This window comes from Pseudomonas sp. B20(2017) (assembly GCF_002113125.1).
Classification (GTDB): Bacteria; Pseudomonadota; Gammaproteobacteria; order Pseudomonadales; family Pseudomonadaceae; genus Aquipseudomonas.
In genome coordinates, this window is the sequence record NZ_NEJP01000007.1 from 56,443 (window position 1) to 113,636 (window position 57,194).

Annotated in this window: 55 protein-coding genes (2 of these 55 only partly in view); 37 read left to right on the forward strand and 18 right to left on the reverse strand. The window is 61.7% G+C overall.

Annotation, left to right across the window (positions count from 1 at the left end; translation table 11 throughout):
• The 3 genes in view from CAF63_RS12205 to CAF63_RS12215 are tightly spaced (at most 12 nt apart) and all read right to left on the reverse strand, a layout consistent with a single transcriptional unit that may run on beyond the window.
• Positions 1–331, reverse strand: the 5' portion of a protein-coding gene (locus CAF63_RS12205) for a DUF4136 domain-containing protein (protein WP_085684916.1). The gene continues 281 nt to the left of window position 1, outside the view; the window shows 331 of its 612 coding nt (coding positions 1–331); it begins with the start codon at positions 329–331; its stop codon lies beyond the left edge, outside the window.
• 12 nt (positions 332–343) lie between these two features.
• Positions 344–1,093 carry a methyltransferase gene (locus tag CAF63_RS12210; protein WP_085684918.1) on the reverse strand — a complete coding sequence of 250 codons (750 nt, stop codon included), beginning with the start codon at positions 1,091–1,093 and terminating at the stop codon, positions 344–346.
• Positions 1,093–1,395, reverse strand: a complete 303-nt coding sequence (locus CAF63_RS12215) for a MazG-like family protein (RefSeq protein WP_085684920.1) — start codon at positions 1,393–1,395, stop codon at positions 1,093–1,095. Before CAF63_RS12215 ends, CAF63_RS12210 begins: the two co-directional genes overlap by 1 nt.
• Positions 1,396–1,540: 145 nt before the next feature.
• Here CAF63_RS12215 and CAF63_RS12220 point away from each other — a divergent pair, with 145 nt between their 5' ends.
• Positions 1,541–1,834 carry a hypothetical protein gene (locus CAF63_RS12220; RefSeq protein ID WP_007951010.1) on the forward strand — a complete coding sequence of 98 codons (294 nt, stop codon included), beginning with the start codon at positions 1,541–1,543 and terminating at the stop codon, positions 1,832–1,834.
• A gap of 37 nt (positions 1,835–1,871) precedes the next feature.
• Positions 1,872–3,221, forward strand: a complete 1,350-nt coding sequence (locus CAF63_RS12225) for an MATE family efflux transporter (RefSeq protein ID WP_085684922.1) — start codon at positions 1,872–1,874, stop codon at positions 3,219–3,221.
• 9 nt (positions 3,222–3,230) lie between these two features.
• Here the strand turns inward: CAF63_RS12225 and CAF63_RS12230 are convergent, their stop codons facing one another.
• The 8 genes from CAF63_RS12230 to CAF63_RS12265 form a co-directional block, all read right to left on the reverse strand.
• The gene (locus CAF63_RS12230) at positions 3,231–4,025 is read right to left on the reverse strand and encodes a DUF4123 domain-containing protein (RefSeq protein WP_085684924.1); all 795 of its coding nucleotides are present in this window, start codon (positions 4,023–4,025) and stop codon (positions 3,231–3,233) included.
• Complete coding sequence (locus tag CAF63_RS12235) at positions 4,022–5,371, reverse strand: type VI secretion system Vgr family protein (RefSeq protein WP_085684926.1); 1,350 nt, start codon at positions 5,369–5,371, stop codon at positions 4,022–4,024. Before CAF63_RS12235 ends, CAF63_RS12230 begins: the two co-directional genes overlap by 4 nt.
• 232 nt (positions 5,372–5,603) lie before the next feature.
• The gene (gene speA / locus CAF63_RS12240; protein WP_085684928.1) at positions 5,604–7,517 is read right to left on the reverse strand and encodes an arginine decarboxylase; all 1,914 of its coding nucleotides are present in this window, start codon (positions 7,515–7,517) and stop codon (positions 5,604–5,606) included.
• Positions 7,518–7,735: 218 nt separating this feature from the next.
• On the reverse strand, positions 7,736–8,107 hold the full coding sequence (locus CAF63_RS12245) for a translation initiation factor Sui1 (protein ID WP_064379228.1): 372 nt from the start codon (positions 8,105–8,107) through the stop codon (positions 7,736–7,738).
• Positions 8,108–8,293: 186 nt separating this feature from the next.
• Positions 8,294–8,851 carry an NUDIX hydrolase gene (locus tag CAF63_RS12250; protein ID WP_085684931.1) on the reverse strand — a complete coding sequence of 186 codons (558 nt, stop codon included), beginning with the start codon at positions 8,849–8,851 and terminating at the stop codon, positions 8,294–8,296.
• Positions 8,852–8,854: 3 nt separating this feature from the next.
• Positions 8,855–9,922, reverse strand: coding sequence for a DUF2333 family protein (locus CAF63_RS12255; protein WP_085684934.1), 1,068 nt, complete (start codon positions 9,920–9,922; stop codon positions 8,855–8,857).
• A 139-nt stretch (positions 9,923–10,061) separates the two neighbouring features.
• A complete protein-coding gene (locus CAF63_RS12260) occupies positions 10,062–10,538 on the reverse strand; it encodes a hypothetical protein (protein WP_085684937.1) in 477 nt (158 codons plus the stop codon).
• Between the two features lie 73 nt (positions 10,539–10,611).
• A complete protein-coding gene (locus CAF63_RS12265; RefSeq protein WP_085684940.1) occupies positions 10,612–11,562 on the reverse strand; it encodes a DUF2515 family protein in 951 nt (316 codons plus the stop codon).
• Positions 11,563–11,886: 324 nt separating this feature from the next.
• On the opposite strand from CAF63_RS12265, the gene gcbA reads away from it, so the two are divergent.
• The 13 genes from gcbA (at position 11,887) to CAF63_RS12330 (ending at position 29,847) form a co-directional block, all read left to right on the forward strand.
• Positions 11,887–13,557 carry a diguanylate cyclase GcbA gene (gene gcbA, locus CAF63_RS12270; RefSeq protein ID WP_085609200.1) on the forward strand — a complete coding sequence of 557 codons (1,671 nt, stop codon included), beginning with the start codon at positions 11,887–11,889 and terminating at the stop codon, positions 13,555–13,557.
• Between the two features lie 953 nt (positions 13,558–14,510).
• Entirely contained in the window at positions 14,511–15,554 is a 1,044-nt protein-coding gene (locus tag CAF63_RS29240) for a methyl-accepting chemotaxis protein (RefSeq protein ID WP_371807403.1), read from the forward strand.
• Between the two features lie 143 nt (positions 15,555–15,697).
• Positions 15,698–17,455 (forward strand): protein-disulfide reductase DsbD, encoded by a 1,758-nt coding sequence (locus CAF63_RS12280; RefSeq protein ID WP_085684946.1) that lies wholly within the window; start codon positions 15,698–15,700, stop codon positions 17,453–17,455.
• A 132-nt stretch (positions 17,456–17,587) separates the two neighbouring features.
• Positions 17,588–18,043, forward strand: coding sequence for a type II 3-dehydroquinate dehydratase (gene aroQ / locus CAF63_RS12285; RefSeq protein WP_007951022.1), 456 nt, complete (start codon positions 17,588–17,590; stop codon positions 18,041–18,043).
• A 24-nt stretch (positions 18,044–18,067) separates the two neighbouring features.
• Positions 18,068–18,532 carry an acetyl-CoA carboxylase biotin carboxyl carrier protein gene (gene accB, locus CAF63_RS12290; RefSeq protein ID WP_024164417.1) on the forward strand — a complete coding sequence of 155 codons (465 nt, stop codon included), beginning with the start codon at positions 18,068–18,070 and terminating at the stop codon, positions 18,530–18,532.
• A gap of 17 nt (positions 18,533–18,549) precedes the next feature.
• Positions 18,550–19,908, forward strand: a complete 1,359-nt coding sequence (gene accC, locus CAF63_RS12295) for an acetyl-CoA carboxylase biotin carboxylase subunit (RefSeq protein WP_085684949.1) — start codon at positions 18,550–18,552, stop codon at positions 19,906–19,908.
• Positions 19,909–20,143: 235 nt separating this feature from the next.
• A complete protein-coding gene (gene prmA / locus CAF63_RS12300; RefSeq protein WP_085684952.1) occupies positions 20,144–21,022 on the forward strand; it encodes a 50S ribosomal protein L11 methyltransferase in 879 nt (292 codons plus the stop codon).
• Positions 21,023–21,052: 30 nt separating this feature from the next.
• Positions 21,053–22,318, forward strand: a complete 1,266-nt coding sequence (locus CAF63_RS12305) for a DUF3426 domain-containing protein (RefSeq protein WP_085684956.1) — start codon at positions 21,053–21,055, stop codon at positions 22,316–22,318.
• A 185-nt stretch (positions 22,319–22,503) separates the two neighbouring features.
• Positions 22,504–23,514, forward strand: a complete 1,011-nt coding sequence (gene dusB, locus CAF63_RS12310; protein ID WP_085684959.1) for a tRNA dihydrouridine synthase DusB — start codon at positions 22,504–22,506, stop codon at positions 23,512–23,514.
• On the forward strand, positions 23,511–23,831 hold the full coding sequence (gene fis, locus CAF63_RS12315) for a DNA-binding transcriptional regulator Fis (protein ID WP_002555375.1): 321 nt from the start codon (positions 23,511–23,513) through the stop codon (positions 23,829–23,831). Before dusB ends, fis begins: the two co-directional genes overlap by 4 nt.
• Before the next feature lie 83 nt (positions 23,832–23,914).
• Positions 23,915–25,522, forward strand: a complete 1,608-nt coding sequence (gene purH / locus CAF63_RS12320; RefSeq protein WP_085684962.1) for a bifunctional phosphoribosylaminoimidazolecarboxamide formyltransferase/IMP cyclohydrolase — start codon at positions 23,915–23,917, stop codon at positions 25,520–25,522.
• Between the two features lie 155 nt (positions 25,523–25,677).
• Positions 25,678–26,970, forward strand: a complete 1,293-nt coding sequence (gene purD, locus CAF63_RS12325; protein WP_085684965.1) for a phosphoribosylamine--glycine ligase — start codon at positions 25,678–25,680, stop codon at positions 26,968–26,970.
• Positions 26,971–27,072: 102 nt separating this feature from the next.
• Complete coding sequence (locus tag CAF63_RS12330) at positions 27,073–29,847, forward strand: hybrid sensor histidine kinase/response regulator (protein ID WP_085684967.1); 2,775 nt, start codon at positions 27,073–27,075, stop codon at positions 29,845–29,847.
• A 73-nt stretch (positions 29,848–29,920) separates the two neighbouring features.
• Here the strand turns inward: CAF63_RS12330 and CAF63_RS12335 are convergent, their stop codons facing one another.
• Positions 29,921–30,634, reverse strand: a complete 714-nt coding sequence (locus CAF63_RS12335) for a hypothetical protein (protein WP_143492450.1) — start codon at positions 30,632–30,634, stop codon at positions 29,921–29,923.
• A gap of 53 nt (positions 30,635–30,687) precedes the next feature.
• Positions 30,688–31,479, reverse strand: a complete 792-nt coding sequence (locus CAF63_RS12340) for a hypothetical protein (protein ID WP_085684973.1) — start codon at positions 31,477–31,479, stop codon at positions 30,688–30,690.
• Positions 31,480–31,723: 244 nt separating this feature from the next.
• On the opposite strand from CAF63_RS12340, the gene CAF63_RS12345 reads away from it, so the two are divergent.
• A complete protein-coding gene (locus tag CAF63_RS12345; protein ID WP_085684976.1) occupies positions 31,724–32,317 on the forward strand; it encodes a MarC family protein in 594 nt (197 codons plus the stop codon).
• 52 nt (positions 32,318–32,369) lie between these two features.
• Here the strand turns inward: CAF63_RS12345 and cobJ are convergent, their stop codons facing one another.
• The 5 genes from cobJ to CAF63_RS12370 form a co-directional block, all read right to left on the reverse strand.
• The gene (cobJ, locus tag CAF63_RS12350; RefSeq protein WP_085684979.1) at positions 32,370–34,073 is read right to left on the reverse strand and encodes a precorrin-3B C(17)-methyltransferase; all 1,704 of its coding nucleotides are present in this window, start codon (positions 34,071–34,073) and stop codon (positions 32,370–32,372) included.
• On the reverse strand, positions 34,073–34,804 hold the full coding sequence (locus tag CAF63_RS12355) for a precorrin-2 C(20)-methyltransferase (RefSeq protein ID WP_085684982.1): 732 nt from the start codon (positions 34,802–34,804) through the stop codon (positions 34,073–34,075). The genes cobJ and CAF63_RS12355 overlap by 1 nt, the downstream gene beginning before the upstream one ends.
• Positions 34,804–35,430, reverse strand: a complete 627-nt coding sequence (locus CAF63_RS12360; protein ID WP_011332253.1) for a precorrin-8X methylmutase — start codon at positions 35,428–35,430, stop codon at positions 34,804–34,806. The genes CAF63_RS12355 and CAF63_RS12360 overlap by 1 nt, the downstream gene beginning before the upstream one ends.
• Positions 35,423–36,736: a precorrin-3B synthase gene (gene cobG / locus CAF63_RS12365; RefSeq protein WP_085684986.1), complete on the reverse strand. Its 1,314-nt coding sequence runs from the start codon at positions 36,734–36,736 to the stop codon at positions 35,423–35,425. Before cobG ends, CAF63_RS12360 begins: the two co-directional genes overlap by 8 nt.
• A 138-nt stretch (positions 36,737–36,874) precedes the next feature.
• Positions 36,875–37,522, reverse strand: coding sequence for a hypothetical protein (locus tag CAF63_RS12370; RefSeq protein WP_256574510.1), 648 nt, complete (start codon positions 37,520–37,522; stop codon positions 36,875–36,877).
• A gap of 226 nt (positions 37,523–37,748) precedes the next feature.
• Between CAF63_RS12370 and cbiE the strand changes: the two genes are divergently transcribed.
• The 21 genes from cbiE to ureC all read left to right on the forward strand — a co-directional run.
• The gene (cbiE, locus tag CAF63_RS12375) at positions 37,749–38,960 is read left to right on the forward strand and encodes a precorrin-6y C5,15-methyltransferase (decarboxylating) subunit CbiE (RefSeq protein WP_085684991.1); all 1,212 of its coding nucleotides are present in this window, start codon (positions 37,749–37,751) and stop codon (positions 38,958–38,960) included.
• Positions 38,953–40,050 (forward strand): cobalt-precorrin-5B (C(1))-methyltransferase, encoded by a 1,098-nt coding sequence (locus CAF63_RS12380; RefSeq protein WP_085684994.1) that lies wholly within the window; start codon positions 38,953–38,955, stop codon positions 40,048–40,050. The genes cbiE and CAF63_RS12380 overlap by 8 nt, the downstream gene beginning before the upstream one ends.
• A complete protein-coding gene (locus CAF63_RS12385; RefSeq protein WP_085684997.1) occupies positions 40,047–40,772 on the forward strand; it encodes a cobalt-precorrin-6A reductase in 726 nt (241 codons plus the stop codon). The genes CAF63_RS12380 and CAF63_RS12385 overlap by 4 nt, the downstream gene beginning before the upstream one ends.
• 56 nt (positions 40,773–40,828) lie before the next feature.
• Complete coding sequence (locus tag CAF63_RS12390; RefSeq protein WP_085648101.1) at positions 40,829–41,164, forward strand: type II toxin-antitoxin system RelE/ParE family toxin; 336 nt, start codon at positions 40,829–40,831, stop codon at positions 41,162–41,164.
• Positions 41,165–41,168: 4 nt separating this feature from the next.
• Positions 41,169–41,492, forward strand: coding sequence for a DNA-binding protein (locus CAF63_RS12395; protein WP_007951041.1), 324 nt, complete (start codon positions 41,169–41,171; stop codon positions 41,490–41,492).
• Positions 41,493–41,604: 112 nt separating this feature from the next.
• The gene (locus CAF63_RS12400; protein ID WP_039772017.1) at positions 41,605–42,006 is read left to right on the forward strand and encodes a DUF2946 domain-containing protein; all 402 of its coding nucleotides are present in this window, start codon (positions 41,605–41,607) and stop codon (positions 42,004–42,006) included.
• 48 nt (positions 42,007–42,054) lie between these two features.
• Positions 42,055–42,534 carry a copper chaperone PCu(A)C gene (locus tag CAF63_RS12405; RefSeq protein WP_085685001.1) on the forward strand — a complete coding sequence of 160 codons (480 nt, stop codon included), beginning with the start codon at positions 42,055–42,057 and terminating at the stop codon, positions 42,532–42,534.
• A gap of 21 nt (positions 42,535–42,555) precedes the next feature.
• Positions 42,556–43,002, forward strand: coding sequence for a DUF2946 domain-containing protein (locus CAF63_RS12410; RefSeq protein WP_085685004.1), 447 nt, complete (start codon positions 42,556–42,558; stop codon positions 43,000–43,002).
• An 84-nt stretch (positions 43,003–43,086) separates the two neighbouring features.
• Entirely contained in the window at positions 43,087–45,207 is a 2,121-nt protein-coding gene (locus tag CAF63_RS12415; RefSeq protein ID WP_085685007.1) for a TonB-dependent copper receptor, read from the forward strand.
• 147 nt (positions 45,208–45,354) lie between these two features.
• Positions 45,355–46,734 carry a PepSY domain-containing protein gene (locus CAF63_RS12420; RefSeq protein ID WP_085685010.1) on the forward strand — a complete coding sequence of 460 codons (1,380 nt, stop codon included), beginning with the start codon at positions 45,355–45,357 and terminating at the stop codon, positions 46,732–46,734.
• A gap of 300 nt (positions 46,735–47,034) precedes the next feature.
• A complete protein-coding gene (gene urtA / locus CAF63_RS12425; protein WP_085685013.1) occupies positions 47,035–48,300 on the forward strand; it encodes an urea ABC transporter substrate-binding protein in 1,266 nt (421 codons plus the stop codon).
• Positions 48,301–48,442: 142 nt separating this feature from the next.
• Complete coding sequence (urtB, locus tag CAF63_RS12430; protein ID WP_085685017.1) at positions 48,443–49,945, forward strand: urea ABC transporter permease subunit UrtB; 1,503 nt, start codon at positions 48,443–48,445, stop codon at positions 49,943–49,945.
• Positions 49,945–51,024, forward strand: a complete 1,080-nt coding sequence (urtC, locus tag CAF63_RS12435; RefSeq protein ID WP_085685019.1) for an urea ABC transporter permease subunit UrtC — start codon at positions 49,945–49,947, stop codon at positions 51,022–51,024. Before urtB ends, urtC begins: the two co-directional genes overlap by 1 nt.
• Entirely contained in the window at positions 51,021–51,890 is an 870-nt protein-coding gene (urtD, locus tag CAF63_RS12440; RefSeq protein WP_085685022.1) for an urea ABC transporter ATP-binding protein UrtD, read from the forward strand. The genes urtC and urtD overlap by 4 nt, the downstream gene beginning before the upstream one ends.
• A 135-nt stretch (positions 51,891–52,025) precedes the next feature.
• On the forward strand, positions 52,026–52,724 hold the full coding sequence (urtE, locus tag CAF63_RS12445; RefSeq protein WP_085685026.1) for an urea ABC transporter ATP-binding subunit UrtE: 699 nt from the start codon (positions 52,026–52,028) through the stop codon (positions 52,722–52,724).
• A 43-nt stretch (positions 52,725–52,767) separates the two neighbouring features.
• Positions 52,768–53,607, forward strand: coding sequence for an urease accessory protein UreD (locus tag CAF63_RS12450; RefSeq protein ID WP_085685029.1), 840 nt, complete (start codon positions 52,768–52,770; stop codon positions 53,605–53,607).
• 156 nt (positions 53,608–53,763) lie between these two features.
• Positions 53,764–54,066: an urease subunit gamma gene (gene ureA / locus CAF63_RS12455; protein WP_039766748.1), complete on the forward strand. Its 303-nt coding sequence runs from the start codon at positions 53,764–53,766 to the stop codon at positions 54,064–54,066.
• Positions 54,067–54,075: 9 nt separating this feature from the next.
• Complete coding sequence (locus tag CAF63_RS12460) at positions 54,076–54,609, forward strand: GNAT family N-acetyltransferase (RefSeq protein WP_085685032.1); 534 nt, start codon at positions 54,076–54,078, stop codon at positions 54,607–54,609.
• A gap of 5 nt (positions 54,610–54,614) precedes the next feature.
• The gene (locus CAF63_RS12465; RefSeq protein ID WP_085685035.1) at positions 54,615–55,148 is read left to right on the forward strand and encodes a GNAT family N-acetyltransferase; all 534 of its coding nucleotides are present in this window, start codon (positions 54,615–54,617) and stop codon (positions 55,146–55,148) included.
• The gene (locus CAF63_RS12470; RefSeq protein ID WP_085685038.1) at positions 55,148–55,453 is read left to right on the forward strand and encodes an urease subunit beta; all 306 of its coding nucleotides are present in this window, start codon (positions 55,148–55,150) and stop codon (positions 55,451–55,453) included. The genes CAF63_RS12465 and CAF63_RS12470 overlap by 1 nt, the downstream gene beginning before the upstream one ends.
• Before the next feature lie 142 nt (positions 55,454–55,595).
• On the forward strand, positions 55,596–57,194 hold the 5' portion of the coding sequence (gene ureC / locus CAF63_RS12475; RefSeq protein WP_085685440.1) for an urease subunit alpha. Its footprint extends 102 nt past the window's final position; only the first 1,599 of its 1,701 coding nucleotides appear in the window; it begins with the start codon at positions 55,596–55,598; the stop codon falls past the right edge of the window.

The following is a 57,194-nucleotide window of genomic DNA, read 5'->3' on the forward strand; positions in this document are numbered from 1 at the left end:
CCAGACTCAGGTTGGCGCTGACCAGCAGGTCGGCCGGGCGATTGTCATGCAGCGGGCGCAGACCGCGCTGGTCCAGCGCACTGCTCACGGCTTCGGCCACTTGCGCCGAGTCCGCCCATGCCGTGCCCGGCGGCAACTGACCGTTGAGCCACGCCCAACTGCGATAGCGCCCGTAATCCCGTGGCGGCGCGGGATAAGCGCTGCGGTCGAAGGTGGTTGCCGCTTGCGGTGGCGCCGGCGGCAAGGGCCTCGACTGCGCCACGTAAGGGTTGCTGCCCTGGCAGGCGGCCAACCCCAGACAGATCAGCAGTAACCCTGAATGACCTTTCATTTCTCGCTCCGATCAGATCGGCCGGCAGATCCAGTGCAAATAGCGCCCAAGCCCGGCGAAGCTTGGGTGACGACGGTGGGCGAGTTCCATCTCGAGCAAATCAATCAATTCGGCGCGGGCCTGGAATTCCACCGGCATGTAATCGTGGAAAACTCGCACCCCGCTCTGGGTTTCGACCTGCCACAAACCAGCGAGTTGCGTTGCCAGTTCCCGTGGATCGAGCGGCTGTTGCGGGGTCAGGCTCTGTTTTTCACCGGCCATGTCGTTCTTGCGCATTTTCTTGAAATGGCCTTTGAGCAGGTTCCGGTAAATCAGTGCATCGCGGTTGTAGAACGCCAGCGACAACCAGCCGCCGGGTCTGGTCAACTGATGCAGCACCGGCAGGATCGCATGAGGTTCGGCCAGCCATTCCAGCACCGCATGGCACAGCACCAGATCGTAGGGTTCGGTGAGCTGGCCGAGCAGTTCCTGCCAGGGGGCCTGAATGAAGGTCGCGGTTTGCCCGGCGTCGGCAAAGCGCTGGCGTGCGCCTTCCAGCATCGGCTCGGCCGGCTCGGTGAACGTCACCTGGTGCCCGCGCTCGGCCAGCCACAGCGACATGTGGCCCAGGCCGCCACCGATGTCCAGCACCCGCAACGGACGATCCGGCAAGGCTTCGGCGAGGTCGGCCTGCAGTACCGCCAGGCGGATCGCGCCTTTGGCACCGCCGTAGATTTTTTCGGCGAAACGGGTCGCCAACTGATCGAAATGACGGTCGCTCATCAGCTGAACCGCCGTTCGCTGTCGGCGAGTTTGCTGCGCACCACTTCATTCATGTCCAGCCCCAGTTCGCTGCACAGCAGCAACAGATACAGAACGATGTCGCCGACTTCCTGCCCGGCGTGGGCGAGTTTGTCCGCCGGCAGTTCGCGGGACTGATCTTTGGTCAGCCACTGGAAGATTTCCACCAGTTCGGACATTTCCACGCTGGCGGCCATGGCCAGGTTTTTCGGGCTGTGAAATTGCCGCCAGTCATTGCGGTCGCGAATGGCGTGCAGGCGTTCGGTCAGTTCAACAAGGTTCATCGGGCTCTCCTGAAGGCGTATAGCTTCGTGGGGATGCAGATTGAAGGCAAGGGGCAGTCGCCCGGATCCAAACCCTCTATGCTTGCAGGGAACTCGACCGCACCCGCTGCGGCCCAAGGCTCAGCTCTTTCATCAGGAAACAGACATGCAGGTAGAAAGCTTTTTCGAATGGCTGGGCCAGGCGCTCGGCTCGATCATCCGCTTCATCGTCGATGGCCTCAGCGGCCTGTTCAATCTGCTGGGCAACGCTGGTGGCAACTTTGTCGACGGTCTGTCGAAGGCGCTGGGCATGGACACGTCGATCATCAGCATCATCGCGCTGATCGTTGGCCTGATGCTGTTGTGGTCGGCGATCCGCGCGTTCATGAATGCTTCGATCATTGCCGGGATCATCTGGTTGCTGCTGGGATTGTGGCTGCTGAGCTGGATCATTCACTGACACCTCCCGCTACAATGCCGCTCCCCAAGGAGCCCGCATGTCCAACCTGATCGCCGACTGGCGCGACCGCCCGACCCATCGCCGGGTCTGGGCCCTCGCCGCCCCCATGATCCTTTCCAATATTTCCGTACCGCTGGTGGCGCTGGTCGACAGCACCGTCATCGGTCACCTGCCCCACGCCCATCAGTTGGGCGCGGTAGCGGTGGGCGCCAGTTTGTATACCTTTCTGGCCTGGGCCATGGGTTTTCTGCGCATGGGCACCACCGGCTTCGCTGCGCAGGCGGCCGGTCGCAGCGACGGTGCGGCCTTGCGGCAGATTCTGCTTCAGGGCCTGCTGCTGGCGATGGGGCTGGCGCTGCTGCTCGGAACCCTGGGTGTACCGCTGAGCGGGGTTGCGCTGCACTTCATGCAACCGTCGGCAGAACTGGATCAACTGACCCGCGACTTTTTCCACATCCGACTGTTCGGGCTGCCGGCGGCGCTGGCCAGTTATGCCTTGGTCGGCTGGTTCCTCGGCACCCAGAACGCCCGGGCGCCGCTGGCCATTCTGCTGAGTACCAACCTGATCAACATCGTGCTCAACCTGTGGTTCGTGATCGGTCTGGACTGGGGCGTGGTCGGTTCGGCCCGTGCCTCGGTGATCGCCGAATGGAGCGGCGCCCTGCTCGGCCTGTGGATGACTCGCAAGGCATTGCGCGCCTATCCCGGTCACATCGCCTGGGCCGCCCTGAAACTCTGGCAGAGCTGGCGTCCGCTGCTGGCGGTCAACCGTGACATTTTCATTCGCAGCCTGGCCCTGCAATCGGTGTTTTTCCTGATCACCGTGCAGGGCGCGCGACTCGGCGATGCCACGGTCGCGGCCAACGCGTTGCTGCTCAACGGCCTGCTGCTGACTGCCCACGCGCTGGACGGTCTGGCCCACGCCGTCGAAGCCCTGTGCGGCCACGCCATCGGCGCCCGTGATCGTCTGGCCTTGCGCCGCTCGCTGGTGGTTGCCGGCGGCTGGTCGTTGCTGGCGAGCCTGGGTTTTGCGGCACTGTTTCTGTTGGCCGGCCACTTGTTCATCGAAATGCAGACCGACATCCAGAGTGTGCGCGAGACCGCGTTCATCTACCTGCCCTACCTGGCCGTTCTGCCATTGATCGCGGTCTGGAGCTACTTGCTCGACGGCCTGTTCATCGGTGCCACCCGCGCCCGGGAAATGCGCAACGGCATGCTGGCGACCGTAATCCTGCTGCTGCCGGTCGCCTGGGCGCTGCAAGGTCTGGGCAATCACGGCCTGTGGATTTCTTTCCTGCTGTTCATGGTGCTGCGCAGCCTGACGCTCGGGGGACTGGCGTGGTGGTTGCGGCGCACCGATGGCTGGTTCAACGGTGCTGCTCACTGAAGCGGCGCTTCACGACGGGTCGTTCAACCAACGCCGACGCAACAGTTCGAGCCGCTCCCGCGGGGTCAAACCTTTTGGCAGCGGCATCAGTTCGGCACGCGGATGCTGCAAACGCAGCCACAACCAGTCGTCCAGCAGCACCTGCTCGCTGAAGCCCAGTGCCAGGCCTTGCTCCTGAAAGGCTGACATCACCCGATAGTCGTTCCCCGTCGCCTGACTCCAGCGCCAGACATGCTGATCCAGCAGGCAACGGTGCAAGCGTTCACGCTGCTGGCGGGTCAGGCTTTGCTCGATCCGCAGCGGCTCCACGGCCAGCCCCGGATTGCGCAGTTGCTGCCAGCCCTGACTGCCGCCGGCCAGATCGGCCCAGATCCCGCCGAACCAGCGCAGCCACCCGATCGGCCCGAGCCAGCAGCTCAATTGCCGGGCATCACAGGCATCGAAAAAGTAGCTGGCGGTCTGGCGATTGTAGAAATTGAGCAGCGCCCGGTGATTCAGGCCGATGGACACGGTCAGCATCCGCTGCAAGTGTTCGCGCAGTGACTGCGCCGAGACCTCGCTGCCCAGCAGCAGCCCTTGCCAGGTCATGGGATCGGTGTGGCAGAGTGCTGACAGCGCCGGGCTGTCACGCAAGTCGATCAGCCACGGGCCTTGTTCACTGACCGGTTGAAACTCCGTACCGTCAAACAGCTTCAGGCAGTGCACACCGGCGAACCCCTGGCGTAAAGTCTTCACTGCCTGCGGCGCCTGTGCGATGTCCAGCAACAACCACTGAGCGCGCTGTCCGGGGGCTGCGACGCTCATCTTTCGTCGCTCGTTTCAAGCCCGGCGACCAATCGACAGCTGCACAGTGACGCCGCGCAATGGCGATAACTGCCGCCTCCCGGTATCAGGCACAACAACAGCAACGGCTCGGCCGATTTCAACCATTGAGGCAGGCCCGCGCTCGCCAGACGCTCGGGCAGTGGTAACGGTGCGTCTTCCTCGATGGCTTCGGTGACTGTCGGAGCCAGCAAGACGCCGCTGATGACGGGCTGCTCAGGGTCACCTTCCAGAAAACTCACCACCACCTCTACCCCGTCCTTCAATGATGCCATCGGCGTATCGGCCAACGTCGGAGCCAGCGGCAGCCAGCAGTGGCTGGGGCGGGCCCCTTCGCCCTGATAAAGCCAGTCGAACTGAACGGCCACTGGCCGCACGGCATCCGGTTGCGCCTCCTCGACCGACACCACCCACGCACGTTGCGGACTGCACATGCGCGCACCTCGGTATTCAAGGGAAGATCGGGGCAGCGGCAACTGGTCAGCGGCAAAAAACCGGTTGCTGTAGGGCGGCTCGGACGACTGATCGGCCCGATGCTCGATTCGGCTCACCAGCCAGCGCGGATTGGCGTCTGCCAGGCGCTGGCCGGAAATCGTCAACCAATGACCACTGCGCAGGGTCGACGAATCGCAATCCCCCTGCGCCGTACGTGTCCGCCGCGAGCCTTCTGCGTGCAGGCGCGCGTGCTCGCCCAATTGCCAACGGCTCACTGTCGGCGACGGCTCCCCTTCCTCGCACTCGAATCGCAGGTTCCCGGCGAGGGGCAGCCGCGCCGGATCATCCCCGAATACCAGGCAATGCCCACGACTCCCATGTTCGAAGTGGTAGTGAATGCGTGCCTGCCCACACAGCCTCTGCACAAGTTGCAGATCCGACTCGCCGTACTGGGTACAAAAGGTCCGGGGCGAATACACGCCTCGCAGGTCGAATCGGCGCCAGTTGCCACTGATGCCGTGTTCCCGGAGCACTTGATCAAGAATCTGCGGCACCGAGCGGTCGCTAAAGATTCGCTGGCTATAGCGCAGACCCAGGCAGCTCAACCGAGGCCCCAGCCGCGCCCTGCACAACCGGGCGCCCTGCCCCTGTTCATGCTGGACAAGGCTGTGCAATTGCCCGTGTACTCCATTGCCCGAAGGCCCGAAACACAGGCGCGCGGAACGATACATCAGGCCGGCAAGGTCCAGATGAGGGTCATCGAGCAGCAAGTCGATCTCGAACGCAAAAGGCTCGCTGATGGCTTCGCAACCTTTGAATGCCAGGACTTCAAGCGAGACGGACAGGCCCGCTACATCGAGACGAAACGACGGCTCGTCGACTGGATCGAACATGGGGAGATTCTCTACAGGGGGGCGGGCGGGGATTCTCGCCGAGAGCCATGGCCGAGTAGAGGGCCGAAGTACAAATTCGGAAATGACCTACGCGAAAAGCAGACGACATCACTTTGCTCACCTGGACGTAAGCCGTTTCGCGAAGAAAAAAAGAAGCGTCTCACCCGGTCATCTGAAACGTCCGCGTTGGGCGGAACAATTTCAGACAACCAGATGAAAGCGGAACCTGGTCTCAGGAAGACAGGTAGGAGGAGCGGGTCAGGCCCAGGCGCAATGCATCGAGGAACTGAGTGCGCTCGGTCGCGCTGATGCGGGCACTGGCGCACTTGTCGCGGTAGTGAGTCATCAACTCTTCCGGCGACAAGTGCACGTAGCGCAGCATGTCTTCGATGGTGTCATGGGTTTCAATACCGGCGTGGTACACGCTGCCGTCGGCGTTCTGGTAGATGTTCACCGAGTCGGTGTCACCGAACAGGTTGTGCATGTCGCCGAGGATTTCCTGATAGGCGCCGACCAGGAACACGCCCAGCAGGTAGTCTTCCCCTTCGTTCAGCGCGTGCACCGGCAGGCTGGTCTCGATACTCTGCTCGTCGACGTACTGGTTGATCTTGCCGTCGGAGTCGCAGGTCAGGTCTTGCAGAACGGCACGACGCAGCGGCTCTTCGTCGAGACGGTGCAGCGGGATGATCGGCAGGACCTGATCGATCGCCCAGGTGTCCGGCAGGCTCTGGAATACCGAGAAGTTGCAGATGTACTTGTCGGCCAGCTTGTCGTTGAGTTCGTCCAGCACCTGGCGGTGCGAACGCTGACGCGCCTTCAGCGAGTTGTGCAGACGACGGCATACGGCGAAGTAGCACTGCTCGGCCAGGGCTTTCTCGGCAAGGGTCAGCTTGCCGTCGGCATACTGGGCGGCCACGTCGCTCATGTAGTGAGTGGCGCGCCAGTAGGTTTCGGTGACCATTTCGATGTCGGTCGGGCCGAGCAGGTCAACCAGCCACTGCACGGTTTCCGGCAGCGCTTCCTTGTTCTCGATCTGCGGCACGTCGTCGTTGTGTTTCTCGACGTCGGTCACCTGCACCACCAGCATCGCGTGGTGCGCGGTCAGCGAACGGCCGCTTTCGGAGAAGATGTGCGGATGCGGCAGGCTCTGCGCATCGCAGAATTCCTTGAGCATGCCGACCACGACACCGGCGTAGTCATCCATGTCGTAGTTGATCGAGCTGGCGTTGCGCGAGTGGGTGCCGTCGTAGTCGACACCCAGGCCGCCGCCGACATCGATGTGATCAACCGGCAGACCCAGATTGCGCAGCTCGCCGTAGTAACGGATCGCTTCCTTGAAGCCGTGCTGGTAGTCAGCCAGGTTGGCAATCTGCGAACCCATGTGGAAGTGCAGCAGACGAATGCCCTGATCCAGCCCGGCCGCGCGGAAGCGCTCGACCACCGACAGCAGTTGCGCCGCCGACAGACCGAACTTGGATTTCTCGCCACCGGTGTCCGCCCACTTCGACGATGCCAGCGACGACAGACGCACGCGCAGGCCGACCTGTGGCTTGACCTTGAGCGAGGCGGCTTCTTCAATCACCAGACCGACTTCGGATTCTTTCTCGATCACGATGAACACGTTGTGGCCGAGCTTCTGGCCCATCAGCGCCAGACGGATGAACTCGCGGTCCTTGTAACCGTTGCAGACGATGGTGCCGCCCTTCGGCGCCAGTGCCAGCACCGCCAGCAGCTCAGGCTTGGAGCCGGCTTCCAGACCGATGGAAACGTTCTGGGTGGCGATGATGTTCTCGATCACCGCTTCCTGCTGGTTGACCTTGATCGGGTACAGCGCGGTGTATTTGCTCTGGTATTCCAGACGCTCGATGTTCGCATCGAACGCACCGGTCAGCTGACGGACGCGGTCTTGCAGAATGTCGGGAAAACGCACCAGCAGCGGCAGGGACAAGCCACTTTTGCGCAACTGGTCGACTTGTTCGAACAGATCGATAGGCGAGCTGCTCGGGCCGTTCGGACGAACTTCGACGCGACCGGCGTCATTGATCGCGAAATACCCGGCCCCCCAATGGCGAATCCCGTAAACACTGCGGCTGTCCGCAACTGTCCATTGGCTGCCATCGTCTTTGCGTGTGCGTCGTACGGACATCGAAGTCCCCTATAAAGAAGTCATAGTGCGTCGCCTGATCTCAGGCCGGCGCAGTCTAAAGAATGAAAATGACGGTTCGTCAGCGGGGCGGTAGACCGCGCTGACAGCGTTGAGTTTAGAAACCGTTCATGAACAGGCTCTGTGAAAACCATGGAAACGACGTCAGACCCAGGGACTCTGGAGCTGAATCAAGCCGCCGGTGGGTTTCACAGAGGCTGCTAGCCGCCGGACTTCTTCGCCTTGAACCCGTGCTTGACCAACTCGGCCAGAAGCAGCTCGACATGGTCGCCCTGAATCTCGATGACCCCGTCTTTCAGCGCGCCACCGGTGCCGCAACGTTTCTTCAACGTTGTCGCCAGCTCCTTGAGCGCGTCTTCGGCCAGGGGCACGCCGGTGATGGTGGTCACCGTCTTGCCGCCACGGCCCTTGCTCTCGCGGCGAACGCGGGCAATGCCGTCGCCGGCCGGGATCACGGTTTGCTTGCAGATACAGGCGTCCACCGGCTTGCTGCATTCCGGGCAATGACGACCTGCGTCGGTGGAAAATACCAGGCCGCCCAGGGCGGCGAAGGATGCGGCTTTTTTGGCCACCGGCAATCCTCTCGGGAGGACAAAGACTGATCGCAGCCTTGGGCAAGGCTATCGACCGCGAAGCCCCACTCAGGCAGGGGCAGCGCTACTGTGCCGATTGATCCTGTAAGCAGGCCGGCACAGCTTGAAAAGGTCGCGCAGTGTAACGGCAAAAACGCCGATTGCTAAGTGCCAATCGGCGCCAATTTATGTGTTCTTTGCGACGTCGCTTTGCTGAGCCCTCAGATAGCGCTTCAGCGCCGCCAGAGAGTCCGGGCAATAAGGCTTTTGCCTGATTTCCTCCATGACCTGAGCGACCGGAATGAAGCGCGCTTCGAGCACTTCTTCAGGCTGCAGGATCAGCGGCCCGTCCCACACCGCCGAAAACGCCGAACACCACAGTCGATTGCCGGTGTCTTCGAAGTAGAAATGGTCGTGGGCCGTCAGCTCGACACCGCTCACTCCCAACTCTTCTTCCAGCTCACGGGCCGCCGACTCGGCGTAGGTCTCGTTCGCCTGCACCATGCCGCCCGCCGCCACGTCCCAGTAACCGGGATAAATGGCTTTGCTCAACGTACGCCGATGCACGCAGAGTTCACCGGCCGAGTTGAACAGCATGATGTAGGTGCCACGGCCGATCAGCCCGCGCTCGCGCAGGTCGGAGCGCACCAGGGCGCCGAGCAGGTTGTCCTGCTCGTCGACCCAGGCGATCTGTTCGGCATCGGAGGCGGCGCGATGGGCCGCCTCTTTGGCGCTCTCGTCCATGACTCAGCCCTGATTGAGCAGTTGACGCAAATCGATCACGGCGGCGTTGGCCCGGGAAATATAGTTGGCCATGACCAGCGAGTGGTTGGCCAGCACACCGAAGCCGCTGCCATTGAGGATCATCGGGCTCCAGACCGGCTCCTGAGACGCCTCCAGCTCACGAATGATCTGACGCACGCTGACGGTTGCGTTCTTCTTCGCCAGCACATCGGCGAAATCGACCTCGATGGCGCGCAGCAGGTGCGACAGGGCCCAGGCCTGGCCGCGGGCTTCATAGAACACGTTGTCGATCTGCATCCACGGGGTTTCCACCACTTCCTCATCGACCTGCGGCACTTCACCCACCGCCGGCACTTCGGTTTTCAGCGCGGTGTTGAGCTTGACCCGGCCAACGCTGGCCGAAAGACGTTGCGACAGCGAACCGAGACGGGTCCCCACATCGCCCAGCCAGTTGTTCAGATTGTCGGCGCGGGCATAGAACAGTGCGTTCTTCTGAGTCGGGTCGGACAGACGCGCCTGATAACGGCTCAGGGAATTGATGCCTTCCTGATATTCCGACTCGCTGGACGGCAGGATCCAGCTCTTGTTGTCGAAGTTGAAGCGCGGCTCGGCCTTGGCCAGGTCGGCGTCTTCAGCCGATTGCGACTGCGAACGGGCGAAGTCCTTGCGCAGGGCACGGGTCAGATCGCGCACTTGCACCAGCACGCCGTATTCCCAGCTCGGCATGTTGTCCATCCACAGGCCCGGCGGGAAACGGTCGTTGGAAATGTAGCCACCCGGTTTGTCCAGCAAGGTGCCGGCAACGGTTTTCAGGGTTTCGACGGTGGTGTAGCCGACCACCATCTGCTTGCCTTCTTTCTCGGCGGCAACCTGAGCGTTCTGCGCCACGGGAAACAAGGCGGGCTCCTGGCTCCAGTACCAGCCCAGGCCGATGGTCACCAACAGGTAAATGGCGACCAGCGTGGCCAGCGCGCGACTGAACAACAGCCCGCCAACATAACTGCGCGCTGCCGACTTCGGCTCGGCGGCACGTTCAGGCGCGCTGCCCGCGCGGTTCTTCCAGTCCAGCATGGCGATATCCTTTCAAAACTTGGGTTCAACGGTTCGACCACAACCATACAACAACGTGCCTCGACCCGGCACCCGCGATTGCGGACCCGGAGAAAAACAACCGGACGTCGCCAGTGAACCAAAGGATAGACGCCCTCCTTCAGACGTTGAAAATTCTCATGGAAATCTGCCGGACGTCATCCGCCAGGAACAGATGGGCGATACCCCCGGCATCGGTCCGGCGCTGGATGGGAACGCCATCGACCGTTGCAATGTAGGCCTGCTGTGGCAATGGCTCGCCGGTCATGCTGTCGACCAGACGATAGATTCGGGGCGTTCGGGTTGGCTGGGCGGGTGGATTGTTCATCAGATCCAGTACCGCCTGATCAAAGGCCGGCCGGAAGGTGGGCCACTCACCGTAATCGGCCTCGGGCCTGAGCAGCAGCCATTCGCCACGCTCGATCTGTTCCAGTACCTCGCTGTCCAGATTGATCATCAGGCCTGCCCTTAATTGATCAATACCTTCGAGAAGCTTGCGCTCCAGCAGCACTTTACAAACCTGTTCCAGTGCCTGATCCACCGGGTAGACATGCGGGCGCTCGCTCTCGGTCAGGTGCGAATGATGAACCAGCCTCATCGCTGCCCCTCGCGCTGCCACTCAACGGAGCCCATCATGCAAGCGATTTCGTGCCGCCAGTAACACAAGCGCATCAAGCGCCCTCCATGGCGATCTCACGGATGGATTGCGCCACTGCGTCCCTGTTGCTGTCGTTGAGCATCTGGTCAAAGCGAGCTGCAGCCCGAAGGACAAACTCCATCCGCTGATCGATATCGGACAAGTCCGCCAGCGGGTTGCTGCCAAAATCGGTGAGGGTCAACTCGATGGCCTGGGTCACACCCGAAGGAAAACCGGTCACGCAGGAAAAATGGTTGCTGCGCAACAACATCACCAACTGGCGGTTTTCGTAGATGCTCGGCTGAAGGATGTTTCGCTGCTCGTGCCATGCCAGATGCTCCACACTTGCGACAGTGTTCCCTGCTTCTATCGCCTCGAAGGCTTTGAGAACCTGGTCAAAAGCCTTCCCAAACGGGAGCGTTTTCTGTCCTGCGGGCCAAAGCACAGGAAACTTTATATTCCCATAAATGCCTTCCCGGGCACCCAGGCACTTCTTCAACTCCTCCAACCCACGCACCGCGTAAAACTGATGCAGCGGATAGACATCGAGAAACAGTGTGGTGTTGCCCATCGCCATCATGTCGTACACGTGCCGGCACTGTTGCTGCGCCTCATGCTCCTGGCGGATCTGCTCGACACTGCCCGCGGCATGCAGCAATCCACTGCCCACCTGCCTGGACACGAACGCCGCGAGCCCTGCCCACTGGAATCGCGAGTCATGCATCCACAGCCGCGCATAGGCGGCGTTGATCGCCCGATTGCGTTGCACGGGATCTGAAATCAACACGCCATCAGGGGCGACGATTTTCTCGGCTTCGCGTTGATAGGCGCGCCAAACGCACTGGCAAGTCAACACAGGCACCTCTGTCACCCGCATCCGTTCGCCGTACAGCATATCTTCTTTACATTCACAGTCGGCAACGGGCGTGGTGGGGTGATTCAGGCGCAGAGCATCAGTGGGGTGTTCGTTGAAACACTGGGTCATGTCCGGGCAGATTTCTCGTAGGGGTTTCCCTGACCCTACCAGTTCAAACCCTCTCGAAACCGGCGTGGGGAAAAATCAGAAAGTCCTGACAGACGAAGCCCGCTCACCCCATGGAAGCTTCCTCATAACCCATGGGAAACGTCCTGAAGCGCCCAGTTCACGGGCATTTGATTGACATACAAGTCCAACGCGAAACCAGCTGGTCACAAACTGAATGGTGACGCACCGCAGATTATTGACGTACGACACTCATGTAAGGGAAAAGAGGTGCTAGCATAGAGCCACCAGTCGATCTCAGCATGCAGCCTAACTAGTAGTCAGGATATGACCGAGCCAGAAGATCCCAGCCGTGAGCGCCTCAAGCACCATTTTGCCCAGCGGGTAATTCATCAGGCACGTCAGATTCTTGAGATATGGCAGCGCCTGCAACGCAGTGAGTGGTCCACAGCTGATCTCGCCGAACTGAGCGAAGCCAATCTGCGCCTGCTACGTTTTGCCGAGCGTTTCGAACAGCCCGAACACACGCAGCTGGCCCGCCACATCAGCCAGTCGCTGGAAGCGGTGGACGCCAATCGCGGACGCCTGAGCAGCGGCCTGATCACCGATCTCAACCGTTTGATGCAGCGCTTGTCGCGCACCGGCCTGCGCCATGGCGATCAGCTCGATCAAACTTTCCTGCCGCCCCTGCGTAAACCGATCTACGTGATGCTGCAGGATCACGACCGCGCCGAGCGGCTGGCCAAGCAGCTGGAGTTTTTCGGTCTGAGCGCCCAGGCGCTGGACAGCGTGTCGGCGTTTCGCTCCTCGATGGTCGAGCGCCTACCGGCCGCGATCGTCATGGACGTGGATTTCAGCGGCGCCGGCGTCGGCCTGAAACTCGCCGCCGAAGCCCAGCAAGGCCTGGAAGAACCGCTGCCGCTGCTGTTCTTCAGCCTGCACGAAACCGACACCCCGACCCGCCTCGCGGCGGTGCGCGCCGGTGGCCAGGAATTCCTCACCGGCACCCTCGAAGCCTCGAGCCTGCTGGAAAAAATCGAAGTCCTGACCTGCGTCGCTCAGTACGAACCCTATAAAGTGCTGATCATCGACGACTCCCGCGCCCAGGCCCTGCACACCGAACGCCTGCTCAACAGCGCCGGGATCGTCACCCGCACCCTGATCGAACCGATTCAAGCGATGGCCGAGCTGGCGGACTTCCAGCCAGACCTGATCATCCTCGACATGTACATGCCGGCCTGCACCGGCACCGAGTTGGCCAAGGTCATCCGCCACAACGATCGTTACGTCAGCGTGCCGATCATTTACCTGTCGGCCGAAGACGATCTGGACAAACAGCTCGACGCCATGAGCGAGGGCGGCGACGACTTCCTGACCAAGCCGATCAAGCCGCGCCACCTGATTACAACGGTGCGCAACCGCGCCGCCCGTGCGCGTAACCTGAAAGCACGGATGGTCCGCGACAGCCTCACCGGCCTGTACAACCACACGCACATTCTGCAATTGCTCGAAGACTGCTCGTTCCGCGCCCGCCGCGAGAACAAGCCGTTGAGCTTTGCCATGCTCGACATCGACCACTTCAAGCGGGTCAACGACAGCCACGGCCATCCCATGGGCGACCGGGTGATCAAGAGCCTGGCGCTGTTCCTCAAGCAGCGTCTGCGCAAGACCGACTTCATCGGCCGTTACGGCGGCGAGGAATTCGCCATCGTCATGCCCGACACCGATATAGAAGCGGCGCACAAAGTGCTCGACGAAATCCGCCAGCGCTTTGCCGAGATTCACTATCCGGCCCAGCCGCAGGATCTGTGGTGCACCTTCAGCGCCGGCGTGGTGGAGATGCACGACGACTCCGACAGCCTGATGATGGCCAGCCAGGCCGACGAGGCGCTGTACCGTGCCAAGGGCGAAGGACGCAATCGGGTGCAGACCGCGCGCGACTCAAAGCAAAGTGCCACTTTTTCATCGGATTCGACTCAATCGGTCATAACCCTGTAATAGAACCGCAATAAATTCAGGCGCTTACCGTTCTGCCGTTGGTAGCCGTCATGCGCCTGAAGTTGCTCACCAATCTTAATACTCTGTTGCTGGTCGCCGTCTGCGTGGCCCTCGGCGCCACGCTGTGGTGGTCGCAAAAAGCCCTGGAACGCCCGTATCTGTTGATGGAGCGTTATCTGGGACTGTCGCAGCAATTTCAGAATGACGTGGCACGCAACGTCGAGGATTACCTCGCCAGCGGCGACGCCCTGCGTCTGAGCAGCGCCAGTCAGGCCATCGATCAGTTGCAGAAAGAACTCGGCGAGCTGCCGCCGGCGCTGGCCGACACCTTGCGCCCGAGCCTCACCGGCCTCGACGAATTCAGCAAGACCGACTTGCTGGCCGCCGGCAAACTGGCCGGCGATCCACAGGCGCTGCTGCTGCAGGCCGAGCGCGAATTGAGCGCCAGCCTCGATCAACTCAGCACCTACGCCGGCGGCGATGCGACTTACCTGACACCCCTGCTGGTCGCCTCTCAACATCTGGGCAAACTGTCGCTGGCCCGGGACAAACTGGTCAGCAGCGGGCGCAGTGAACTGGCCGCCGATGTCGAGCGCGAAGTCAGCAACATCCGCGCCCAGGCCCAGACAATCGACGCCCTGCCCTTGCTCGGCGTGGTCGCCCGCAGTGAATCCGGCAGCGACGACTTCGCCGCGCTGATGGGCATCGAAAGCACGGAAAAAGCCGCTGCCGAAGACGCCGGCGTCGGCCTCAAACGCGAGCTCAACAGTTTGCTCGGCCGTTACCCGGCGGAGCTGGCGCGCACCCGCGAGCAGATCCAGAAACGCACCGACCTGAGCACCGCGACCCACCAGAAAATTGCCGCCGTGCAGCAAGCCATCGCCGGTCTCGAACCGGTGGTGCGCGCCCAGCACGGGCAGATCCAGGGCGAAGTAAGGCTGATGCAAGGCGTGATGATCGGCCTGATTCTGCTGATCGCGCTGCTGATCGACACCCTGCAACGACGCCTCGCCCGCACCCTGACCAACCTCGCGCCGGCGCTGTCGACCTGGGCCGAAGGCGACTTCAGCCGCGACATTCATCTGGGAAAAACCAACCGCGAACTGCACGACATCGAAGCCTCGCTCAATCGCCTGCGCGCCTATCTGGTGGATCTGGTCGGGACCATTCGCGGCAATGCCGAGCAAGTGGCCGGCAGCAGCCGCACCCTCGCCGAACTGAGCAATGACTTGCACAGCGGCGCCGAACATCAGGCCGGCGATACCGCGCTGATCCGTGATTCCCTCGGCGAACTGGAAGCGACCATCCAGCAAGTGGCCGGCGATGCGCGCCAGGCCGCCGACGCCAGTCGCCATGCCGGACTGGCCGTCGAACACGGGCAACAGGTGATCGGCCAGAGTCTCACCGGCCTGCACGCGCTGGTTGGCGAAGTGCAGGGCAATGCGCAAATGATCGAACACCTGGCCGAAGAGTCGGCAACCATCGGCGGCGTGCTGACGGTGATCCGCTCGATTGCCGACCAGACCAACCTGCTGGCGCTCAACGCGGCGATCGAAGCCGCCCGCGCCGGAGAAATGGGTCGCGGATTCGCCGTGGTGGCCGAGGAAGTGCGCTCGCTGGCGCAACGCACCGCCGGCGCCACGGCAGAAATCCAGACCCTGATCGCCGGCCTGCAAACCGCCGCAAGGCAATCGGTCGAGGGCATGCGCGCGCAGGTCGAACACGCCGAGGCCACGGCCAATCAGGCGCAATCGGCGGACGGGGCACTGGACAAGATTGTCGGCGCGATCCAGACCATCTCCGACACCGCCGTCCGCATCGCCGACATCACCGCGCAACAGAGCGGTGCCGTCAGCGAGATCCGCGATCACAGCGAACGGATTCATCAGTTGGGCGGTGACAATCTGCTGCGCATCGGCCAGGGCCGCGAGCAAGGCGAGAACCTGCTGTTGCTGGGCGGTCAGCTGCACACCGCCGTGCAAGCCTTTCGCGTCTGACAGATGGCTATCGCGAGCAGGCTCGCTCCCACATTGAATGCATACCCACCTGCTCGCGATGGGGCCAGACGAGTCAAAGCAAGAACCTGCCAATCGGCACTCCGTCCGCTATCATTCCCGCATCTTTGATTCGCGAGATTGTCATGCGCCGTCTGCTCTGCCTGCTGTTTTTCGTCTTCGCCCTGCCGGCCGGCGCCGCCGGTCTGTTCGACAGCAAACCCAGCGCCACGCTGGGCTCGGTCAACAACAGCGCCGATTTCCTGCCGGTGCGCGAAGCCTTTCAACTGAGCCTGGTCGAGAGCACGCCGCAATCGGTCAAACTGCGCTTCGTCGCCACCGAAGGCTATTACCTCTACCGCCATCGCTTCCAGTTTCGTGCCGAGCCTGCCGAGGTGAAACTTGGCGCCGCACAGCTACCCCAAGGCGAACAGAAGCACGACGAGTACTTCGGCGACGTCGAGGTCTACCACGGCATTCTCGACGTGGAACTGCCGCGTAATGATTCCCGGGCGTTCACGCTGGCCGTCACCTATCAGGGCTGTGCCGACAAGGGTTTGTGCTACCCACCGGAAACCGAACGCCTGAGCATCGAGGGCAACGCAGCGGCAAATGACGCGTCCGCTCCGGTGACGGGTTGGGACTGGCGTGATCTGGCGCTGTTCTTCCTGGCGGGCCTGGGCCTGACCTTCACGCCGTGTGTATTGCCGATGCTGCCGATTCTGTCCGGCGTGGTGTTGCGCGGGCAGGTCGGCGGTTTGCGCGGCTTTAACCTTTCCCTGGCTTATGTGCTGCCGATGGCCGCGTGCTTCGCGCTGCTCGGCGCATTGATGGGGCTGTTCGGTGCGCAACTGAATCTGCAGGCACGACTGCAATCGGCGTGGGTACTGGTGCCGTTCGCGATGTTCTTTGCGGTGTTCGCGCTGGCGATGTTCGGCGTGTTCGAGCTGAAACTGCCGCACTTCATCAGCAGCCGCCTCGACCGGATCGCCGGGCGCACCGAAGGTGGCTCGCTGTGGGGCGCGGCGGTATTGGGTGTGGTGTCGAGTCTGCTGGTATCGCCGTGTGTTTCCGCACCGCTGGCCGGCGCGCTGCTTTATATAAGCGCCAGCGGTGATGCGCTGGGCGGCGGCCTGAAGCTGTTCATGCTCGGGCTGGGCATGGGCGCGCCGCTATTGCTGGTGGCCACCGGCGGCGCAGCGTGGCTGCCGAAAAGCGGGCCGTGGATGATGTACGTGAAGAACGGCATCGGCGTGTTGCTGCTCGGGCTGGCGATCGGTTTGCTCAGCCGGGTGTTGCCGGGACAGATCACTTTGCTGCTGATCGGCTTGCTGGCCGGTGGCGTCGGCCTGTTCCTCGGCGCGCTGGAATTCGTCTACAAGCCGCCGCGCAAACGCCTCGGCCAACTGCTCGGCATGTTTCTGCTGTTTTATGCGCTGGCCTGCTGGTACGGCGCGTTCAGCGGGCAGACCGACCCGCTGAATCCAATAGCCCCGGCACGCCTTGCCGACAGCGGCTCGACCGCGCAAAACAGCGGTTCGTGGCAGACCGTCAGCACCCCGGCAGAACTGGATCGGGTGCTGCTCGAAGCGAAAACCGCCGGCACCCCGCTGCTGCTCGACTGGTACGCCGACTGGTGCATCAGCTGCAAAGTCATCGAACACGAAGTCCTCAATGACGCCACGGTCGTGGATCGGCTCAAGGGTTATCGACTGATCCGCTTCGATATCACCGCGAGCAATGCCGAACAGCGCACCCTGCTCGACCGCTACAGTCTGTTTGGACCACCGGCGCTGATGTTCTTCGGCAAGGACGGGGTGGAACGTCGCGATGTGCGGGTGATCGGCGAGATCAACGCCAGCGACTTCGCCGAACGTGTCGCCAAAGCGAATGACCGGATTTAATCAGTCAGTCACATATTTTGCGCAAACATCGGACATCGTGCTGGCTATTGCAGAGAACTGGACAGTCACAAAGTCTTTGCGGCATAGTCGCCGGGTTCTGACGAAGGCTCACTCATAACAAGGAACACGCAGATGGCAACGCTACTGGTGCTGCACGGCCCCAACCTGAACCTGCTCGGCACCCGGGAACCCGGGACCTACGGGTCGACCACCCTGGCGCAGATCAATCAGGATCTGGAACGCCGCGCCCGTGAAGCCGGCCATCATCTGCTGTATCTGCAAAGCAACGCCGAGTACGAATTGATCGACCGCATCCACGCCGCACGTGGCGAGGGCGTGGACTTCATTCTGATCAACCCGGCGGCATTTACACACACAAGTGTCGCATTACGTGACGCGCTGCTGGGAGTGAGCATCCCATTCATCGAAGTGCATTTGTCCAACGTGCACAAACGCGAACCTTTCCGCCATCACTCCTACTTCTCCGACGTAGCGGTAGGAGTGATCTGCGGCCTTGGCGCCAGCGGTTACCGACTGGCCCTGGAGGCTGCACTAGAGCAGCTTGAACAACAAGCTATACGCCCCTGACCGACCCTTGGGAGTTGATGATTCATGGATATCCGTAAAGTTAAGAAACTGATCGAATTGCTGGAAGAGTCCGGCATCGACGAGCTCGAGATCAAGGAAGGCGAAGAGTCCGTACGCATCAGCCGTCACAGCAAGACCCCGGCGCAGCAGTACTACGCACCGGCTCCGATGCAGGCTCCGGCCGCTGCACCTGCCGCCGCTGCCGCTCCGGTTGCTGCAGCAGCTCCTGCTGCCGCTGCTGCTCCAGCGCTGAACGGCACCGTTGCCCGTTCGCCGATGGTCGGCACCTTCTATCGCAAATCCTCGCCAACCTCGCCAGCCTTCGTTGAAGTCGGCCAGACCGTGAAGAAAGGCGACACCCTGTGCATCGTCGAAGCCATGAAGATGATGAACCACATCGAAGCTGAAACCAGCGGTGTGATCGAGTCCATCCTCGTCGAAGACGGCCAGCCGGTTGAGTACGACCAACCGCTGTTCACCATCGTTTGAACTGCGGAGAGCCTTTGATGACTGCGAAGTTGGAAAAAGTTCTGATCGCTAACCGCGGTGAGATCGCCCTGCGGATTCTGCGTGCCTGCAAAGAGATGGGCATCAAGACCGTCGCCGTTTACTCCAAGGCCGATAAAGAGCTGATGCACCTGGGTCTGGCAGACGAATCCGTCTGCATCGGCCCGGCTTCTGCCGCTCAGTCCTACCTGCACATCCCGGCCATCATCGCTGCCGCCGAAGTGACTGGCGCTACCGCCATTCACCCAGGCTACGGTTTCCTCGCGGAAAACGCTGATTTCGCCGAGCAGGTCGAAAACTCCGGCTTCGCTTTCATCGGCCCGAAAGCCGAGACCATTCGCCTGATGGGCGACAAGGTATCGGCCAAGCACGCGATGATCGAAGCGGGCGTGCCAACCGTTCCTGGTTCCGACGGCCCGCTGCCGGAAGACGAGGAAACGGCACTGCGCATCGGTCGTGAAGTCGGCTATCCGGTGATCATCAAGGCCGCTGGCGGCGGTGGTGGTCGCGGCATGCGCGTGGTGCACAAGGAAGAAGACCTGATCGCCTCGGCGAAACTGACCCGCTCCGAAGCTGGCGCGGCGTTCGGCAACCCGATGGTCTATCTGGAAAAATTCCTGACCAACCCGCGTCACGTCGAAGTGCAGGTTCTGTCCGACGGCCAGGGCAACGCCATCCATCTGGGCGACCGCGATTGCTCGCTGCAACGCCGTCACCAGAAAGTTCTCGAAGAAGCGCCGGCACCGGGCATCGACGAGAAGGCTCGCCAGGAAGTCTTCGCTCGCTGCGTTCAGGCGTGCATCGATATCGGCTACCGTGGCGCAGGCACTTTCGAGTTCCTGTACGAGAACGGTCGCTTCTACTTCATCGAGATGAACACTCGTGTTCAGGTAGAGCACCCGGTTTCGGAAATGGTCACCGGCGTCGACATCGTCAAGGAGATGCTGAGCATCGCCGCTGGCAACAAGCTGTCGATTCGTCAGGAAGACGTGGTCATCCGTGGTCACGCGCTGGAATGCCGGATCAACGCCGAAGACCCTCGCACCTTCATGCCGAGCCCGGGTACGGTCAAGCATTTCCACGCTCCAGGCGGCAACGGCGTTCGCGTCGATTCGCACCTGTACAGCGGTTATGCCGTTCCGCCGAACTACGACTCGCTGATCGGCAAGCTGATCACTTACGGCGCGACCCGCGACGAAGCCATGGCCCGCATGCGCAATGCCCTGGACGAAATCGTGGTCGACGGGATCAAGACCAACATCCCGCTGCACCGTGATCTGACCCGCGACGAAGGCTTCTGCAAAGGGGGTGTGAACATTCATTACCTCGAGCACAAGCTGGCTGGCGAGAAGCACTAAGCTTCAGCCCGCACCAGACAAAGCCGCCTTCGGGCGGCTTTGTTGTTTCTGGAGATTGCAAAAAACCTGTGGGAACGGGCTTGCTCGCGAAGGCGGCGCATCAGTCAGCATCAAAGTGACTGGCAATCTGCTTTCGCGAGCAAGCTCGCTCCCACAAAAGCTTTGAGCTCGCGTAAACTTGCGCGCTTCTCGCAGGCCGCTAGGCTGCAATCAATCTTTTTCACAGGTGCCCGCCATGCCTTGGCTGCAAGTAAGACTCGCCATCAGCCCGGAACAAGCCGAAACCTACGAAGACGCTTTCCTTGAAGTGGGCGCCGTTTCGGTGACCTTCATGGACGCCGAAGATCAGCCGATCTTCGAACCGGAACTCAATACCACCCCGCTGTGGGCACACACCCACCTGCTGGCCCTGTTCGAGGGCGGCACCGAAGCCGCCCCGGTACTGGCCCATCTGGAACTGCTGACCGGCAGCCCGCTGCCCGAGCACCACAGCGAAGTGATCGAAGACCAGGACTGGGAACGCAGCTGGATGGATGGTTTCCAGCCGATGCGTTTCGGCCAGCGCCTGTGGATCGTGCCGAGCTGGCACGCCGCACCGGAGCCGGACGCGGTCAACCTGTTGCTGGACCCGGGCCTGGCATTCGGCACCGGCACTCACCCTACCACCGCCCTGTGCCTGGAATGGCTGGACGGCCAGGACCTGAAAGACTGCAACGTGCTGGACTTCGGCTGCGGCTCGGGGATTCTGGCGATTGCCGCCCTGCTGCTCGGCGCGAAAGAAGCCGTGGGCACCGACATCGACGTGCAGGCACTCGAGGCCTCCCGCGACAACGCCGGGCGCAACAACATCGCTGACGAATTGTTCCCGCTGTACCTGCCGGAAGACCTGCCGCAGGTCAAAGCCGACGTGCTGGTGGCCAACATTCTGGCCGGCCCGCTGGTTTCCCTGGCCCCGCAACTGTCCGGCCTGGTCAAGTCCGGCGGGCGTCTGGCACTGTCCGGGATCCTCGCCGAACAAGGTGAGGAAGTCGCTGCCGCCTACGCGCAGGACTTCGATCTTGACCCGATCGCCAATCGTGATGGCTGGGTGCGCATCACCGGCCGTCGGCGCTAGAATGACCGCCTGCTCAATCCGGATCGCCGCATGACCGACAGCTTCGTCACCCAGTGCCCGCATTGCCAAACCAGTTTCCGCGTCAGCCACGCTCAATTGAGCGTGGCCCGCGGGGTGGTTCGTTGCGGCTCCTGCCTGCAAGTGTTCAATGCCGCCAGGCAATTGCTGGAGCAACACGCAGGCAAGGAAGCGGTCACGCCGGTGGCACCGTTAACCAGCGAGCCGCCGGTCAGCGAGCCGACACCTGCCGAACCACCGGCCATCGTCGAAACGACCCAACCGCGCGCCATCAGCCAGAAGCAATGGAGCGCCGCCGAGCTGGATCTGGACAGTCTGGATCTGGACGAAGAACTGGCTCGCCTCGAGCAACGGGAAATCCAGCCGACCACCGAGTTCGGCCGCCCACGCGAAGACGCCCTGAGCGCTCGCCGCGACAGCCACGAACCGGAAGACACGACGTGGCCGGACAGCCTGTTCAGCGAACCGGCGGATGAGCGTGCACCGGAAGTCGAAGAGGAACCCGACGCCGTCGAGCCCGAGCCGGTCCGACCGGAACGCACCGAACCCTCGCTGTCGCTGGAGCCGGTGGATCTCGATGACGAACCACCTATCCCGCAACTGCGCCTGCACGATCCAATCGACCCGAATGCCCGCCGCGAACGCCTGTCGGCCAGCGATGACGTCGACGACGAACTGCCACTGATCGAACCTGCACGCAAAAAGCGTGAACGCGTCGAATCCAGCGTTCGCGCCGAAGCCTTGCAGGACCTGACCGACGACCCGCTGCAACTGGACTGGCAGAAACGCCGCTCGCCATGGGGCCGTCGCCTGCTCTGGCTGTTGCTGATCGCGCTGGCCGCCGCCGGCCTGGGCGGACAATACATCGCCTATCACTTCGATGAACTGGCTCGCCAGGATCAATACCGGCCGTGGTTCCAGCAACTGTGCCCGCAAGTCGGCTGCACAGTGCCGTCCAAGGTCGATATCGCCAAGATCAAGAGCAGCAACCTGGTGGTGCGCAGCCACCCGGAATTCAGCGGAGCGCTGGTAGTGGACGCGATCATCTATAACCGCGCGCCGTTCTCGCAGCCGTTTCCGCTGCTGGAGCTGCGCTTCGCCGACCTCAACGGTCACCTGATCGCCAGTCGTCGCTTCAAACCCGGCGAATACCTCAACGGCGACCTCGAAGGCATGGCGGAAATGCCGCCGCAGACGCCGATTCACATCGCCCTGGACATTCTCGATCCAGGCCCGAAAGCCGTGAACTACAGCCTGAGTTTTCACTCGCCCGAGTGAAACGCTTCACCGCTCCCGGATTGACGGCAGTTTTCTGACTGCACAGCACACGACCAAACCGGCGGTAATAACAGAATAACTGTTCAGATTTTGTTCAATTCAGCCTTTATCCAGTCATCGAGAGCGGGTATCATGCCAACCCTTTTTCGAACTCTCATGATCCGGCCCCACTTCAGGGAAGTCCTATGTCGGCGGTACGCATCGGCCCATATACATTGCAGAACGGCTTGATCCTCGCCCCGATGGCGGGCGTCACCGACCAGCCCTTTCGTCAGCTGTGCAAGCGTTTGGGCGCAGGGCTTGTAGTCTCGGAAATGGTCACCAGTGACATGAGCCTGTGGAACACCCGCAAGTCGCGCATGCGCATGATCCACGAGGGCGATCCCGAGCCACGCTCGGTGCAGATCGCCGGTGGCGACGCGCAGATGCTGGCGGATGCGGCCCGGGCTAACGTCGAGCTGGGCGCACAGATTATTGATATCAACATGGGTTGCCCGGCGAAGAAGGTCTGCAACAAGGCCGCCGGCTCCGCGTTGTTGAAGGATGAGGCACTGGTTACCGAGATCCTGCACGCCGTCGTGGCGGCAGTTGATGTGCCGGTGACCCTGAAGATCCGCACCGGATGGGATCGCGACAACAAGAACGGCCTGACCGTGGCGAAGATCGCCGAGCAGGCCGGGATCACGGCGCTGGCGGTGCATGGCCGTACCCGCGCCGACCTGTACACCGGCGAAGCCGAGTACGACACCATTGCCGCGATCAAGCAGGCGGTGTCGATTCCGGTCTTTGCCAACGGCGACATCGTATCGCCGGAAAAGGCCCGCTACGTGCTCGACGCGACCGGTGCCGACGGCCTGTTGATCGGCCGGGCTGCCCAGGGGCGGCCATGGATTTTTCGAGAGATCGAACACTTCCTGCGTACCGGCGAAAAACTGCCGGCGCCGGAGCTGATCGAGGTGGAACGCATTCTGCTTGAGCATCTGGCCGCCCTTCACGCCTTCTATGGGGACGTGATGGGTGTGCGAATTGCCCGCAAGCATGTGGGCTGGTATCTCGCAACCTTGCCGGGCGCCAGGGAATTTCGCGCCCACTTCAATCGTTTGGATGGTACGGAAACACAATGCGCCAACGTTCGGGAGTTCTTCGCCGAACGTTACAAGAGCCTGACAGGGGACGAAAAAGGGGTGGCCGCATGACGATGATGACCGAGACTTTAGTGAGTGGAACAACACCCGTGAGCGACAACGTGAATTTGAAACAGCACCTCAATACCCCGAGCGAAGAAGGCCAGACCCTTCGCGGGAGTGTCGAGAAGGCGCTGCACAATTATTTCGCCCACCTTGAGGGCGCGTCCGTCACGGACGTGTACAACCTGGTGCTCTCCGAAGTCGAGGCTCCCCTGCTCGAAAGCGTGATGAACTACGTCAAGGGCAACCAGACCAAGGCCAGCGAGCTGCTCGGACTGAACCGCGGCACGCTGCGCAAGAAACTCAAGCAGTACGATCTGCTGTAAGCATTCAATCAAACCAGAAAGGCGCCCGCGTAAAAAACGGTCGCCTTTTTTGCTGACTTCCCTTGCTTTTGATGGAAATTGAGATGACCGACCAGACTACCCGCCTGCCGATCCGCCGCGCCTTGATCAGCGTTTCCGACAAGACCGGGATCCTCGAATTCGCCAAAGAGCTCGAAGCTCTGGGCGTCGAGATCCTCTCCACCGGCGGGACGTTCAAGCTGCTGCGCGACAACGGTGTTGCCGCAGTGGAAGTCGCGGATTACACCGGTTTCGCAGAAATGATGGACGGTCGGGTGAAAACCCTGCACCCGAAAATCCACGGCGGGATCCTCGGTCGTCGCGGTATCGACGACGCCATCATGAACGAGCACGGCATCAAGCCGATCGATCTGGTGGCCGTCAACCTGTACCCGTTCGAAGCCACCATCAGCAAGCCAGGCTGCGACCTGCCGACCGCCATCGAGAACATCGACATCGGCGGTCCGACCATGGTCCGTTCGGCGGCGAAAAACCACAAAGACGTGGCCATCGTGGTGAATGCCAGCGATTACGCCAACGTCCTGGAAAACCTCAAGGCCGGCGGCCTGACCTACGCTCAGCGTTTCGACCTGATGCTCAAGGCGTTCGAACACACCGCCGCCTACGACGGCATGATCGCCAACTACATGGGCACTGTGAACCAGGCCGCTGACACCCTCAGCACTGAAGGTCGCAGCGAATTCCCGCGCACCTTCAACAGCCAGTTCATCAAGGCCCAGGAAATGCGCTACGGCGAAAACCCGCACCAGAGCGCGGCGTTCTACGTTGAGGCCAAGCCTGCCGAAGTCGGCATCGCCACCGCCACCCAATTGCAAGGCAAGGAACTGTCGTACAACAACGTGGCCGACACCGACGCCGCGCTGGAATGCGTGAAGAGTTTCGTCAAACCGGCCTGCGTGATCGTCAAGCACGCCAACCCGTGCGGCGTGGCCGTAAGCCCGGACGCCGAAGGCGGTATCCGTCAGGCCTACGAACTGGCCTACGCCACTGACACCGAATCGGCATTCGGCGGCATCATCGCCTTCAACCGTGAACTGGATGCCGAGACCGCCAAGGCGATCGTCGAGCGTCAGTTCGTTGAAGTGATCATCGCGCCAAGCGTCAGCGAAGAAGCCCGTGCCATCGTTGCTGCCAAGGCCAATGTGCGCCTGCTGGCCTGCGGCGAATGGTCGGCGGATCGAGTTCCGGCCTGGGACTACAAGCGCGTCAACGGCGGCCTGCTGGTACAGAGCCGCGACATCGGCATGATCGGCGCCGACGACCTGAAAGTGGTGACCAAGCGCGCCCCGACCGAACAGGAAGTCCACGACCTGATCTTCGCCTGGAAAGTGGCCAAGTTCGTCAAATCCAACGCCATCGTCTACGCCAAGAACCGTCAGACCATCGGTGTCGGCGCCGGTCAGATGAGCCGCGTGAACTCGGCGCGTATCGCCGCGATCAAGGCTGAGCACGCCGGTCTGCAAGTGGCCGGCTCGGTGATGGCGTCGGACGCGTTCTTCCCGTTCCGCGACGGTCTGGACAATGCGGCCAAGGTCGGTATCACTGCGGTGATCCAGCCAGGTGGCTCGATGCGTGATGCCGAGGTGATTGCTGCTGCTGATGAAGCCGGCATCGCGATGGTATTCACCGGCATGCGCCACTTCCGTCACTAAGTACACGATCCACTGTGGGAGCGAGCTTGCTCGCGAAGACGGCGGCACATTCAATTCAGATGTGACTGAAAATCCGCTTTCGCGAGCAAGCTCGCTCCCACAGAAAAGCGCCCCAGCGGCGCTCAACAGAATTAGCGTCATCCGAGGTTTTTGAAATGAATGTTTTGATCATTGGCAGCGGTGGCCGCGAACACGCCCTGGCCTGGAAAGTGGCTCAGGATCCGCGTGTGCAGAAAGTTTTCGTCGCACCGGGCAACGCCGGCACTGCGATTGAAGCCAAGTGCGAAAACGTCGCCATCGACGTGCTGGCCCTTGAGCAACTCGCCGACTTCGCCGAGAAAAACGTTTCCCTGACCATCGTCGGTCCGGAAGTACCATTGGTGGCCGGCGTCGTCGACCTGTTCCGCTCTCGTGGCCTGGACTGCTTCGGTCCGACCGCCGGTGCCGCGCAGCTGGAAGGCTCCAAAGCCTTTACCAAGGACTTCCTCGCGCGCCACAAAATCCCGACCGCCGACTACCAGAACTTCACCGAGATCGAGCCGGCGCTGGCTTATCTGCGTGAAAAAGGCGCACCGATCGTGATCAAGGCCGACGGCCTGGCCGCCGGTAAAGGCGTGATCGTTGCCATGACCCTGGCCGAAGCCGAAGACGCCGTGCGCGACATGCTCGCTGGCAATTCCTTTGGCGACGCCGGTTCGCGCGTTGTCATCGAAGAATTCCTCGACGGCGAAGAAGCCAGCTTCATCGTCATGGTCGACGGCAAGAACGTCCTGCCGATGGCCACCAGCCAGGACCACAAACGCGTCGGCGACGGCGACAGCGGCCCGAACACCGGCGGCATGGGTGCTTACTCCCCGGCTCCGGTTGTCACCGCCGACGTGCACCAGCGCGTGATGGACCAGGTGATCTGGCCGACCGTGCGCGGCATGGCCGACGAAGGCAACGTCTACACCGGTTTCCTGTACGCCGGTCTGATGATCGACAAGGCCGGCAATCCGAAGGTCATCGAGTTCAACTGCCGTTTCGGCGACCCGGAAACCCAACCGGTGATGCTGCGTCTGCAATCGAGCCTGGTGCTGCTGGTCGAAGCCGCACTGGCTCAGGCGCTGGACAAGGTTGAAGCGCAGTGGGATCCACGTCCGAGCGTCGGCATCGTGCTGGCCGCCGGCGGCTACCCGGGCGACTACGCCAAGGGCGCGCCGATCAACGGTCTGGATGCAGCCGCCACACTGGAAGGCAAGGTCTTCCACGCCGGGACTGCGCTCAAGGACGGCAACGTCGTGACGGCCGGTGGTCGGGTGCTTTGCGCCACCGCCATGGGCGCCAGCGTCGGCGCCGCCCAGGAGCAGGCCTACAAACTGGCCAAGGCCATCGATTGGGAAGGCTGCTTCTACCGCACCGACATCGGCTACCGCGCCATTGCCCGTGAACGCGGTGAGTCTCAGTAATAAGCTACGCTGTGTTTCCGGCAGGGGCTTATGGCCCTTGCCGGACTGTTCCGACGCTGCGCATCGTTATATTCTGGCATCAACCTACGAAGGGATTTCGCCGTGCGCTGGCTCAGGATTGCCATAGGCTTTACCGTCACGCTGTTGACCTTGCTCTGCATGCTCCCGGCCCAGGCCGCGCAAGGCAGTGGCTGGTCGGTATTGCTTGACGATCAGGGCAACCTCCAACTGAGCGACATCCGCTCCGCCCGCTACACCAATCAATTCAGCCCTATCGAGCTTGACCGCCTCACCGCGGCCGAACCCGATGGCGCCTTGTGGCTGCGCTTCAGGCTGGCGCCCGGCAAGCACGAACAAGTGCTGCGGATCTTCGCCCCAGACCTGTCGCACCTCAATCTGTATGTCCTAGACGGCGATCGCCTGATCGAACAGCGCGACACCGGCACCACCCAGCCCCAGGTGGAACGACCGCTGCCCAGCAGCGACTTCATGCTGCCGTTGCCGCAGAGCGACAAGCCCCTCGACGTTTACCTGCGACTGGTCTCCGATCACCAGTTGCGCCCTTACATCACCTTGCAATCGGCGGTGATGGGGGCGGCCAATCAAAACCAGACGCTGATTTACGGCCTGCTGTTCGGCTGTCTGGCGATGCTGATCCTGCACAACCTGATCCGCTACGCCTACACCCGCTCGCGCAGCAGCCTGTGGCTGGCAGTATGCGAAGGCCTGCTGAGCCTGAGTCTTTTGCTTTTGCTCAACCTCGCCGGCCCCTGGCTGCCGAACTGGCACGCGATCCAGACGCCCGGCGCCTACTTGGCCCTGCTGCTGACCGCCCCGGCGGGCCTGATGTTCGCCTACCGCTTCTTCGCCCCGCTCGGCTCGCATCCACTGAACAAGCTGTTGATCGGCGACATTCTGTTCATCGTGATCTGCAGCCTGCTGCTGTTGTTCGTCAACACCCTGCCGCTGAACATCATCACCTACGCGCTGGTCGCCCTCGCCGGTCTGAGCATGCTTCTGGTCGGCTTCTATCACTGGCAGAAAGGCTACCGTCCTGCCCGGCTGTTCGTTGCCGCCATGGTGGTATTCAACATCGGCACGCTGATCATCCTTCCGGCCTTGCTCGGGCTGACGCTGGTGCCGCCGCAGGGCTTGATCATGGTGTTGATGGGATTCATCTGCATCAGCGGCCTGTTGATGAGCATTGCCCTGGGTGAGCGCCAGCGCAGCATCACTGAGAGCAGTTTCAATATCAGCCGCGACCTTGCTGCAAGCAACGCCGAGATCAACGCCAAGGCAGAATTCCTGGCCAAGATCAGCCACGAGATCCGCACGCCGATGAACGGTGTGCTGGGGATGACCGAGTTACTGCTGGGCACCCCACTGTCGGTCAAGCAGCGCGATTACGTGCAAACCATCCATAGCGCCGGCAACGAACTGCTGACCCTGATAAATGAGATCCTCGACATCTCCCGGCTCGAGTCCGGGCAGATCGAACTGGACGACGTGCAGTTTGACCTCAACGCGCTGATCGACGATTGCCTGAGCATCTACCGCGCCAAGGCCGAGCAACAGAACGTCGAACTCATCAGTTTCATCCAGCCGCAAGTGCCACGGGTCATCAGCGGCGATCCGACACGTCTGCGCCAGACACTGCTGAGCCTGCTGGAAAACGCCCTGAAGAAAACCGAAGAAGGCGAAGTGCTGGTGGTGGTCGCCCTCGACGAGCGCAGCGCCGGCCCGCGCCTGCGCATTGCCGTGCAGGACAGCGGCCAGCCGATGGATCAGGAAGAGCGCGACGCGCTGATGCATGCCGAATTGCACAGCAAGCACTTCCTGTCGGCCAATCGCCTGGGCGGCAACCTCGGGCTGGTGATCGCCCGGCAACTGATCCGTTTGATGCAGGGCGAGTTCGGCATCAAGAGCGGCGCCAGCCAGGGCAGCACATTGTGGCTGACCCTGCCGCTGGATCCTGATCGCCTGGAGCATCCGACCTCGGACCTCGACAGCCCGCTGCAAGGCGCACGCGTGCTGGTGGTCGACGACAACGACACCTGCCGCAAGGTGCTGGTGCAGCAATGCAGCGCCTGGGGCCTGAACGTCAGCGCCGTGCCGTCGGGCAAGGAAGCGCTGGCCCTGCTGCGCACCAAGGCGCACCTGCGTGACTATTTCGACGTGGTCCTGCTGGACCAGAACATGCCCGGCATGACCGGCATGCAACTGGCGGCCAAGATCAAGGAAGACCCGAGCCTGAACCACGACATCCTGCTGATCATGCTAACCGGCATCAGCAATGCGCCGAGCAAGATCATCGCGCGCAACTCGGGGATCAAGCGCATCCTGGCCAAACCGGTGGCCGGCTACACCCTCAAGACCACGCTCGCCGACGAGCTCAATCAGCGCAACCGTGGCCAGGTGGTGTTCCAGCCGCAGGTCGCGAGCCCCGCCGCGCCGGTCAAGGTGCCAAGTGATTTCCGCATTCTGGTGGCCGAAGACAACACGATTTCCACCAAGGTGATCCGGGGCATGCTCGGCAAACTCAACCTGCAGCCGGACACCGCCAGCAACGGTGAAGAAGCCTTGCAGGCGATGAAAGCCCAGCGCTACGACCTGGTGTTGATGGACTGTGAAATGCCGATCCTCGATGGCTTCTCCGCCACCCAGCAACTACGGGCCTGGGAAGTCGGCAATCAGCGCATCCGCACGCCGATCGTGGCGCTGACCGCGCACATCCTCGCCGAACACAAGGAACGCGCGCGTCAGGCCGGGATGGACGGGCACATGGCCAAACCAGTGGAACTGTCGCAACTGCGTGAGTTGATCGAGCACTGGGTAGCCCAGCGTGATCAGCAAAACCGTATAGCTTCGACGTCTTGAGCAGAGGCGCGACTAAATTCGCGGTAAACCTCTGCTCAAGATGAGCCAGGTAACCTGACTGCCGAATGTGGCGTTAACCCAAGGCTGCCGTTGAAGCAGGATCAATTTCCGTATCCAGTTGCACGACGTTGCCGTTGACCTTATCCCTGACTTTCGCAGCAATTGCATCTCGCACTGGCTGGTAGAGCGTTTCTGACAGCCTCGCCTGTGCAGTACGGATGCAAACAGGCCCCTGGACTTCTTCGGTCTGAAAACGCGCCCATGGCGTGAAGCCGGTTTCCTGGCTAGTTTTGAACTCGAGATAGACACTGTCGAAAGTCGTTGGAGTGGGCGCCACAATTACCAGCATGTGTACATCTTTGAGTAACCGAGGTGTCGGGGGGTGTTCAGTTTCCGAGGGTTCTTCCATGTATTTGTGCATGACAGCCATGGCCGGCTCGGTGTTCGTGACACCTGCTGCGTGCGCCAATGCCTCAGCGAACATTTGCCCCTTTTCCAACATCGCAACGGCTTCCAGACTTGCAAGCCATTGAAGTGGTGTTTGGGTGATGCCGGCATTCACCTGCACGTCTCGACGCGTCCGCGAACTCCTGAGCCAAAAGTCGTCCAGAACATTGACATATGCGTCATACCAGTCCTGCCCAGGGTTTTTCTCGACTTTTTTGCTCGCCACCAGTTGCGCAAGCAATATCGAAGATACCAAATCGTCATAGGCCTGCACTTTGTGCTGTCTTGAGACAACCAATAGAGCCGAACCCACTGCCAATAAAAAAAAGTTATCCTTCACAGCCATCTCCATTATAAAAAGAGGGGCACTATCCAGTGCCCCTCCTGAATCAATCAGATTTCATATTCATCGATTTTTTCAACAGCGTTAACACCGAGCCTGATTTTGATTCTTTCACGTGTAGCGTCTGCGACCACCGTATTTTTGGCAAACACTGTTTCGCCGCGATACAAGTTCACATTACGAATATCAACATCGACAAACAGAACCTTGGTCGAAGTATTCTTGCGCTTGAAGCGCACCGCCCCCACCGCCATGATCGCTTCACCGGCAACTTCAGTGCATGCAGCGGCCGCCATGCCGCCAACACCGTTGTCCAGCAGATTTCGCTCATAGAGTGTCAATGCTGTATCACGCTTCTGAAGCGCCGCAACCGCATCGCCTGCGACCTTGAGCATCAATGCACTGGAAGATCCCGGCAATGCAATGCCGGCGATAACCGAGCCGAGAATTTCCAGCACCAGCTTGTCCATACGGACAGTGTTACCTCCGATGTGCAAGTCGTTGTAGTACTTGGAAACAGGTGTCCAGCCGGAGTCGGTCATCACCTGACGAAACAGTTGGTACCACTCCTTCCCCTGGTCTTCTTCGGGAAACTTTTTGTTAGCCACTAACGTCGCGAAGAGAAAGGCGTTTTGTGCATCCGACTTGTTATCGCCAGTGAGTTCACCGGTAAATGCCAGAACCCCCTCACCTACGATCGCCGCCTTGGACGGTTCTTCGACGGCCATTCCAGACACAGCGAAACTGCGAGATCGAATGTAACTCACATCATCCAGTTCATACTCATTGATATTTTCAACACAGGTAGCAATGTACCTATCAACAATAACTTGGCTATTCATTATAATAAATCCATAACTTGATTAATAACAAACCCCTCATGAGCTTGCAAAACAACAATAACCAAGCCAACAAATAACTACAAACAAGAACATGTAACACGATATCAAACCAACAACAAACCCCCGTCGCCCAACCGCACTCTTTCAATAAGATACTTCAACCAAAACATTTTTCAGACGCTGTGCACAGAGAGATCTTCAACTGATAGACTCAGACGCGACTCTCCTTTAGCGGGATTTAAAGATGCTCCACGTGTTGTTCAGTGTTTACCTAAAGATGCTGGTGCTCTACAGCCCGTTCTTCGTATTGTCCTGCTTCATCAGCCTGACCCGAGGTTATTCGCGCAAGGAACAACGGCGCCTGGCCTGGAAAGTGGCGATCGCCACCCTGATATCGAGCGTATTGCTGTATCTGTTCGGGCGGGTGATTTTCGATGTGTTCGGTATTACGGTGGATGCCTTCCGCATCGGTGCCGGCAGCGTACTGTTTATTTCGGCGCTGGGCATGGCGCAGGGCAAGTCGGCCGTGCAGACCGATAATGTGCAGCAGGACGTGACGATTGTCCCGCTGACCATTCCACTCACCGTCGGCCCCGGCACCATCGGTGCGCTGCTGGTGATGGGCGTCAGTCAACCGCACTGGGATGACAAGCTGATCGCGATCATGAGTATCGCTCTTGCCAGTTTCACGGTAGGCGTGGTGCTTTACCTGTCGAACCGCATCGAACGAATTCTGGGCGATCAGGGGTTGCAGATTGTCAGCCGACTCATGGGATTGTTTGTCTGTGCACTGGCTGCGCAGATCATCTTTACCGGGGTGAAGGGTTATCTTGGCTGACTCGCCCCCCATGAAATGAAAAAGCGGCTCCGAAGAGCCGCTTTTTTATGGCTCAGGTATTGGGTTTCTCGCCATACCAGCGTGGTGTGTACACCCAGTCACCACCGGTCGCCCGCGGAAAAGAGCAGGTTGTGGAGGATCCCACCAGCACCATGGTGCGCATGTCCACTTGTTCCGGCGTCAATGCGCCGAGTGTCGTCACCCGCAGCGTCTGCCCGGGGCGACCGATATCTCGGCCCAGCACCACCGGGGTTTGCGGCGCACGGTGCTGCGCGACGATTTCCAGCGCTCGCCCCAGTTGCCACGGACGGGCGCGGGAGATCGGGTTGTAGAACGCCAGAGCCAGATCCGCCTCGGCGGCCAGATCCAGACGCTTTTCGATGATCGACCACGGCTTGAGGTTGTCCGACAGCGACATCACGCAGAAGTCATGGCCCAGCGGCGCACCGGCCTGAGCGGCGGTGGCCAGCGACGCGGAAACCCCCGGCAGGATTTCCAGATCGACGCTGTGCCACGCCGGATCCGTCGACTCGTGCAACGCTTCGAGCACTGCGGCCGCCATGGCGAACACGCCCGGATCGCCGGACGAAACCACGATCACCGAACGGCCCTGAGCAGCGAGCCTGAAGGCGTGACGGGCACGCTGCATTTCTTCGCGGTTGTCGGTGCAATGCTGCACCTGATCGTCGCGGAACGGACCGGCCATGCGCACGTAGGTTTCGTAACCCAGCACATCGGTGGCGCGTGCCAGTTCGGCTTTCACCGCCGGCACCATCAACTCGGCCGCACCAGGGCCGAGGCCGATGACGGCCAGGCGACCACGCGGGCGACCGATCTGCGAAACATCCAGCGGCTGTTCGGCCACGGCGATGGCAATGTCGCGGGATGTTGTGATGATCCGGGCATTAGGGACTGCATCGCGGGCCAGTTCACCGATGTCACTCGCCGGCGCGACAAAGCGCAACGGCACCGCCAGTTCAAGCGCGGCGTCACGCAATGCCGGGCTGGCCATCTGAACATCAGCCGCCACCAGGCAGGCCAGCGATTGAATCGCCACACCGGCCTGCTGCAACGCATCGCGAATGGTGCCGGGAAGGTCAGTCACTTCTGAACCGACCGCCACCGCCACACTGCGTGGATAAATCAGCAACTCACTGGCGCTTGCCGCGCGGGCATCGCTGCCCACATGAATCGAGCGCTGCGCCTTTGGATCTTCCGGCAATTGCGCTTGCTCAAGCCACGGCGCAGCGCCGTCGATGCGCACGCTGTGGCCCGCGAGCAGATCGGAGACAAAGCGCTTGCCCTGCTCCAGATCGCCGAGGGCATAACCGCCGGGCGGGTTGAGCAGGCAAGTGCCGAAACGCAACTCGCCGCTGGTGGTGATCGCCGCTGCGACTTCAAGCGCAGACGCGATCTCGCGGGCCATGACATTCACCCCGCCGAGGCCACCGAGCAGCGGCACTACGGCACTGCCGTCTTCAGCCACGGCGAGCACCGGTGGCTCGACGCCCTTCTCCAGCAACAGCGGCGCCAGGGTACGAATGACAATGCCGGCTGCGCACAGGGCAATGATCGACGTGTCCTGCTGATACAGATCGCGCAGGGTCGCGCCGAAGTCGCTGTAAGTCAGGTCGGCGCCTTCGACGCGCCCTTTCAGTCCGTGAATCTGTGCAGCCGGATAGACCTGCTGCAGGCGACGGGCCGTGGCCAGCGCGCCCTGGCCGAGAATGACGATGGCCGGTGTGGAATGGGTCATCAGCCTTGCCACCGTTCGCCGGGAACAATGATCAGCGAGAAGTACGGCGACGACATCGGCTCGACCTCATCCAGCGGCACGATCTTCTGGTTGGCCATGGTCGCGCGCTCGACGTACAGCGCACGCTCGGCCAGGCCCAACTCGCCCAACACCTCACGCACTTTTGGAAAGTTGCGCCCCAGTTTCATGATCACCGCCGCGTCGGCGTCGGCCAGGCGACGCTTGAGCTCGTCATGAGGCAGCACGCCGGACAGCACCGACAGACTCTGATTGCGATACACCAGCGGCGCGCCCAGTACCGAAGCACCACCGAGCATCGAGCAGACGCCCGGCACCACTTCGGCTTCGTAGCGGCTCGCGAGGCGATCATGCAGGTACATGTAGGAGCCGTAGAAGAACGGGTCACCTTCGCAGATCACCGCCACGTCGCGACCGGCGTCCAGATGCACGGCCACTTCCTCGGCAGCGTCATCGTAGAAATCGCTGATCACCTGTTCGTAGGACAGCGGCGCCGGCAGCACTTCGGTGGTCACCGGGTACACCAGCGGCAGCAGGTTCTGCGCGTCCTGCAGGTGCGCTTCGATGATGCCGAACGCGTTGCCTTTCTTGCCCTTGGCCACGAAATACGCCACCACCGGTGATTCGCGCAGCAGGCGCAGGGCCTTGACGGTAATCAGTTCCGGATCACCGGGGCCGACGCCCAGGCCAATCAATCGTCCTTTAGCCTGCATTATTCGATCTCCGTGGCGAGGGCATTGACCGCAGCGGCGGCCATGGCGCTGCCGCCGAGTCGGCCCTGCATGATCACGAACGGCACGCCACGGCTGTTGGCGGCGAGCTCGGCCTTGGATTCGGCGGCGCCGACGAAGCCCACCGGGAAGCCGAGGATCAGCGCCGGTTTCGGGGCGCCGGCATCGAGCATTTCCAGCAGATAGAACAGCGCGGTCGGCGCGTTGCCGATCACCACCACACTGCCTTCCAGATGCGGACGCCACAGTTCCAGCGCCGCTGCCGAGCGAGTGTTGCCCAGCTCGCGCGCCAGCTCCGGCACGCTGTCGTCGCGCAGGGTGCAGATCACTTGGTTGTTGGCCGGCAGGCGCGCACGGGTCACGCCCTCGGAAACCATCCGCGCATCGCACAGGATCGGCGCACCGGCAGCCAGCGCATCGCGCCCGGCCTTGCCCGCGCCTTCGGAGAATTGCAGCCCGTCGATGGCCTCGACCATGCCGCAGGCGTGGATCACCCGCACGGCGAGTTTTTCCAGGTCGGCCGGGATGCGAGCCAGGTTGGCCTCGCTGCGAATGATCGCGAAGGAGTTGCGATAGATCTCCTGACCGTCGCGGATGTAATCAAGCATCAAGGGGGCTCCGTGAGCGGGCGGCGAGCAAAGTCGCGGCCGCTTCGATAGTAAGGTTGTGAGCGTGCAGCGCGCCGAAACCCGGCAGCGCTGCATCGCGAAAATAGAGATCGTAGTGACCGGGGCCGACCGCCAGCAGAGTCACCGCAGCCCGATGCGCGGCGGCGCAGGAACGCGGGCAGCCGGACAGGTGCACATCCATGGCGTGTGGCAACAGCGCAGCCAGCAGGCGGGCATCGTGTTTGGTGTCGGCCAGGCCTTTGCCGCAACCGTTGGCGCCGGTGCAGGCGATCAGGTGTGACAACGGATCTTCGGTCTGGGTCAGCAGGTTCAGCCTGCCCAGAGCATCGATCAATCGAACCGCATCCGCTTCCCGAACATTGGGCAGCAACAGGCTCTGCCAAGGGGTGAATCGCAGGCTGCCGTCGCCAAAGGTTCTGGCCAGTTGCGCAGCGCCACGCAGCATGTCGGGATCAAGACGACCGAGCGCTGGTGCGACACCGACATAGACCAGACCTGCCGTTTGCTGAGGGTGGATGTTGATGTGCAAACCCTCGGACCCGGCTTCGCGCTGCCAATCGGTGGCAATCTGGAGATTGATCCGCTGAGCGAGTTTTTCCAGGAACACCGGCACCGGACATTCATCCAGCAGATGACGCATTCGCGTCTGCTCCGGCCGGGCCAGATCGAGGAACAACTCCAGCACCGCCACTACCAGCGCATGTCCGTCCGCAAGCGCCACGGCAGCCAGCGGTCGGTCCGTCGGGCAACCCGCCAGGCCGAATGCCAACAGCGTATCGCCACGCTCTTCGAATGCCGACAACCACAGGTCATGGGGATGTTCGAGCATCGCCAGCGCTTCACCGCCATCCAGTTGCACGGCGAACTTGGCGCTCAGCCCATGGAAACGCGGATGACTTTGCAGGGTTTCGAGGATCTGACTGGCCAATGGACGGGTATCGAAACGCATCTGCCGATCGATACCGGCAGCCGGGCTGAGCATCAGGTTGCGCACATCATCGCCGGCAGTGGTGCGCGGCCCCAGACCGGCGGCCAGCAGGCTTTCAATCAGCGCTGCGGAATGCTCACCGATTCCACGAATCTGCAGATTGGCGCGGTTAGTCGCCTCAATCACGCCCCCGGCATATCGATCGGCCGCATCGGCCACCGCGTCAGCCTGATCAGCGGTAATCGTCCCGCCATCAAGCTTGATCCGACAGATCCCGCCATCCAGTGCCTGGACAATACGCAACAACCCCGGACAAGCCGAGGGGCGCAAGACGGATGAATTCGGCTGTTCGTTCAAGGTGTGACCGGTTGGCTGGACGTACGGGGCGGGCGAAAGGTCGCCATTATGCCTGCTTTGCCCGACATCATGAAAAGCCTCCCGGTCGGAATCAGCAATTGGATTACTGAAGTTCGGGCCGCAGCGGGCCGGAACCGTTCAGATCAGATATTGCTCGATTTTTGTGGATTGCTTTCTGAGTGCGGCTTCGACACTGGGCCGGCGCGCTTCAATGACTCGCGGGCTGATGACGACTCGTCGCGCCCGGATGTCCAGCTGGGTCATGGATTGTGAAATGTTCCAGAACAGATACTGAGAATTAAGGCTCGACTTGATGAATCGGACATGGGTAATGACCATTTCCATTTCGCCGTCAGCGTTGTAGCTGACGGGCACTATTTTGAGATCGAAGACCTTGTCACTGACACCTTTGATTTTTTGCAACAGGTCGACTTGTTTTTCCAGACTGGCGAGCCCGGCTTCGACACCTGCAACTTGCTCAGCGGGGAGAATACCGTTTGCCAGGTTCGACCAAGCCTGTTGAACACTTCCCGAAAAGTTCGGCTTGACGTATTCAAAACCAGGCTGATCACGATTCCAGCCGTGTGACCACAAAACATCGGCGTAATAGTCAATCCAGCGCCCCGGCCTGGTTTCGCTGTTATAAATCTTGTCTGCCTGCTCCAGCGCCAACAGGTTACAACTCAATGCAAATTGGTAGTCCTCGGCACCCAGCCCTTCTATTCCCGTCAGCAGAATATTACCGAACAGTGTGGCCTGATATTTTGAATCTGTTAATACTTTCATACCTTCCATTCCCTTATGCGCAATTCGCGCTTACTCCATCGATTGATTTAGCAATACAACAAGTTACAACCACACTAACAAAACTTCTTTTTAAAAAAACACCGATTCAACAACATTAAATTTCAAAATTCCGAAAGAGGCTTGCGACAATCGAACCGCGTCAGCTTATTGAAGCCGCGCTATCATGCCGTCCGTGTAGAGCGTGAACATTCGGATAAGGAACGGCATGACACCCTGGCTGACAGTTGTAGGTATCGGTGAAGACGGCTTCAAGGGTCTGGGCAAGAATGCCCGGCGCGCCCTGATGGACGCCTCGCGGATTGTCGGCGGCCAACGCCAGCTGGATCTGTTGCCAGTGTGCATCCGTGGCGAGCGCCAGTTGTGGCCGAGCCCGTTTTCGCTGGCTCCGGTTCTCGAGCGTCGCGGCGAAGCCGTGTGCGTGCTGGCCAGCGGTGATCCGATGTTTTTCGGCGTCGGTGCGAGTCTGGCGCGGCAAGTGCCGGGGGCCGAGATGCTGGTGCTACCGGCGCCATCCTCGTGCTCGCTGGCAGCGGCCCGACTGGGCTGGCCGTTGCAAGACGTCAGCGTGCTTTCGCTGGTAGCCCGCCCGCTTGCGACCCTCAATAGTCAGTTGTCCAGCGGCGTGCGCCTGTTGCTGCTGAGCAATGACGGACAAAGTCCGGCGGCTGTTGCAGCATTGCTGCGTGAGCGCGGATTCGGCGCCAGTCGCCTGAGCGTCCTGGAACATCTGAGCGGCAGCGCCGAGCGCCGGATCGACGGCACCGCCAACGACTGGAACGATCCGCTCATTGCCGACCTCAACGTGATCGCCATCGAGTGCCTCGCCGATCCGCAGACACCGCGCCTGTCGCGCCTCGCCGGCTTGCCGGATTCGGCCTTCCAGCATGACGGCCAACTGACCAAACGCGACGTGCGCGCGATCACCCTCGCCCGCCTCGCCCCGACACCGGGCGAATTGCTGTGGGATGTCGGCGCGGGCAGCGGTTCGATCGGCATCGAGTGGATGCGCGCTCACCCGAGTTGCCGCGCGCTCGCCATCGAAGCCGACGATGGTCGCCAGCAACTGATCGAACTCAACCGCGATACCTTGGGCGTTCCCGGCCTGCAATTGATTCGCGGCAGCGCCCCGCAGGCGCTAGCCGGACTGGAGCGCCCGGACGCGATTTTCATCGGCGGCGGCGTGACCCGCGAAGGCGTGCTCGACACCTGCTGGGAACAACTCAAACCCGGTGGGCGACTGGTCGCCAACGCCGTGACCCTGCAAAGCGAAATGACCTTGATGAGCTGGCGTGAACGCCACGGCGGCGAGCTGACTCGCATCCACATCGCTCAAGCCCAGCCGCTCGGCGAGTTCGATACCTGGCGCCAGGCCCTGCCGATCACCCTGCTCGATCTGGTCAAACCCCTCGATGCGTGACGAAACCGCCGAACAACCCGCCCCCCTGCGCAGCGGCCTGACTACCGGCAGCTGCGCCACGGCCACCAGCCTCGCGGCTGCCCGCCTGCTGCTCGGCGGAGCGGTAGCGGACGTCGTGCAGATCGTACTGCCCAAGGGCAAGCAGGTGCAGATGCGCCTGGAGTTCTGTCGGCTGACCGAGAACGGTGCCGAAGCCGGGACGATCAAAGATGCGGGCGATGATCCGGACGTGACTCACGGCGCCCTGCTCTACTCCCGCGTGCAACTGATCGACGAGCCGGGCATCCGCTTCATCGCCGGCAAAGGCGTCGGCACCGTCACCCGCCCGGGGCTGGTGCTGGGCGTCGGCGAACCCGCGATCAACCCGGTGCCACGCAAGATGATCAGCGATCACCTGACCCTGCTCGCCGAGGAAACCGGCTATCGCGGCGGCTTCGAGGTGACGGTCAATGTCGAGGGCGGCGAGGCCCTGGCGCTGAAAACCATGAACCCGCGTCTGGGCATTCTCGGCGGCCTGTCGATCCTCGGCACCAGCGGCATCGTCCGGCCGTTTTCCTGCGCGGCGTACATCGCCTCGATCCATCAAGGCATCGACGTGGCGAAAACCAACGGCTACCTGCACATCGCCGCCTGCACCGGCAACGCCAGCGAAGACACCATGCGCCGGGTCTACAACCTGCCGGAAATTGCCCTGATCGAAATGGGCGACTTCGTCGGCGCCGTGCTCAAGCACCTGCGCAAAGTACCGGTGGATAAACTCAGCCTGTGCGGCGGCTTCGGCAAGATCAGCAAATTGGCGGCCGGGCACATGGATCTGCACTCGCGCCATTCGAGCATCGACCTGCCGCAACTGGCCGAATGGGCGGCGGCGATTGGTGCTGACGATGCGTTGCAGCTAGCCATTCGCGGGGCGAACACCAGTCAGCAGGCGTTGGCGATGGCCAGTGCGGCGGGTGTTGCGCTGGGCGATGAGGTCTGCCGCCATGCTCTGGAATTTGCCCGCAGCGTGGTGCCGGCGCAGGTGCAGGTCGAGGTGTTTGCGATTGATCGTCAGGGCGGCATCGTCGGCCATGCGGGGGCTTTTGTATGAAACGGATTCTGTTGCTGGGCGGCGTGACTGAAGCGTTGGCCATCGCGCGCACCTTGGGGCCGGAACACATTTACAGCCTGGCCGGGGTGGGCCGGGTGCCGACCGATCTGACGTGTCAGGTGCGCGTCGGCGGCTACGGCGGAGCGGAAGGTCTGGCGCAGTTCATTCGCGACGAAGGCATCACGCTTTTGCTCGACGCCACCCATCCGTACGCCGCGCAAATCGGCCACAACGCCGCCACCGCTGCGCAACTCACCGGCATCCCCTGCTGGGCCCTGCGTCGCCCGGCGTGGCAACCGCAACCGGGCGATGACTGGCGCGAAGTCGCCGACTGGGCCGAACTGATCACGGCCCTCAAACCCTTCCGCCGCCCACTGTTCACCCTTGGCCGCGAACCGCTGCAACACCTCGACGAAATCCCCGCGCATCAGTTCTGGACCCTGCGCGCCCTCGACGTCTACCCCGGCAACGAACGCTGCGAAGTCATCGGCGCCCGGGGACCGTTTCTGCTGGAGGATGAACGGGCGCTGTTCGAACGCCGGCAGATCGACGTGCTGATCAGCAAGAACAGCGGCAGCACCGCGACTGAGCCGAAACTGGACGTGGCGCGGGAGCTTGGGGTGCCGGTGATGGTGTTGAAGCGACCGGTGTTGGCGGGGGTTGATCGGGAGTTTTGGACGCTTCAAGAAACACTTGTTGAATTGGAGACAATCAATTCCTGAGGCAAGATCCACGGCTTGCATGATAAGTAACCTATTTGTTACCTTCAGGGCCGACTGTGATCACACTCGAAGAATATCTACAAGAAAACGATTCAAGCCCGTTTGGCCGTTGGATCTCCACTTTGAGCGTGCCGGCAGCAGCGAGGGTTTCGAAAGCCTTGGCACGGTTGGAAGCGGGCAACACCTCCAACATCAAATGGTTCGATGGTCTCGGCGAATACAAAATAAACTGGGGTCCTGGCTATAGAATTTATCTGATACAAGAGGGAAAACGACTGATCATCTTGTTCGGTGGAGGAGATAAATCCACACAGAGACAGGACATCAAACAGGTGAAAGCACTGATAGCCGAATTTCGAATTCGAAAAAAAGCTGAACAGAACCAGAGGTAATTTGATGGCGCTCACTCGAAGCTACAAAATTTCAATTTCAGAGCGTGCACAACGTGATCCCGAATTTGCCCAGGCATTACTGGACGAAGCCGCAACGCTTTTTCTGAATGGCGAGCCAGAAGTTGCCAGGATAATTTTGCGCGACCTCGTCAATGCAACTGTCGGATTCGAAGAGCTTGCAAGGGAAACTGAAAAGCCCAGCAAAAGCCTGCATCGAATGTTGTCCGCCAAAGGCAACCCGAGCATGGACAATCTGGCGAAAATTTTTTCGGTAATCCGAGCTACGCTGGGAGTAGACATGGAGGTTCACGCGGTACCAGTGAACTGAGCGATTGGTTGATGAGATCGCTGCGACACCAAACCGCACGGCGCTTTTTTACTTATCGGCCCTGATCAGGCTAAATAGCCGCGCCTGATCGCCCACCCTACGGATCTGTCCCATGAACCGACACCGGCTCGCATTTGCCTGGATCGCCTGCTTTGCAGTGCTGTTCAACATGCTCGCCATGCCGTTGACGGGAGCGATGGCGCAGGCGGCGCAGACGCCGGCCGAGCAGTTGCTGTGGAGCAGTTTCTGCACCGGCAGCGGGACGAAGATGGTGGCGATCGACATCGGCAGCCTCGATCAGAAAGCGCCGCAGAGCGGTGACAATCATTCGACCATGCAGCATTGCTGGTGCTGCTCCGGATCGGCGCCGGTGGTGGCGTTGCCGGGGCATTCGCCGCAGCTGTATTTCGCCCAATACGAAAGCAATCGCAGCGTGGCGCCCGCCTTGCTGCAAACCCCGACACCGCGCCAGCAATGGCCGAGCCTCAATCCCCGCGCGTCCCCTCTGGTTTGATTTGTTCCCGCATTTGACCTGCGTTTCAAATCGTTCTGGAGAACTGCCATGTTGAACAAATTCATCGTCATCGCTGCGCTGTTGCTGCCGGCGTGCTTCGCCCATGCCCACGAATACAAGGCCGGCGAGCTGGAAATTGCCCACCCGTGGTCGCAGGAACTGCCGCCGAACGCGCCGACCGTTGCCGCGTATTTCATCATTCACAACGCCGGCAAGACGGCTGACCGCCTGCTCAGCGTCGACTCGCCGATAGCCCCGACGGCCGAACTGCACGAGCACGTGATGCAGGGCGACCTGATGAAGATGCAACAGGTGCCGAACGTGACCATCCCGGCCGGCGGAAACGTGACCTTCGCGCCGATGGCCTATCACGTGATGCTGATGAATCCGACCGACCGCAGCCTGCTGACCGACGGCAAGCGCTTCCCGCTGACGATGCACTTCGAAAAGGCCGGTGACGTGACCGTCGAAGTCGCCGTGCAGAAGAAGCCGCCGGAAGCCACGCAAGCCCACGCGCACGCCCAGTAACCGTTCCGGCAGACTCCGCCCATGCGCCCCCTGAGCGCCAGGCCCTCCCTGCAACGCCGTCAGACTGAACACCTGACCTGCGGCAGCTGGATCGCCCTGTTCGCCATGTTGATGATCTTCATCGGCCCGCTGATTTCCCAGTCGATGCCGATGGATCAGCACGCCTCGACCTCCATGCCGATGAGCATGGACATGTCGATGGACATGGCGGGCATGGATCATTCCGCGCATGAAACAAACCCCTCGGCCGAACACTGCCCACCGCAATCCTCGCACCACGTGCTGTGGGAAAAATGCGGCTATTGCAGCCTGCTGTTCAATTGCCCGGCGCTGACCGGCGGCGGCAGCTTCGCCACTTTCAGCATTCCGCTCGTCAACACTTTCCCCCCACCCTCCCCGCGTCTGGGCCATGCCCGGCAGACCTTCTTCCCCGGCGCCCGCAGCCGCGCCCCGCCCGTCGCAGCGTAAACCCCCACCTCTGATTGCACACGGTTGAGAAGACAGCTTCAGGCTGCCGGCCGTGTCGTTTACGACTGTTTGATGGAAATTGTCATGTCCAGGTTTTCTGCTGTCCCACGCCCGGTTTCTGCCCCGGCGTCCTTTGCCCTGAACGAATCGCGCGTTCGTTTCAGGCACGCGACCGCCGTCCTTTGCGGCGTCCTGCTGTCCCCGCTGGTCCACGCCGACGAACATGCCGGCCACGCTGACGAACTGAGCCCGACGGTGATCACTGCCATCGCCCCGAGCTCGCCGCTGACCATCGTCACCAACCCGAAAGACCCGCGCCAACCGGTGCCGGCCAGCGACGGCGGCGACTACCTGAAGACCATTCCCGGCTTCGCCCTGGTGCGCAATGGCGGCACCAACGGTGATCCGGTGCTGCGCGGCATGTTCGGTTCGCGCCTGAACATCCTCACCAACGGCAGCATGATGCTCGGCGCCTGCCCCGGCCGGATGGATGCGCCGACCTCGTACATCTCGCCCGAGACCTATGACAAGCTCACCGTGATCAAAGGCCCGCAAACCGTGCTCTACGGACCGGGCGCGTCGGCCGGCACGATCCTGTTCGACCGCGAGCCGGAACGCTTCGGCGAACTCGGCACCCGCGTGAACGCCAGCGTGCTGGCCGGCTCCCACGGACGCTTCGACAAAGTGGTCGATGCGGCGGCCGGCGGTTCGCTGGGCTACGTGCGAGTGATCGGCAACACCGCGCACTCCGACGACTACCGCGACGGCAACAACGACATCGTTGCCTCGCGCTATGACAAGTGGAACGGCGACGTGGCGCTGGGCTGGACCCCGGACGCCGACACCCTGATCGAACTCACCGCCGGCAAGGGCGACGGCGAAGCGCGCTACGCCGGGCGCGGCATGGACGGCTCGCAATTCCTGCGCGAAAGCCTCGGTCTGCGCGTCGAGAAATCCAACATCACCGACGTGCTGGAGAAGCTCGAAGCGCAGGTCTACTACAACTACGCCGACCACGTGATGGACAACTACACCCTGCGCACGCCGTCCGGCACCGGGATGATGGCCGGTCCCATGGCGTCCAACGTCGACCGCCGCACCCTCGGCGCACGGATCAAGGCCACTTGGCGCTGGGCCGATATCCAGCTGATCACCGGCCTCGATGCGCAGACCAACGAACACCGTCAGCGCAGCGGCATGGGCATCGATACCTACAAGGATCAGCCATACACCAAGGACGCCGACTTCCATAACTACGGTGTGTTCAGCGAAATGACCTGGTACGCCGCCGACCGTGACCGGCTGATCACCGGCGCCCGTGTCGACCGTGCCTCGGCCAAGGATTTCCGGCAGACCACCGGCTCGGGAATGATGTCGCGCCCGAATCCGACTGCCGGCGATACCCGCGCCGACACCCTGCCAAGCGGCTTCGTGCGTTACGAGCATGACCTGGCCGACAGCCCGACCACGCTCTACGCTGGCCTCGGCCACGCGCAACGGTTCCCGGATTACTGGGAGCTGTTCTCGCCCAAGTCCGGACCGGCCGGCTCGGTCAATGCATTCGATTCGATCAAACCGGAAAAAACCACCCAGCTCGACTTCGGTGTGAACTACAAGGATGCCGACCTCGAAGCCTGGGCCTCGGGCTACATCGGTGTGGTGCGCGACTACATCCTGTTCGACTACACCCCGACAATGATGGGCATGAGCACCTCCCGCGCCGAAAACATCGACGCGCGGATCATGGGCGGAGAACTCGGTGCCGCTTACAAACTCAACGACAACTGGAAAGCCGATGCGACCCTGGCCTACGCCTGGGGCAAGAACAGCAGCGACGGCAAAGCCTTGCCGCAGATGCCGCCGCTGGATGCACGTTTCGGCCTGACCTACAGCGAAGACAACTGGAGCGCCGGCGCACTGTGGAGGGTGGTTGCCGCGCAAAACCGTATCGACCAGAACAAGGGCAACGTGGTCGGCAAGGATTACGACAAGAGTTCGGGCTTCGGCGTGTTCTCGCTCAACGGTGCCTACCGGATCAACAAAAACTGGAAGGTCAGTACCGGCGTCGACAACCTGTTCGGCAAGGCTTACGCCGAACACCTGAACCTGGCGGGCAACGCCGGGTTCGGCTACCCGGCCAACGACCCGCAAGCCATCAATGAACCGGGGCGCACGCTCTGGACCAAGGTGGACATGAGTTTCTAACCCTTCCCCCTGTGGGAGCGAGCTTGCTCGCGAAGGCGGTGTATCAGGCGGCATTTATGTTGGATGTGCCGCCCCCTTCGCGAGCAAGCTCACTCCCACAAGGGTTGCAGAACAACTAGAAGATCCAAGCCAAGCGGAGCACTCGTGATGAAACAGCCCAAACCGAATTTCTACAACCTGGCCTGGCGTTGGCATTTTTATGCCGGATTGTTCGTCGCCCCATTCATGGTGATGCTGGCCCTGACCGGCATCATTTACCTGTTCAAGCCGCAGCTCGATTCACTGATGTACAGCAGCCTGCTGAACGTCCCCGCCGGGCATCACACCGTGCCGGCCGATGACTTGCTGCAAAAGGTCAAAAGCGCTTATCCACAGGGCCAGGTCACCCAGTACCTGCCGCCAGTGAACGCCGAGCGCAGCGCGCAGTTTGTCGTGGCCAATGCCGGCCATGAGCTGAACGTGTTCGTCGATCCCTACCACGGCGACGTCCTCGGCGAGCAGGATGCCAAGCAGAACCTGCAAGCCATCGCCCGGGCGATTCACGGCGAACTGATGATCGGCACCGTCGGTGACCGGCTGATCGAAATGGCCGCCGGCTGGGGCGTGGTGCTGGTGGTGTCCGGGGTTTTCCTGTGGTGGCCGCGAGGTCAGGCGGCCGGAATACTGTGGCCGCGCCTGAACAGTCGCGGCCGCGTGCTGTGGCGTGACCTGCATGCCGTTACCGGATTCTGGGGCGCGGCCTTGCTGCTGGTGATGCTGCTCAGCGGCATGACCTGGACCGGCTTCTGGGGCAAACAGTACGCCCAGGTGTGGAACGTGTTCCCGGCGGCGATGTGGGACAACGTACCGACCTCCGACGTCGAGGCCGGCAGCCTAAACAACGCCGCGCGCCAGACCGTACCCTGGGCGATGGAAAACACTCCGATGCCGATGTCCGGCGACCATGCCGAACACATGGCCCACGGAGGCATGCAACACGGGCCCGCCGCGCCGACCATCCGCCTGCAGGACGTGCAGAACATCGCCGTTGAGCGCAAGGTCGAGCCGGGCTACAGCATCACAATGCCGACCACCACCACCGGCGTGTTCACCATCGCGGTGTTCGCCGATGACCCGCGCAACGATGCCACCCTGCACGTCGATCAGTACACCGGCAAGGTGTTGGCCGATGTACGCTTCGAGCAGTACGGCGCTGTTGCCCGCGCTACCGAAATCGGCGTGATGCTCCACGAAGGCAAGATGTTCGGCACCTTCAACCAGATCATCGTGCTGCTGATCTGCCTGATGATTCTGCTCAGCGCCGTCAGTGGCGTGGTGATCTGGTGGAAGCGCCGGCCACAGGGCAAGTTCGGCGTACCGCCGCTGCGCCACGATCTGCCGAAGTGGAAAACCGGCGTGGCGATCATGCTCGCGCTGGCGCTGGTGTTTCCGCTGGTGGGGGCTTCGCTGGTGGTGGTGTGGTTGCTGGATCGGCTGCTGCTGTCTCGACTCGGCCGGCAACCCGAATCAGCCTCGACTTCCTCCTGAAACAGGCGAAGTGCGCGGTGCGTGATCGCGCACTTCACCCTGCAGGAGGTCAATTCGGTCCCTCCTCGTGAACCGAGTCCTGCGTGTCATCGCTGTCGCTCTGCGGCAGCACCACAATGAAGCACGCCCTCGCACCACACCCTGCCGTTCGTCCCTTCCTGGTGCGCCAGCATCACGCGCAACCGCTCTAAACCGACATTTCCCTGCCCGATCCCGACCGGGCACAGCCCTTGCAAAACAGCCTTCAGTCGTTCGCATCTGCCAACCATAAAAAACTTTAACGTTCATGGAGATCGCACAATGAAGCGTCGCAGTTTGATCAAGGCTTTCACACTCACGGCATCCATTGCCGCGATGGGCATGACCTGGACCGTACAGGCCGCCGAGACCATCAAGGTCGGGATTCTGCATTCGTTGTCCGGCACCATGGCGATCTCCGAAACGTCGCTCAAGGACATGGCGTTGATGACCATCGACGAGATCAACGCCAAGGGTGGGGTGAACGGCAAGATGCTCGAACCGGTGGTGGTCGACCCGGCGTCGAATTGGCCGCTGTTCGCAGAAAAGGGCCGCCAGTTGCTGACCCAGGACAAGGTGGCGGTGGTGTTCGGCTGCTGGACCTCGGTGTCGCGAAAATCGGTGCTGCCAGTGTTCGAAGAACTCAACGGCCTGCTGTTCTACCCGGTGCAATATGAAGGCGAAGAGATGTCGCCGAACGTGTTCTACACCGGCGCCGCGCCAAACCAGCAAGCGATTCCGGCGGTTGAATACCTGATGAGCGAAGAAGGCGGCAGCGCCAAGCGCTACTTCCTGCTCGGCACCGACTACGTCTACCCGCGCACCACCAACAAGATCCTGCGTTCGTTCCTGCATTCCAAAGGCGTCGCGGACAAAGACATCGAAGAGGTCTACACCCCGTTCGGCCACAGCGACTATCAAACCATCGTTGCCAACATCAAAAAATTCTCGGCCGGCGGCAAGACCGCTGTGATCTCGACCGTGAATGGCGACTCCAACGTGCCGTTCTACAAAGAACTGGCGAACCAGGGCCTGAAGGCCACCGACGTACCGGTGGTGGCGTTCTCGGTGGGTGAAGAAGAACTGCGCGGCATCGACACCAAACCACTGGTGGGCAACCTCGCGGCGTGGAACTACTTCGAGTCGGTGGAGAACCCGGTGAACAAGAAGTTCGTCGATGACTGGAAAGCCTATGCGAAGAAACACAACCTGCCAGGCGCCGACAAAGCGGTGACCAACGACCCGATGGAAGCCACTTACGTCGGCATCCACATGTGGGCGCAGGCGGCCGAGAAAGCCAAATCCACTGACGTCGACAAGGTCCGCGAAGCCCTCGGCGGCCAGACCTTCGCCGCGCCGTCCGGCTACACGCTGACCCTGGACAAGACCAATCACCACTTGCACAAACCGGTGATGATCGGCGAGATCCAGAGCGACGGTCAGTTCAACGTGGTGTGGCAGACCGAGGGGCCGATCCGTGCGCAGCCTTGGAGCCCGTTCATTCCGGGTAATGACAAGAAGCCGGAGTATGCGGTGAAGAGCAACTGAGTTAACCCGCTCAACCTGATCGTTCCCACGCTCTGCGTGGGAATGCAGCCGGGGACGCTCTGCGTCCCAAGAGCGGACGCGGAGCGTCCGTTGAGGCATTCCCACGCAAAGCGTGGGAACGATCAATACAGGAACGCCCGTTATGCCCACTGCCCTTTACCGTTTGATCCTGGCCCTCGCACTTTTGCTGCCGATGGCCGCCCACGCCGGTGATGCGGAAGACTTCGTCGCCGCCAACCCGACGCAACAGGCCAAACTGCTGGAAGCCTGGGCCGCGCAGCCCGATCCGGCCCGTGTCGAATTGATCAACGCTCTGCAACAAGGCGAGCTGACCGTCGACGGCCAACCCAAGACCCTGCGCCTGAACAATCGCCTGCGGGGTCTTATCGACACCGCACTGGCCAGCCACCAATTGCTCGCCGCCGACGCCAAAACCCGTCTGACTGCCGCGCAGCAATTGCAGAAAAGCGCCAAACCGGCGCAGCTGAAATTCCTCGACCAGCAACTGGCTGGCGAACAAGACGAAAGCGTCCACGCCGCCCTGAGCCTGGCGCTGGCCAACCTGCAACTGGTCGACACCGACCCTGCGGTGCGCCTCGCAGCCGTGCGTCTGCTCGGTGAAACCGGCGACCCGCTGGCCCGCACCCGCCTCGAAGGCCTGCTCGAACCCGGCGTCGAAACCGACGCGAATGTGCGCACCGCCGCCGAAACCAGCCTCGCCCAAGTCAAACGCAAACTGCTGGTTGGCGAACTGCTCGGTCAAGCGTTCAGCGGCATGTCCCTCGGTTCGATTCTGTTGCTCGCGGCACTCGGTCTGGCGATCACTTTCGGTCTGCTTGGCGTGATCAACATGGCCCACGGCGAAATGCTGATGCTCGGCGCCTACTCGACCTACGTCGTGCAGTTGATGTTCCAGCGCTACGCACCGCAGGCCATCGAGTTCTATCCGCTGATCGCGCTGCCGGTGGCGTTCTTCGTCACCGCCGCCATCGGCATGGCCCTGGAGCGTACGGTGATTCGTCACCTTTACGGTCGCCCGTTGGAAACCCTGCTCGCCACCTGGGGCATCAGCCTGATGCTGATTCAACTGGTGCGTCTGGTGTTCGGTGCACAGAACGTTGAGGTGGCGAACCCGGCGTGGCTGTCCGGCGGGATTCAGGTGTTGCCGAATCTGGTGCTGCCGTACAACCGCATCGTGATCATCGCCTTCGCCCTGTTTGTGGTGGTGCTGACCTGGCTGCTGCTGAACAAGACCCGCCTCGGTCTGAACGTGCGCGCCGTCACCCAGAATCGCAACATGGCCGCCTGCTGCGGTGTGCCCACCGGGCGTGTCGACATGCTCGCCTTCGGCCTCGGCTCGGGCATTGCCGGGCTCGGTGGCGTGGCCCTTAGCCAGATCGGCAACGTCGGCCCGGACCTCGGCCAGAGCTACATCATCGACTCGTTCTTGGTGGTGGTGCTCGGCGGTGTCGGCCAACTGGCCGGCAGCGTGTTCGCCGCGTTCGGCCTGGGCATCGCCAACAAGATTCTCGAACCGCAGATCGGTGCGGTGCTCGGCAAAATCCTGATCCTCGCGCTGATCATTCTGTTCATCCAGAAACGTCCGCAAGGCCTCTTCGCACTGAAAGGACGGGTGATCGACTGATGAACCAGCCTCTACTAGTCACGGCCACACAAAAGGCCGGACCCAAAGTAACCCTCGCTGTCGGTGCCGTTGTTCTCGCGCTACTGATCGCCCTGCCGCTGCTGTCGCTGCTGCCGACGGACAGTGCGCTGCATGTCTCGGCTTACACCCTGACGCTGGTCGGCAAGATTCTCTGCTACGCCATCGTCGCCCTGGCACTGGATCTGGTCTGGGGTTACGCAGGTCTGCTGTCGCTGGGCCACGGTCTGTTCTTCGCCCTTGGCGGTTATGCGATGGGCATGTACCTGATGCGTCAGGCTGCCGGTGATGGCCTGCCGGCGTTCATGACATTTCTGTCGTGGACCGAATTGCCGTGGTACTGGAGCGGCACCGGCAACTTCCTCTGGGCAATGTGCCTGGTGGTGTTGGCACCGGGACTGCTGGCGCTGGTGTTCGGGTTTTTCGCCTTCCGCTCGCGGATCAAGGGCGTGTATTTCTCGATCATGACCCAGGCCCTGACCTTCGCCGGGATGCTGCTGTTTTTCCGCAACGAGACCGGGTTCGGCGGCAACAACGGCTTCACCAATTTCCGCACGATCCTCGGTTTCGGCATCACCGAACCCGGCACTCGCGCGGTGCTGTTTCTGGCGACGGTGCTGTTGCTGGTGGCGAGCCTGTTCATCGGCTGGCGTCTGGCGCGCAGCAAGTTCGGCCGGGTGCTGACCGCGCTGCGTGATGCGGAAAATCGCCTGATGTTCTGCGGCTACGATCCGCGCGGTTTCAAGCTGTTCGTCTGGGTCTTGAGCGCGGTGTTGTGTGGTCTGGCCGGTGCGTTGTACGTGCCGCAGGTGGGGATCATCAACCCGAGCGAAATGTCGCCGACCAACTCGATCGAAGCTGCTGTGTGGGTGGCCCTTGGCGGGCGCGGCACGCTGATCGGCCCGCTGCTCGGCGCCGGCGTGATCAACGGCATGAAGAGCTGGTTCACCGTGGCCTTTCCCGAATACTGGCTGTTCTTCCTCGGCGCGCTGTTCATCGTCGTGACGTTGTACCTGCCCAAAGGCGTGATCGGTCTGCTGAAGAAACGAGGTGAATCATGAGAGTCACGGCGAGCGCTGAATTCATGCTGGAACCGGCCTTTTTCCCGGTGGAGCCCAACAAGGACGAAGGCACCAGCCGCGACTCGATCGGCCTCGGGCAACGCGTCGGTCCGGGCCTCGACACCCGTCACGGCACGATCCTGACCCTGGAAGACATCAGCGTCAGCTTCGATGGCTTCCGGGCGCTGAACAATCTGAACCTGTACATCGGCGTCGGCGAACTGCGCTGCATCATCGGCCCCAACGGCGCGGGCAAGACCACGCTGATGGACGTCATCACCGGCAAGACCCGCCCGAGCCACGGCAAGGCCTGGTTCGGCGAAACCCTCGACCTGACGCAGATGAGCGAAGTGCAGATCGCCCAGGCCGGCATCGGTCGCAAGTTCCAGAAACCGACGGTGTTCGAAGCCTTGAGCGTGTTCGAGAACCTGGAGCTGGCGCAGAAGACCGACAAGTCGGTGTGGGCCAGCCTGCGGGCGAAGTTGAGCGGCGAGCAGAAAGACCGGATCAGCGAAGTGCTCGACACCATTCGCCTGACCTCCTCGGTCAATCGTCCGGCGGGGCTGCTGTCCCACGGGCAGAAACAGTTTCTGGAGATCGGCATGCTGCTGATGCAGGACCCGCAATTGCTGCTGCTCGATGAACCGGTGGCGGGCATGACCGACGCCGAAACCGAGTTCACCGCCGAGCTGTTCAAGTCGCTCGCGGGCAAGCATTCGCTGATGGTGGTGGAACACGACATGGGCTTCGTCGGCTCGATCGCCGACCACGTCACCGTGTTGCATCAGGGCAGCGTGCTGGCTGAAGGATCACTGGAACAGGTGCAGGACAACGAGCGCGTGATCGAAGTCTATCTCGGCCGCTGAAACTGCAAACACCTTTCCAATGTGGGAGCGGGCTTGCTCGCGAATGCGGTGTGTCATTCAAAGTTGATGGTGACTGATCTACCGCATTCGCGAGCAAGCCCGCTCCCACAGGGGGGATTTGAGGAGAATTTGAACATGCTGCAAGTCGACAAGCTGCACCAGTACTACGGCGGTAGCCACATCCTGCGCGGCCTGAGCTTCGACGTGAAAGTCGGCGAAGTGACCTGCCTGCTCGGGCGCAACGGCGTGGGCAAGACCACGTTGCTCAAATGCCTGATGGGCCTGCTGCCGGCCAAGGAAGGCGCGGTGAACTGGGAAGGCCAACCGATCACCACGTACAAGCCGCATCAACGGGTGCACGCCGGGATCGCCTACGTGCCCCAGGGCCGGGAAATCTTCGGCCGGCTGACCGTGGAAGAGAACCTGCTGATGGGCCTGTCGCGTTTTCCCGGCAGCGAAGCCAAAGAGGTTCCCGCGTTTATCTACGAGCTGTTCCCGGTGCTGCTGCAAATGAAACAGCGGCGCGGTGGCGACCTGTCCGGCGGTCAGCAACAGCAACTCGCGATTGGCCGCGCGCTGGCCAGCCGTCCACGGCTGCTAATCCTCGACGAGCCAACCGAAGGCATCCAGCCGTCGGTGATCAAGGAAATCGGCGCGGTGATCAAGAAGCTCGCCGCCCGTGGCGACATGGCGATTCTGCTGGTGGAGCAGTTTTACGATTTCGCCGCCGAACTGGCCGATCAGTATCTGGTGATGTCCCGGGGCGAGATCGTGCAGCAGGGCCGTGGCGAAAATATGGAAGCCGAAGGTGTGCGCGGGCTGGTGACTATTTGAGGTTACGGTCTAATCTGTAGCGTCCTAACGATAATCAGAAAACATGAACTTACCTGTTGCGACTGCCCTGTTTACCCCGAGCTGGCATGCCGAACTGGAGCTGGCCTACGCCCGCTTCGGCGCTTGCACGCGGCCGACCCGACGCCGGCACCTCGGCCCGTTGCGGGTGCAAAAGCATCTGTACGCCGAAGGGCCCGAGGTCTGCCAGCACATCATCGTCCACCCGCCGGGCGGGATTGCCGGCGGTGACCGGCTCGACATCAGCGCCCGCGTCGAACAAGGCGCCTGGGCACAGATCACCAGCCCCGGCGCCGCCAAATGGTATCGCGCGGCGGGGCCCGCTTATCAGTCGCTGAACCTGCATGTTGCCGATGGCGCGACACTGGAATGGCTGCCTCAGGAGACCATCGTCTACAGCGCCGCCCAGGCAGAACTCGCGACCTCGATCGAGCTTGAAGGCGATGCGCGACTGTTCTACTGGGACGTGGTGGCCCTCGGGCGTCCGGCCAGTGGCGAGCGCTTCGATCTTGGGCACTTTCAGGCGCATCTGGATATTCGCCGCGATGGCCGGTTGCTGTGGCATGAGCGCCAGCGCATCGTCGGTAATGACGGATTGCTGGATTCGCCGATCGGACTGGATGGCAATCCGGTGTTTGCGACGTTGTTGGTCACCGGTGAAATAGACGCCGAACTGCTGGAGCGCTGCCGCTCGCTGGGCCACGACGTGCGCGGGGATCTGACGCAATTACCCGGTCTTTTGGTCGCCCGTTGCCTGGCCAGTGAAGCGTTGCTGGCGCGTGGATGGCTGATCGATCTGTGGCGACTGCTCAGGCCTGCGCTGCTTGGCCGCGAAGCCCTGTCCCCCCGAATCTGGAATACCTGAAACATGCTTTTCTGTGGGAGCGAGCTTGCTCGCGAAAGCGTTGCATCAGTCACCTCAAATGCTGAGTGTGACGACGTCTTCGCGAGCAAGCTCGCTCCCACAGGGATCTGTGCCGACAGTCCCGACCTTTTCAATCTGCCCAAATGGATTTCTACGATGGACCTGACCCCACGCGAAAAAGACAAGCTGCTGATCTTCACCGCCGGCCTCGTTGCCGAGCGGCGACTGGCCCGTGGCGTGAAGCTCAACTACCCGGAAGCCATGGCCTACATTTCGGCGGCGCTGCTCGAAGGCGCTCGTGACGGCCAGACCGTGGCCGAGTTGATGCACTACGGCACCACTCTGCTGACCCGCGATCAAGTGATGGAAGGCATCCCGGAAATGATCCCGGAGATCCAGGTCGAAGCGACGTTTCCCGACGGCACCAAACTGGTCACCGTCCACCAACCGATCGTCTGAGGCCGCGCCATGACTTACACCATCCGCGATGCCCTGCACGCCGACCTGCCGGCGATCCGCGACATCTACAACGACGCCGTGCTCAACACCACGGCGATCTGGAACGAATCCCCGGTCGATCTCGGCAACCGTCAAGCGTGGTTCAGCGCCCGTCAGGCTCAGGGTTACCCGATCCTGGTGATCGTCGACGCCGACAACACCACCCTCGGCTACGCTTCGTTCGGTGACTGGCGGCCGTTCGACGGTTTCCGCCACACGGTCGAGCACTCGGTCTACGTGCGCAGCGACCAGCGCGGCAACGGCCTCGGCCCGCTACTGATGACCGCGCTGATCGAACGCGCGAAAACCTGCGACAAGCACGTCATGGTCGCCGCCATCGAAAGCGGCAACGCCGCGTCGATTCGTCTGCACGAGCGCGCCGGTTTCATCACCACCGGGCAGATGCCGCAAGTCGGCACCAAGTTCGGCCGCTGGCTCGACCTGACCTTCATGCAACTGACCCTCAATCCTGGCGCGGAGCCGCCGCCCGCCCACAAGGAGTGACACCGATGAACCCCGCCCAACTGCGACGCGTCAATGCGGAAAGTTTTGCGCACTATCGTCAGGGCCTGATCGACCTGCTGCTCGACGCCGTGGGTTATGGCGCCAGCGTCGGCTTCATGGCCGACCTCGATGCCGCGCAGGCCCGCGCTTATTTCGACGATGTGCAGGACAACCTGAACAAGGGCAACGTCTTGCTGTGGGTGGTGGTCAAGGACGAACAGGTACAGGCCAGCGTCCAGTTGAGCCTGTGCCAGAAGGCCAACGGCCTGAACCGCGCCGAGGTGCAGAAGCTGCTGGTGCGCGAACACGCCCGGCGGCGCGGCCTCGGCCAGCAGTTGATGCAAGCGCTGGAACTGACGGCCCGCCAGTACAAGCGCGGCATGCTTTACCTCGACACCGAGGCCGGCTCCCCCGCCGAAGATTTCTACAAGGCCCTGGGTTACACCCGCGCCGGGGAAATCCCCGATTACGCCTGCGACCCGAACGGCACCTATCGCCCGACGGCCCTCTACTACAAAGTCCTGCAAGGAGCGAACTGATGATTCCCGGCGAATACCAGATCCAGCCCGGCGACATTGAACTCAACGTCGGTCGCCGCACGATCAGCCTGAAAGTGGCGAACAGCGGCGACCGGCCGATCCAGGTCGGCTCGCACTACCATTTTTTCGAAACCAACGACGCTCTGACATTCGACCGCGCCGCCAGCCGTGGCATGCGCCTGAACATCCCGGCGGGCACGGCGGTGCGCTTCGAACCGGGCCAGAGCCGCGAGGTAGAACTGGTGGATTACGCCGGGCACCGGCGGGTGTTCGGATTTGCCGGGCGGGTCATGGGTGACCTCTGAATTTATACCGTTTGCGCAGGCCCCTTCGCGAGCAAGCTCGCTCCCACAGGTGATCGCATTTCCCTCTGTGGGAGCGAGCTTGCTCGCGAATCTGTGAGCGAAGCGAACAGTCTCAAAAACAATTGAATCTCAAGGCATGCGCATGAAAATCTCGAGACAAGCCTACGCCGACATGTTCGGCCCCACCGTCGGCGACAAGGTGCGCCTGGCCGACACCGAGCTGTGGATCGAGGTCGAACAGGACTTCACCACCTACGGCGAAGAAGTGAAATTCGGCGGCGGCAAAGTCATCCGCGACGGCCAGGGCCAGAGCCAGTTGCTGGCGGCCGAAGTGGTCGACACCGTCATCACCAACGCGTTGATCATCGACCACTGGGGCATCGTCAAGGCTGACGTCGGCCTCAAGGACGGGCGCATCGCCGCGATCGGCAAGGCCGGCAACCCGGACGTGCAGCCCGGCGTGACCATCGCCATCGGCGCCAGTAGCGAAGTGATCGCCGGCGAAGGCATGATCCTCACCGCCGGCGGCATCGACACCCACATCCACTTCATCTGCCCGCAGCAGATCGAAGAAGCGCTGATGAGCGGCGTCACTACCATGATCGGCGGCGGCACCGGGCCGGCCACCGGCACCAACGCCACCACTTGCACTTCGGGTCCTTGGCACCTGGCGCGAATGCTTCAGGCAGCGGATGCATTCCCGATGAACATCGGCCTCACCGGCAAGGGCAACGCCAGCCTGCCGGAGCCGTTGATCGAACAGGTCAAGGCCGGCGCCATCGGCCTCAAGCTGCACGAAGACTGGGGCACCACTCCAGCGAGCATCGACAATTGCCTGAGCGTCGCCGACCAGTACGACGTGCAAGTGGCGATCCACACCGACACCCTCAACGAGTCCGGTTTCGTCGAAACCACCCTCGGCGCGTTCAAGGGCCGGACCATCCACACCTATCACACCGAAGGTGCCGGTGGCGGCCATGCGCCGGACATCATCAAGGCCTGCGGTTTCGCCAACGTGCTGCCGAGTTCGACCAACCCGACCCGGCCGTTCACCCGCAACACCATCGACGAACACCTCGACATGCTGATGGTCTGCCACCACCTCGACCCGAGCATTGCCGAAGACGTGGCGTTCGCCGAAAGCCGTATCCGCCGCGAAACGATTGCCGCCGAAGACATCCTCCACGACCTCGGCGCGTTCTCGATGATCAGTTCCGACAGCCAGGCCATGGGCCGCGTCGGTGAAGTCATCACGCGCACCTGGCAGACCGCCGACAAGATGAAAAAACAGCGCGGCCCGCTTGCGCAAGACGGCGAAGGCAACGACAACTTCCGCGCCAAGCGCTACATCGCCAAGTACACGATCAACCCGGCGATCACCCACGGCATCAGCCATGAAGTGGGTTCGGTGGAAGTCGGCAAATGGGCCGATCTGGTGCTGTGGCGCCCGGCATTCTTCGGCGTGAAACCGACGCTGATCCTCAAGGGCGGCGCCATCGCCGCCAGCCTGATGGGCGACGCCAACGCGTCGATCCCGACCCCGCAACCGGTGCACTACCGCCCGATGTTCGCCAGTTACGGCGGCTCGCTGCACGCCACCAGCCTGACCTTCATCAGCCAGGCGGCGCAGGCGTCGGGACTGCCCGAGGCGTTGGGCCTGAAGAAGAAAATCGCCGTGGTCAAAGGTTGCCGCGACGTGCAGAAAACCGACCTGATCCATAACGACTATCTGCCGAACATC

Excerpts from the sequence above, each read along its gene's own strand:
- CAF63_RS12210 (WP_085684918.1), bottom strand. The coding sequence starts at position 1,093 with ATGAGCGACCGTCATTTCGATCAGTTGGCGACCCGTTTCGCCGAAAAA.
- CAF63_RS12215 (WP_085684920.1), bottom strand. The coding sequence starts at position 1,395 with ATGAACCTTGTTGAACTGACCGAACGCCTGCACGCCATTCGCGACCGC.
- CAF63_RS12220 (WP_007951010.1), top strand. The coding sequence starts at position 1,541 with ATGCAGGTAGAAAGCTTTTTCGAATGGCTGGGCCAGGCGCTCGGCTCG.
- CAF63_RS12225 (WP_085684922.1), top strand. The coding sequence starts at position 1,872 with ATGTCCAACCTGATCGCCGACTGGCGCGACCGCCCGACCCATCGCCGG.
- CAF63_RS12230 (WP_085684924.1), bottom strand. The coding sequence starts at position 4,025 with ATGAGCGTCGCAGCCCCCGGACAGCGCGCTCAGTGGTTGTTGCTGGAC.
- CAF63_RS12235 (WP_085684926.1), bottom strand. The coding sequence starts at position 5,371 with ATGTTCGATCCAGTCGACGAGCCGTCGTTTCGTCTCGATGTAGCGGGC.
- speA (WP_085684928.1), bottom strand. The coding sequence starts at position 7,517 with ATGTCCGTACGACGCACACGCAAAGACGATGGCAGCCAATGGACAGTT.
- CAF63_RS12250 (WP_085684931.1), bottom strand. The coding sequence starts at position 8,851 with ATGGACGAGAGCGCCAAAGAGGCGGCCCATCGCGCCGCCTCCGATGCC.
- CAF63_RS12255 (WP_085684934.1), bottom strand. The coding sequence starts at position 9,922 with ATGCTGGACTGGAAGAACCGCGCGGGCAGCGCGCCTGAACGTGCCGCC.
- CAF63_RS12260 (WP_085684937.1), bottom strand. The coding sequence starts at position 10,538 with ATGAGGCTGGTTCATCATTCGCACCTGACCGAGAGCGAGCGCCCGCAT.
- CAF63_RS12265 (WP_085684940.1), bottom strand. The coding sequence starts at position 11,562 with ATGACCCAGTGTTTCAACGAACACCCCACTGATGCTCTGCGCCTGAAT.
- gcbA (WP_085609200.1), top strand. The coding sequence starts at position 11,887 with ATGACCGAGCCAGAAGATCCCAGCCGTGAGCGCCTCAAGCACCATTTT.
- CAF63_RS29240 (WP_371807403.1), top strand. The coding sequence starts at position 14,511 with ATGATCGGCCTGATTCTGCTGATCGCGCTGCTGATCGACACCCTGCAA.
- CAF63_RS12280 (WP_085684946.1), top strand. The coding sequence starts at position 15,698 with ATGCGCCGTCTGCTCTGCCTGCTGTTTTTCGTCTTCGCCCTGCCGGCC.
- aroQ (WP_007951022.1), top strand. The coding sequence starts at position 17,588 with ATGGCAACGCTACTGGTGCTGCACGGCCCCAACCTGAACCTGCTCGGC.
- accB (WP_024164417.1), top strand. The coding sequence starts at position 18,068 with ATGGATATCCGTAAAGTTAAGAAACTGATCGAATTGCTGGAAGAGTCC.
- accC (WP_085684949.1), top strand. The coding sequence starts at position 18,550 with ATGACTGCGAAGTTGGAAAAAGTTCTGATCGCTAACCGCGGTGAGATC.
- prmA (WP_085684952.1), top strand. The coding sequence starts at position 20,144 with ATGCCTTGGCTGCAAGTAAGACTCGCCATCAGCCCGGAACAAGCCGAA.
- CAF63_RS12305 (WP_085684956.1), top strand. The coding sequence starts at position 21,053 with ATGACCGACAGCTTCGTCACCCAGTGCCCGCATTGCCAAACCAGTTTC.
- dusB (WP_085684959.1), top strand. The coding sequence starts at position 22,504 with ATGTCGGCGGTACGCATCGGCCCATATACATTGCAGAACGGCTTGATC.
- fis (WP_002555375.1), top strand. The coding sequence starts at position 23,511 with ATGACGATGATGACCGAGACTTTAGTGAGTGGAACAACACCCGTGAGC.
- purH (WP_085684962.1), top strand. The coding sequence starts at position 23,915 with ATGACCGACCAGACTACCCGCCTGCCGATCCGCCGCGCCTTGATCAGC.
- purD (WP_085684965.1), top strand. The coding sequence starts at position 25,678 with ATGAATGTTTTGATCATTGGCAGCGGTGGCCGCGAACACGCCCTGGCC.
- CAF63_RS12340 (WP_085684973.1), bottom strand. The coding sequence starts at position 31,479 with ATGAATAGCCAAGTTATTGTTGATAGGTACATTGCTACCTGTGTTGAA.
- CAF63_RS12345 (WP_085684976.1), top strand. The coding sequence starts at position 31,724 with ATGCTCCACGTGTTGTTCAGTGTTTACCTAAAGATGCTGGTGCTCTAC.
- cobJ (WP_085684979.1), bottom strand. The coding sequence starts at position 34,073 with ATGACCCATTCCACACCGGCCATCGTCATTCTCGGCCAGGGCGCGCTG.
- CAF63_RS12355 (WP_085684982.1), bottom strand. The coding sequence starts at position 34,804 with ATGCAGGCTAAAGGACGATTGATTGGCCTGGGCGTCGGCCCCGGTGAT.
- CAF63_RS12360 (WP_011332253.1), bottom strand. The coding sequence starts at position 35,430 with ATGCTTGATTACATCCGCGACGGTCAGGAGATCTATCGCAACTCCTTC.
- CAF63_RS12370 (WP_256574510.1), bottom strand. The coding sequence starts at position 37,522 with ATGAAAGTATTAACAGATTCAAAATATCAGGCCACACTGTTCGGTAAT.
- cbiE (WP_085684991.1), top strand. The coding sequence starts at position 37,749 with ATGACACCCTGGCTGACAGTTGTAGGTATCGGTGAAGACGGCTTCAAG.
- CAF63_RS12380 (WP_085684994.1), top strand. The coding sequence starts at position 38,953 with ATGCGTGACGAAACCGCCGAACAACCCGCCCCCCTGCGCAGCGGCCTG.
- CAF63_RS12385 (WP_085684997.1), top strand. The coding sequence starts at position 40,047 with ATGAAACGGATTCTGTTGCTGGGCGGCGTGACTGAAGCGTTGGCCATC.
- CAF63_RS12395 (WP_007951041.1), top strand. The coding sequence starts at position 41,169 with ATGGCGCTCACTCGAAGCTACAAAATTTCAATTTCAGAGCGTGCACAA.
- CAF63_RS12400 (WP_039772017.1), top strand. The coding sequence starts at position 41,605 with ATGAACCGACACCGGCTCGCATTTGCCTGGATCGCCTGCTTTGCAGTG.
- CAF63_RS12405 (WP_085685001.1), top strand. The coding sequence starts at position 42,055 with ATGTTGAACAAATTCATCGTCATCGCTGCGCTGTTGCTGCCGGCGTGC.
- CAF63_RS12410 (WP_085685004.1), top strand. The coding sequence starts at position 42,556 with ATGCGCCCCCTGAGCGCCAGGCCCTCCCTGCAACGCCGTCAGACTGAA.
- CAF63_RS12415 (WP_085685007.1), top strand. The coding sequence starts at position 43,087 with ATGTCCAGGTTTTCTGCTGTCCCACGCCCGGTTTCTGCCCCGGCGTCC.
- CAF63_RS12420 (WP_085685010.1), top strand. The coding sequence starts at position 45,355 with ATGAAACAGCCCAAACCGAATTTCTACAACCTGGCCTGGCGTTGGCAT.
- urtA (WP_085685013.1), top strand. The coding sequence starts at position 47,035 with ATGAAGCGTCGCAGTTTGATCAAGGCTTTCACACTCACGGCATCCATT.
- urtB (WP_085685017.1), top strand. The coding sequence starts at position 48,443 with ATGCCCACTGCCCTTTACCGTTTGATCCTGGCCCTCGCACTTTTGCTG.
- urtC (WP_085685019.1), top strand. The coding sequence starts at position 49,945 with ATGAACCAGCCTCTACTAGTCACGGCCACACAAAAGGCCGGACCCAAA.
- urtD (WP_085685022.1), top strand. The coding sequence starts at position 51,021 with ATGAGAGTCACGGCGAGCGCTGAATTCATGCTGGAACCGGCCTTTTTC.
- urtE (WP_085685026.1), top strand. The coding sequence starts at position 52,026 with ATGCTGCAAGTCGACAAGCTGCACCAGTACTACGGCGGTAGCCACATC.
- CAF63_RS12450 (WP_085685029.1), top strand. The coding sequence starts at position 52,768 with ATGAACTTACCTGTTGCGACTGCCCTGTTTACCCCGAGCTGGCATGCC.
- ureA (WP_039766748.1), top strand. The coding sequence starts at position 53,764 with ATGGACCTGACCCCACGCGAAAAAGACAAGCTGCTGATCTTCACCGCC.
- CAF63_RS12460 (WP_085685032.1), top strand. The coding sequence starts at position 54,076 with ATGACTTACACCATCCGCGATGCCCTGCACGCCGACCTGCCGGCGATC.
- CAF63_RS12465 (WP_085685035.1), top strand. The coding sequence starts at position 54,615 with ATGAACCCCGCCCAACTGCGACGCGTCAATGCGGAAAGTTTTGCGCAC.
- CAF63_RS12470 (WP_085685038.1), top strand. The coding sequence starts at position 55,148 with ATGATTCCCGGCGAATACCAGATCCAGCCCGGCGACATTGAACTCAAC.